The organism is Streptomyces sp. NPDC054842, assembly GCF_053611025.1.
Genome location: NZ_JBSGZN010000024.1, coordinates 1 through 55,299 on the forward strand (window position 1 = coordinate 1; position 55,299 = coordinate 55,299).

At 72.8% G+C, this 55,299-nt stretch carries 54 protein-coding genes and 1 tRNA gene (1 of these 55 only partly in view); 15 read left to right on the top strand and 40 right to left on the bottom strand.

The genetic code is table 11. The features are described from left to right. The 19 genes from ACWGIS_RS19815 to ACWGIS_RS19905 all read right to left on the bottom strand — a co-directional run. Positions 1-96: biotin carboxylase N-terminal domain-containing protein (locus ACWGIS_RS19815; RefSeq protein ID WP_279617129.1), on the bottom strand; the 96-nt coding region annotated here is incomplete at its 3' end. After that, complete coding sequence (locus tag ACWGIS_RS19820) at positions 96-302, bottom strand: acyl-CoA carboxylase subunit epsilon (RefSeq protein ID WP_453363735.1); 207 nt, start codon at positions 300-302, stop codon at positions 96-98. The genes ACWGIS_RS19815 and ACWGIS_RS19820, both read right to left, overlap by 1 nt. After that, a complete protein-coding gene (locus ACWGIS_RS19825) occupies positions 299-1,870 on the bottom strand; it encodes an acyl-CoA carboxylase subunit beta (RefSeq protein WP_453363736.1) in 1,572 nt (523 codons plus the stop codon). The genes ACWGIS_RS19820 and ACWGIS_RS19825 overlap by 4 nt, the downstream gene beginning before the upstream one ends. Further along, complete coding sequence (fabD, locus tag ACWGIS_RS19830) at positions 1,867-2,877, bottom strand: ACP S-malonyltransferase (protein ID WP_453363843.1); 1,011 nt, start codon at positions 2,875-2,877, stop codon at positions 1,867-1,869. Before fabD ends, ACWGIS_RS19825 begins: the two co-directional genes overlap by 4 nt. A gap of 71 nt (positions 2,878-2,948) precedes the next feature. Next, positions 2,949-4,517 carry an MFS transporter gene (locus ACWGIS_RS19835; protein WP_453363737.1) on the bottom strand — a complete coding sequence of 523 codons (1,569 nt, stop codon included), beginning with the start codon at positions 4,515-4,517 and terminating at the stop codon, positions 2,949-2,951. A gap of 82 nt (positions 4,518-4,599) precedes the next feature. After that, complete coding sequence (locus ACWGIS_RS19840; protein ID WP_453363738.1) at positions 4,600-5,424, bottom strand: alpha/beta fold hydrolase; 825 nt, start codon at positions 5,422-5,424, stop codon at positions 4,600-4,602. Further along, positions 5,421-6,470, bottom strand: a complete 1,050-nt coding sequence (locus tag ACWGIS_RS19845) for a beta-ketoacyl synthase N-terminal-like domain-containing protein (protein WP_453363739.1) — start codon at positions 6,468-6,470, stop codon at positions 5,421-5,423. Before ACWGIS_RS19845 ends, ACWGIS_RS19840 begins: the two co-directional genes overlap by 4 nt. Continuing rightward, positions 6,467-7,672, bottom strand: a complete 1,206-nt coding sequence (locus ACWGIS_RS19850; RefSeq protein WP_453363740.1) for a beta-ketoacyl synthase N-terminal-like domain-containing protein — start codon at positions 7,670-7,672, stop codon at positions 6,467-6,469. The genes ACWGIS_RS19845 and ACWGIS_RS19850 overlap by 4 nt, the downstream gene beginning before the upstream one ends. After that, positions 7,672-8,148: a 3-hydroxyacyl-ACP dehydratase FabZ family protein gene (locus ACWGIS_RS19855; RefSeq protein WP_453363741.1), complete on the bottom strand. Its 477-nt coding sequence runs from the start codon at positions 8,146-8,148 to the stop codon at positions 7,672-7,674. Before ACWGIS_RS19855 ends, ACWGIS_RS19850 begins: the two co-directional genes overlap by 1 nt. After that, the gene (locus tag ACWGIS_RS19860) at positions 8,141-8,617 is read right to left on the bottom strand and encodes a 3-hydroxyacyl-ACP dehydratase FabZ family protein (RefSeq protein WP_453363742.1); all 477 of its coding nucleotides are present in this window, start codon (positions 8,615-8,617) and stop codon (positions 8,141-8,143) included. The genes ACWGIS_RS19855 and ACWGIS_RS19860 overlap by 8 nt, the downstream gene beginning before the upstream one ends. Then, positions 8,614-9,354, bottom strand: a complete 741-nt coding sequence (gene fabG / locus ACWGIS_RS19865) for a 3-oxoacyl-[acyl-carrier-protein] reductase (protein ID WP_453363743.1) — start codon at positions 9,352-9,354, stop codon at positions 8,614-8,616. The genes ACWGIS_RS19860 and fabG overlap by 4 nt, the downstream gene beginning before the upstream one ends. 39 nt (positions 9,355-9,393) lie before the next feature. Beyond that, complete coding sequence (locus tag ACWGIS_RS19870) at positions 9,394-9,573, bottom strand: hypothetical protein (RefSeq protein ID WP_453363744.1); 180 nt, start codon at positions 9,571-9,573, stop codon at positions 9,394-9,396. 7 nt (positions 9,574-9,580) lie between these two features. Then, entirely contained in the window at positions 9,581-10,225 is a 645-nt protein-coding gene (locus tag ACWGIS_RS19875) for a DsbA family protein (protein WP_453363745.1), read from the bottom strand. Further along, complete coding sequence (locus ACWGIS_RS19880) at positions 10,222-11,991, bottom strand: alpha/beta fold hydrolase (protein WP_453363746.1); 1,770 nt, start codon at positions 11,989-11,991, stop codon at positions 10,222-10,224. The genes ACWGIS_RS19875 and ACWGIS_RS19880 overlap by 4 nt, the downstream gene beginning before the upstream one ends. Continuing rightward, a complete protein-coding gene (locus ACWGIS_RS19885; RefSeq protein WP_453363747.1) occupies positions 11,988-12,857 on the bottom strand; it encodes a beta-ketoacyl synthase N-terminal-like domain-containing protein in 870 nt (289 codons plus the stop codon). The genes ACWGIS_RS19880 and ACWGIS_RS19885 overlap by 4 nt, the downstream gene beginning before the upstream one ends. After that, positions 12,847-13,989: a beta-ketoacyl synthase N-terminal-like domain-containing protein gene (locus tag ACWGIS_RS19890; RefSeq protein ID WP_453363748.1), complete on the bottom strand. Its 1,143-nt coding sequence runs from the start codon at positions 13,987-13,989 to the stop codon at positions 12,847-12,849. The genes ACWGIS_RS19885 and ACWGIS_RS19890 overlap by 11 nt, the downstream gene beginning before the upstream one ends. Beyond that, positions 13,967-15,139: a beta-ketoacyl synthase N-terminal-like domain-containing protein gene (locus ACWGIS_RS19895; protein WP_453363749.1), complete on the bottom strand. Its 1,173-nt coding sequence runs from the start codon at positions 15,137-15,139 to the stop codon at positions 13,967-13,969. Before ACWGIS_RS19895 ends, ACWGIS_RS19890 begins: the two co-directional genes overlap by 23 nt. Further along, positions 15,136-16,341: a beta-ketoacyl-[acyl-carrier-protein] synthase family protein gene (locus ACWGIS_RS19900; protein ID WP_453363750.1), complete on the bottom strand. Its 1,206-nt coding sequence runs from the start codon at positions 16,339-16,341 to the stop codon at positions 15,136-15,138. The genes ACWGIS_RS19895 and ACWGIS_RS19900 overlap by 4 nt, the downstream gene beginning before the upstream one ends. 4 nt (positions 16,342-16,345) lie before the next feature. Continuing rightward, positions 16,346-16,606 carry an acyl carrier protein gene (locus ACWGIS_RS19905; protein WP_121402202.1) on the bottom strand — a complete coding sequence of 87 codons (261 nt, stop codon included), beginning with the start codon at positions 16,604-16,606 and terminating at the stop codon, positions 16,346-16,348. Positions 16,607-17,033: 427 nt separating this feature from the next. Between ACWGIS_RS19905 and ACWGIS_RS19910 the strand changes: the two genes are divergently transcribed. Continuing rightward, complete coding sequence (locus ACWGIS_RS19910; RefSeq protein WP_453363751.1) at positions 17,034-17,765, top strand: 4'-phosphopantetheinyl transferase family protein; 732 nt, start codon at positions 17,034-17,036, stop codon at positions 17,763-17,765. 677 nt (positions 17,766-18,442) lie between these two features. Here ACWGIS_RS19910 and ACWGIS_RS19915 read toward each other — a convergent pair. Continuing rightward, a tRNA-Thr gene (locus ACWGIS_RS19915) sits at positions 18,443-18,516 on the bottom strand. 250 nt (positions 18,517-18,766) lie between these two features. Here ACWGIS_RS19915 and ACWGIS_RS19920 point away from each other — a divergent pair. The 3 genes from ACWGIS_RS19920 (at position 18,767) to ACWGIS_RS19930 (ending at position 21,399) form a co-directional block, all read left to right on the top strand. Further along, positions 18,767-19,906, top strand: a complete 1,140-nt coding sequence (locus ACWGIS_RS19920; protein ID WP_453363752.1) for an ABC transporter ATP-binding protein — start codon at positions 18,767-18,769, stop codon at positions 19,904-19,906. Positions 19,907-20,124: 218 nt separating this feature from the next. Then, the gene (locus tag ACWGIS_RS19925; protein WP_453363753.1) at positions 20,125-20,580 is read left to right on the top strand and encodes a hypothetical protein; all 456 of its coding nucleotides are present in this window, start codon (positions 20,125-20,127) and stop codon (positions 20,578-20,580) included. An 87-nt stretch (positions 20,581-20,667) separates the two neighbouring features. Continuing rightward, entirely contained in the window at positions 20,668-21,399 is a 732-nt protein-coding gene (locus ACWGIS_RS19930) for a nucleotidyltransferase family protein (RefSeq protein ID WP_453363754.1), read from the top strand. Between the two features lie 128 nt (positions 21,400-21,527). Here ACWGIS_RS19930 and ACWGIS_RS19935 read toward each other — a convergent pair whose 3' ends face one another. The 6 genes from ACWGIS_RS19935 to ACWGIS_RS19960 form a co-directional block, all read right to left on the bottom strand. Further along, complete coding sequence (locus ACWGIS_RS19935) at positions 21,528-23,204, bottom strand: DoxX family protein (protein ID WP_453363755.1); 1,677 nt, start codon at positions 23,202-23,204, stop codon at positions 21,528-21,530. Between the two features lie 117 nt (positions 23,205-23,321). After that, positions 23,322-24,263 (bottom strand): 23S rRNA (guanosine(2251)-2'-O)-methyltransferase RlmB, encoded by a 942-nt coding sequence (rlmB, locus tag ACWGIS_RS19940; RefSeq protein ID WP_453363756.1) that lies wholly within the window; start codon positions 24,261-24,263, stop codon positions 23,322-23,324. A 96-nt stretch (positions 24,264-24,359) separates the two neighbouring features. After that, entirely contained in the window at positions 24,360-25,760 is a 1,401-nt protein-coding gene (cysS, locus tag ACWGIS_RS19945) for a cysteine--tRNA ligase (RefSeq protein ID WP_453363757.1), read from the bottom strand. Positions 25,761-25,878: 118 nt separating this feature from the next. Beyond that, positions 25,879-26,400, bottom strand: a complete 522-nt coding sequence (ispF, locus tag ACWGIS_RS19950; RefSeq protein ID WP_453363758.1) for a 2-C-methyl-D-erythritol 2,4-cyclodiphosphate synthase — start codon at positions 26,398-26,400, stop codon at positions 25,879-25,881. Beyond that, a complete protein-coding gene (gene ispD / locus ACWGIS_RS19955; RefSeq protein ID WP_453363759.1) occupies positions 26,390-27,139 on the bottom strand; it encodes a 2-C-methyl-D-erythritol 4-phosphate cytidylyltransferase in 750 nt (249 codons plus the stop codon). The genes ispF and ispD overlap by 11 nt, the downstream gene beginning before the upstream one ends. Before the next feature lie 426 nt (positions 27,140-27,565). Continuing rightward, positions 27,566-28,048 (bottom strand): CarD family transcriptional regulator, encoded by a 483-nt coding sequence (locus tag ACWGIS_RS19960; RefSeq protein WP_003953493.1) that lies wholly within the window; start codon positions 28,046-28,048, stop codon positions 27,566-27,568. Positions 28,049-28,687: 639 nt separating this feature from the next. On the opposite strand from ACWGIS_RS19960, the gene ACWGIS_RS19965 reads away from it, so the two are divergent. Next, positions 28,688-29,353: a DUF461 domain-containing protein gene (locus ACWGIS_RS19965; RefSeq protein WP_453363760.1), complete on the top strand. Its 666-nt coding sequence runs from the start codon at positions 28,688-28,690 to the stop codon at positions 29,351-29,353. 92 nt (positions 29,354-29,445) lie between these two features. On the opposite strand, the gene ACWGIS_RS19970 is transcribed toward ACWGIS_RS19965, so the two are convergent. Further along, the gene (locus ACWGIS_RS19970; RefSeq protein ID WP_355780277.1) at positions 29,446-30,126 is read right to left on the bottom strand and encodes a response regulator transcription factor; all 681 of its coding nucleotides are present in this window, start codon (positions 30,124-30,126) and stop codon (positions 29,446-29,448) included. Continuing rightward, positions 30,123-31,400 (bottom strand): sensor histidine kinase, encoded by a 1,278-nt coding sequence (locus tag ACWGIS_RS19975; RefSeq protein ID WP_453363761.1) that lies wholly within the window; start codon positions 31,398-31,400, stop codon positions 30,123-30,125. The genes ACWGIS_RS19970 and ACWGIS_RS19975 overlap by 4 nt, the downstream gene beginning before the upstream one ends. 225 nt (positions 31,401-31,625) lie before the next feature. Here ACWGIS_RS19975 and phoU point away from each other — a divergent pair, with 225 nt between their 5' ends. Then, positions 31,626-32,315 (top strand): phosphate signaling complex protein PhoU, encoded by a 690-nt coding sequence (phoU, locus tag ACWGIS_RS19980; RefSeq protein ID WP_453363762.1) that lies wholly within the window; start codon positions 31,626-31,628, stop codon positions 32,313-32,315. 142 nt (positions 32,316-32,457) lie between these two features. Further along, positions 32,458-32,610 (top strand): hypothetical protein, encoded by a 153-nt coding sequence (locus tag ACWGIS_RS19985; RefSeq protein ID WP_453363763.1) that lies wholly within the window; start codon positions 32,458-32,460, stop codon positions 32,608-32,610. A gap of 61 nt (positions 32,611-32,671) precedes the next feature. On the opposite strand, the gene ACWGIS_RS19990 is transcribed toward ACWGIS_RS19985, so the two are convergent. Beyond that, a complete protein-coding gene (locus tag ACWGIS_RS19990; RefSeq protein WP_453363764.1) occupies positions 32,672-33,013 on the bottom strand; it encodes a hypothetical protein in 342 nt (113 codons plus the stop codon). Between the two features lie 402 nt (positions 33,014-33,415). Between ACWGIS_RS19990 and ACWGIS_RS19995 the strand changes: the two genes are divergently transcribed. Then, complete coding sequence (locus tag ACWGIS_RS19995; protein WP_453363765.1) at positions 33,416-33,889, top strand: carboxymuconolactone decarboxylase family protein; 474 nt, start codon at positions 33,416-33,418, stop codon at positions 33,887-33,889. Positions 33,890-34,529: 640 nt separating this feature from the next. Here ACWGIS_RS19995 and ACWGIS_RS20000 read toward each other — a convergent pair. Both ACWGIS_RS20000 and ACWGIS_RS20005 read right to left on the bottom strand, forming a co-directional pair. Then, positions 34,530-35,015, bottom strand: coding sequence for a DUF4265 domain-containing protein (locus ACWGIS_RS20000; RefSeq protein ID WP_453363766.1), 486 nt, complete (start codon positions 35,013-35,015; stop codon positions 34,530-34,532). A gap of 574 nt (positions 35,016-35,589) precedes the next feature. Further along, positions 35,590-36,351 (bottom strand): phosphoglyceromutase, encoded by a 762-nt coding sequence (locus tag ACWGIS_RS20005; protein ID WP_453363767.1) that lies wholly within the window; start codon positions 36,349-36,351, stop codon positions 35,590-35,592. A gap of 148 nt (positions 36,352-36,499) precedes the next feature. Between ACWGIS_RS20005 and ACWGIS_RS20010 the strand changes: the two genes are divergently transcribed. Then, positions 36,500-37,876, top strand: coding sequence for an MDR family MFS transporter (locus tag ACWGIS_RS20010; RefSeq protein WP_453363768.1), 1,377 nt, complete (start codon positions 36,500-36,502; stop codon positions 37,874-37,876). A gap of 56 nt (positions 37,877-37,932) precedes the next feature. Here the strand turns inward: ACWGIS_RS20010 and ACWGIS_RS20015 are convergent, their stop codons facing one another. Further along, positions 37,933-38,472: a DUF2000 family protein gene (locus tag ACWGIS_RS20015; RefSeq protein ID WP_453363769.1), complete on the bottom strand. Its 540-nt coding sequence runs from the start codon at positions 38,470-38,472 to the stop codon at positions 37,933-37,935. Between ACWGIS_RS20015 and ACWGIS_RS20020 the strand changes: the two genes are divergently transcribed. Further along, positions 38,471-39,283, top strand: coding sequence for an AraC family transcriptional regulator (locus ACWGIS_RS20020; RefSeq protein ID WP_453363770.1), 813 nt, complete (start codon positions 38,471-38,473; stop codon positions 39,281-39,283). The two genes, ACWGIS_RS20015 and ACWGIS_RS20020, sit on opposite strands and share 2 nt — an antisense overlap. Here the strand turns inward: ACWGIS_RS20020 and ACWGIS_RS20025 are convergent. From ACWGIS_RS20025 to mshA, 3 genes are all read right to left on the bottom strand, one after another. Further along, positions 39,262-40,959 (bottom strand): glycosyl hydrolase family 28-related protein, encoded by a 1,698-nt coding sequence (locus ACWGIS_RS20025; RefSeq protein WP_453363771.1) that lies wholly within the window; start codon positions 40,957-40,959, stop codon positions 39,262-39,264. The genes ACWGIS_RS20020 and ACWGIS_RS20025 overlap by 22 nt on opposite strands. 195 nt (positions 40,960-41,154) lie before the next feature. Next, on the bottom strand, positions 41,155-41,646 hold the full coding sequence (locus tag ACWGIS_RS20030) for a type III secretion system chaperone family protein (RefSeq protein ID WP_355783579.1): 492 nt from the start codon (positions 41,644-41,646) through the stop codon (positions 41,155-41,157). Between the two features lie 67 nt (positions 41,647-41,713). Beyond that, a complete protein-coding gene (gene mshA, locus ACWGIS_RS20035) occupies positions 41,714-43,051 on the bottom strand; it encodes a D-inositol-3-phosphate glycosyltransferase (RefSeq protein ID WP_453363772.1) in 1,338 nt (445 codons plus the stop codon). A 419-nt stretch (positions 43,052-43,470) separates the two neighbouring features. Here mshA and ACWGIS_RS20040 point away from each other — a divergent pair, with 419 nt between their 5' ends. The 3 genes from ACWGIS_RS20040 to ACWGIS_RS20050 all read left to right on the top strand — a co-directional run bounded on the left by ACWGIS_RS20040 (position 43,471) and on the right by ACWGIS_RS20050 (position 47,241). Further along, positions 43,471-44,262 carry a class I SAM-dependent methyltransferase gene (locus ACWGIS_RS20040; protein ID WP_453363773.1) on the top strand — a complete coding sequence of 264 codons (792 nt, stop codon included), beginning with the start codon at positions 43,471-43,473 and terminating at the stop codon, positions 44,260-44,262. A 285-nt stretch (positions 44,263-44,547) separates the two neighbouring features. Next, positions 44,548-45,636, top strand: a complete 1,089-nt coding sequence (locus ACWGIS_RS20045) for an NlpC/P60 family protein (protein ID WP_453363774.1) — start codon at positions 44,548-44,550, stop codon at positions 45,634-45,636. A gap of 300 nt (positions 45,637-45,936) precedes the next feature. Beyond that, a complete protein-coding gene (locus tag ACWGIS_RS20050) occupies positions 45,937-47,241 on the top strand; it encodes a PP2C family protein-serine/threonine phosphatase (RefSeq protein ID WP_453363775.1) in 1,305 nt (434 codons plus the stop codon). A 653-nt stretch (positions 47,242-47,894) separates the two neighbouring features. On the opposite strand, the gene ACWGIS_RS20055 is transcribed toward ACWGIS_RS20050, so the two are convergent. The 3 genes from ACWGIS_RS20055 to ACWGIS_RS20065 all read right to left on the bottom strand — a co-directional run bounded on the left by ACWGIS_RS20055 (position 47,895) and on the right by ACWGIS_RS20065 (position 49,567). After that, positions 47,895-48,239: a DUF2516 family protein gene (locus ACWGIS_RS20055; protein WP_183116814.1), complete on the bottom strand. Its 345-nt coding sequence runs from the start codon at positions 48,237-48,239 to the stop codon at positions 47,895-47,897. Between the two features lie 153 nt (positions 48,240-48,392). Next, on the bottom strand, positions 48,393-48,986 hold the full coding sequence (locus tag ACWGIS_RS20060; RefSeq protein WP_453363776.1) for a hypothetical protein: 594 nt from the start codon (positions 48,984-48,986) through the stop codon (positions 48,393-48,395). A 74-nt stretch (positions 48,987-49,060) separates the two neighbouring features. Continuing rightward, positions 49,061-49,567, bottom strand: coding sequence for a helix-turn-helix domain-containing protein (locus ACWGIS_RS20065; protein ID WP_453363777.1), 507 nt, complete (start codon positions 49,565-49,567; stop codon positions 49,061-49,063). A gap of 333 nt (positions 49,568-49,900) precedes the next feature. Here ACWGIS_RS20065 and ACWGIS_RS20070 point away from each other — a divergent pair, with 333 nt between their 5' ends. Both ACWGIS_RS20070 and ACWGIS_RS20075 read left to right on the top strand, forming a co-directional pair. After that, positions 49,901-51,202, top strand: a complete 1,302-nt coding sequence (locus tag ACWGIS_RS20070) for an FAD-dependent monooxygenase (protein WP_453363778.1) — start codon at positions 49,901-49,903, stop codon at positions 51,200-51,202. 547 nt (positions 51,203-51,749) lie between these two features. Next, positions 51,750-52,604, top strand: a complete 855-nt coding sequence (locus ACWGIS_RS20075) for a nitroreductase/quinone reductase family protein (RefSeq protein ID WP_453363779.1) — start codon at positions 51,750-51,752, stop codon at positions 52,602-52,604. Positions 52,605-52,664: 60 nt separating this feature from the next. Here ACWGIS_RS20075 and ACWGIS_RS20080 read toward each other — a convergent pair whose 3' ends face one another. Continuing rightward, positions 52,665-54,713, bottom strand: a complete 2,049-nt coding sequence (locus ACWGIS_RS20080; protein WP_453363780.1) for a HelD family protein — start codon at positions 54,711-54,713, stop codon at positions 52,665-52,667. A 32-nt stretch (positions 54,714-54,745) separates the two neighbouring features. Beyond that, positions 54,746-55,299, bottom strand: the 3' portion of a protein-coding gene (locus ACWGIS_RS20085) for a TetR/AcrR family transcriptional regulator (RefSeq protein WP_453363781.1). Its footprint extends 70 nt past the window's final position; 554 of the gene's 624 nt are visible here — the last part of the coding sequence; the start codon falls outside the window, past its right edge; its stop codon occupies positions 54,746-54,748.

The following is a 55,299-nucleotide window of genomic DNA, read 5'->3' on the forward strand; positions in this document are numbered from 1 at the left end:
CGCGTAGACGGCCACACTCGCGATCCCGGCATCCCGGCACGCCCGGGCCACGCGGACAGCGATTTCGCCACGGTTGGCGATGAGCACCTTGCGCATTACGGAAGAGACCTCCAAGACCCGGCCTGCGCCGAGGAACGGTGAGGGGCGCGGTCCCATCCGGCCCTCACCGAACGACGCTCCGGCGCGGCCGAGGGTTCCCGGCAGACCGCCAGGAGTACGCCGACCAGGGCGGCCAGGTCCTCCGGGTCGGCGTTGCCCCGGACGAGGGTGAAGGACGGCCGGCCCGCGTTCACGGCGCTCACACCGGCGGGTTGCCGTGCTTGCGCGACGGCAGGTCGACGTGTTTCGTGCGGAGCATCTCCAGGGAGCGGATCAGCATCGAACGGGTCTCCGCGGGGTCGATGACGTCGTCGACCAGCCCCCGCTCGGCGGCGTAGTACGGGCTCATCAGCTCGCTCCGGTATTCCTTGATCTTCTGGACGCGGGTCGCCTCGGGGTCGTCGGCCGCCGCGATCTCCCTGCGGAAGATGACGTTGGCCGCGCCCTCCGCGCCCATCACCGCGATCTCGTTCGACGGCCAGGCCAGCGACAGGTCGGCCCCGATGGAACGGGAGTCCATGACGATGTAGGCGCCGCCGTACGCCTTGCGCAGGATCAGCGAGACGCGCGGGACGGTGGCGTTGCAGTACGCGTACAGCAGCTTGGCGCCGCGCCGGATGATCCCGTCGTGCTCCTGGCCGACCCCGGGCAGGAAGCCGGGCACGTCCACCAGGGTCACCAGCGGGATGTTGAACGCGTCGCAGAACTGCACGAACCGCGCCGCCTTCTCCGACGCCTCGATGTCGAGCACGCCCGCGAGGCTGCCGGGCTGGTTGGCGACGATGCCGACGACCCGGCCGTCCAGGCGGGCCAGCACGCACAGGACGTTCGTCGCCCAGCGCTCGCTGACCTCGAAGTACTCCCCGCCGTCGACGATCTCGGCGACGACCCCGCGCATGTCGTAGGAGCGGCCCGGGTCCGCCGGGACGAGGCCGGCGAGCGCCTCCGTACTGCGGTTCGCGGGGTCGTCGGACGGTTCCTCCGGCGGCAGTTCGCGGTTGTTGGACGGCAGCAGCGACAGCAGGTAGCGCACCTCCTCCAGGCACTGCTCCTCGTCGTCGTGGACGAACGCCGCCACACCGGAGGTCGCCGCGTGGACGTCGGCGCCGCCGAGCCCGTCCTGCGTCACCTGCTCGCCGGTGACCGCCTGCACCACGTCGGGCCCGGTGATGAACATCTGCGAGGTGCCGCGGACCATGAACACGAAGTCGGTCAGCGCGGGACTGTAGGCGGCGCCGCCGGCGCAGGGTCCGAGCATCACGCTGATCTGCGGGATCACGCCGGAGCAGCGGGTGTTGCGCCGGAAGATGCCGCCGTAGCCCGCGAGGGCCGTCACCCCCTCCTGGATCCGGGCGCCCGCCCCGTCGTTGAGGCTGACCAGGGGCGCGCCCGCCGACTCGGCGAGGTCCATCACCTTGTGGATCTTCTCGGCGTGCGCCTCGCCCAGGGCGCCGCCGAAGATGCGGAAGTCATGGGCGTAGACGAACACCGTGCGGCCGTGGACGGTGCCCCAGCCGGTGATCACCCCGTCGCTGTAGGGGCGCCGCTGCTCCAGGCCGAAGCCGGTCGCCCGGTGCCGGCGCAGCGCCTCGATCTCGTGGAACGAGCCCTCGTCGAGGAGCAGGTCGATGCGTTCGTGGGCGGTCAGCTTGCCCTTGGCGTGCTGGCGCTCGGTCGCCGCGGGGTCCGGGCCCTCCCGGAGCGCTCCCTTGATGCGGGCCAGTTCGGCGACGCGCTCGCCGGGGTTCCTGTTCTCCTGGACGGTGGTCATACGGCGGCTCCCGGGGTGGCGGGTTCGAGGGGGCGGCCGGTGGCCGCGGCGGCGCTCCCGGCGGTCGGCGGCACGGCGGACAGCGTCTTCGCCAGCGCGCGTTCGTCGTGCGTGGCGTGCACGGCGGCGGCCGGCACGATCCGGCGGCAGAGACCGCCGAGCACCTTGCCCGGGCCCACCTCGACGAAGGTGGTGACACCCTCCCCGGCGAGGGTGCGCACGGCCCCGGTCCACTGCACGCGGCCCGCGAGCTGGCGGCGCAGGCACCGGGCGACGTCCTCGGCGGTGGTGACGAGCCCGGCGGTGACGCCGGAGACGAACGGCACGCGCGGGGCGCGCAGTTCCACCTGGTCGAGCGCCGCCGCGAACTCCTCCTCGATGCCGCTCATCAGGCTGGAGTGGAACGGGGCGCCCACGGGCAGCGGCAGGGCCTTGACCGCTCCGGCGTCCTGCGCCTCGGCGCGGAGCCGGTCGACTGCCTCGCGCTCGCCGGACACGACGACCTGCCGGGGCTCGTTGTCGTTGGCGACCTCGACGACCTGGCCGAGTTCCAGGGTGACCCGGGCGCACAGGGCCTCCACCACGGCGAGGTCCAGGCCGAGCACGGCGGCCATCCGGCCGGGTATCCGCTCGTTGACCCCGGCCATGAGCACACCGCGACGGCGTACGAGGCGCAGCGCGTCGGTCCAGTCGAGCACGCCCGCGGCGACCAGGGCGGTGTACTCGCCGAGGCTGTGCCCGGCGACGAGGTCCGGCTCCAGCCCCTTGTCCCGCAGGACGTCGAGGGTGGCGAGGCCGGTCAGGAACACCGCGGGCTGGGTGACCGACGTGTCCCGCAGGGCCTCCTCCGGTCCCTCCCGGCACAGGGCGGACAGGGGGATGCCGAGGATGTCGTCGGCCGCCCGGTAGTAGGTGTCCAGCAAGTCGGGTCGCTCGGTGAGCAGGTGGAGTCCCATGCCCACCCGCTGCGACCCCTGGCCGGGGAAGACGAACGCGGTCCTGCCCATCACGGGTGACCCGCCTTTCTTGGTCGTCGCTGCTTCCTGGAGGGGAGTTGCACGGGATTCGGGCCGGTGTGTCACGGCCGTCCGGCGTCGGAGGCGACGGCACCGGCGACGGAGGCGCGGGCCCCGTCGGCGGGGGCCTTCGTCCCGGGGGCGGCGCGCGGCAGGTCGCGGACGAACAGCACGACGACGACGGCCGCGGCCAGCGTCACCGCGGCGGCGAACCAGGCGCCGTGGTCCAGTCCGTCGGTGATGGCCGACTGCCGCAGCGCGGCGGCCCCTTCGGGCGTCAGCGCGCCCTTGGCCGCGAGTTTCTCGGCCTCCTCCGCGGCGGAGTCGGTCTGCGTGCTCATCAGCGCGCCCATGATCGCGACGCCCACGGCGTTGCCGACCTGCCGGAACATCGTGCCGGCGCTCGCGGCCACGCCGACCTGGTCCTGCGGGGCGGCGGCGACGGTCAGTTCGGAGGAGACGGGCATGAGGATGCCCAGCGTCAGGCCGGTGACGAGCAGGCCGGGCAGCAGCCGCGTCCACGAACCGGGGTCGCCCGCGGGGTCCGTCAGCGTGAACAGGGCGATGCCCACGGCCATCAGGGCGAACGCGAACGCCATGGCACCGCGCATCCCCAGCTTCGCGGTGAGCCTGCCGCCCAGCGGGGCGCCGACGATCAGCATCAGGGTCAGCGGCAGCAGCCGTACGCCGGTCTCCAGCGCGGTCAGCCCGAGGCCGCTCTGCATGTAGATCGACAGGTAGAACATCACCGAGAACATCCCGGCGCCCAGCAGGAAGCCCGCGGTGACGCTGCCGCCGAAGGAGGGCCGCCGGAACCAGGCCAGGTTCATGATCGGGGCGGCCGAGCGGGACTCCACGCCGAGGAAGGCGAGCAGCAGCAGCGCGGAGCCGCCGAACAGCGCCAGCTCGCGGCCCGAGGTCCAGCCCCAGTCCGCCCCGTTGATCAGCGCGAGGTTGAGGCAGAGCAGCGAGCCGCTGACCGTGAGCAGCCCCGCCAGGTCCAGCGGGGGCCGCCCGGGGCCGCTCTCGCGCCGGTTGTCCTTGATGCCGAGGGCCGCGACGACCACCACCAGGCCGATCGGCAGGTTCACCAGGAAGATCCACTCCCAGCCGACGTGGTCCACCAGGGCGCCGCCGATCAGCGGGCCCAGCGCGGTGGCGAGTCCGCCCACGGCGCCCCACAGCATGATGCCGAGCGCGCGCGCCCTGCCCTCGAAGGACGAGTAGACGATGGCGAGCGTCAGCGGCATGATCACCGCTCCGCCGACGCCCTGCACGACACGGCCCGCGTGCAGCGTGGTGATGTGCGACCAGCCGAAGGGCGCCAGTTCCCCGGCGGCGCCGCAGACCAGCGAGCCGGCGAGGAAGACCGTCACGCCGATGACGTAGATCCTGCGCTGCCCGTAGAGGTCGCCGAGCCGTCCGGCCGTGACGATGAAGACCGCGAGGGCCAGCATGTACGCGTTGGCCACCCACTCCAGGTCGGAGAAGGAGGCGTCCAGTTCGGTGCCCATGGTGGGCAGCGCCACCGTGACCACGGTGACGTCGAGCAGCGCGATGAACAGGCCGAGCAGGGCGGCCACCATCGTCAGGGCCGGTTTCCCGGACCGGTGTGCGGGATGCGTCGGCACAGCGGGTCAGCTCCTTCGTTGCGGGTGCGTGGTGCGGCGGGTGCGGGCGGGGTGCGGCGGGTGCGGGCCGGGTGCGGCGGGTTCAGGCGGCGGTGCGCCGGGCCCCCGCCGTCCGGTCGAGGAAGGCGAGGACGAGCCGGGCCACCTCGTCCGGCTGGTCCGAGTGACAGAAGTGCGTCAGACGGGGGTCGAGGTGGAACTCGGCGGCGGGCATGTCGGCCTTCAGCGCGTCGGCCCGTTCGCCCGCGAGACCGGTGTCGTGCGGGCTGCCGATGACCAGGGTGGGGATGTCGACGTGCGCCAGGGCCAGTTCGGTGGCCGCGCTGTACTGGTCGAACAGGGCCAGGAACGCCTGCGGCCCCATGCCCTCCAGCATCTTGCGGGCCATGCCGTTGAAGATCTCCGGGTCCATCGTCTGCGCCCGCGCGCCCAGCCGGGTGCGCAGCCCCATCGTCATGACGGTGGCGAAGTCCTCGCGGAAGGAGTCGAACATCTGCCAGTCGGCGGGCTGCGACGGCGGCCAGTAGAACGGCGAGAGCAGGACCAGGGCGTCGAGTCCGGGCCGCACGCCCGTCGCCAGCCACTGAAGCACCGCGTTGGCGCCCAGCGAGTGCGCGACCAGGACGGAGACCGGCTCCGGCACCAGGTTCAGTCCCGCCTCCACCCACTGGGCGGTGGAACCCCGGCTGCGCCAGCGGTAGGTGCCGCCCGTGCGCCACGGCAGGTCCAGGGGGTAGCCGCGCAGCCGGCCGGCGAGCAGACCGGCCAGCGGGGTCCACGAGTTCCAGGCGTCCTCCAGGCCGTGCACGAACGCGGCGGCGGGCGGGGTCCCGAAGCGGTGCACGGCCAGGTCCTCGCCGAGCACGGTGGTCTCGCCGACCGGGTCCGGCCGGGGCCCGCGGCTCATCCCGTGCCGCCTTCCCGGGCGACCCGCAGGGCGACCAGGTGGCCCTGCGGTCCGAGCGTCAGGAACGCCACGTCCCCGGCGCCCTCGGCGGCGGCCGGGCGGGCCAGGTGCTGGGCCAGCGCCAGGAGGCCGGTGACTCCGGCCTGGGCGCCGCCCCGGACGACCGTCACCGCGTCGGACGCCCCGTGCCGGGCCGCCCAGCGCGCGCCGGCCTCCGCGGTCCGCTCCCCCGCGTCGGTCAGCGGGACGTGCAGGCGGATCGCCGCGGGCGGCGGGGCGCCGAGCCGGTCGAGGACCGTCCCCAGCACCCGCTCGGCGTCGCGCGGGGCGCCGGGCAGCACCCGGCGCGCCCCGCCGGTCAGCCGGCCGTGGACCACGGCGCCGCGGCGCAGGGCCGCCCCGGCCGGTTCCAGGTGGAGCAGGCAGGCGCCCGCCACGTCGGCGTCCGGTCCGCACAGGGCGCCCGCCCCGGCGGGCGGCAGTCCCTCGATGCCGCCGGTGAGCACCGCGTCCGCCCGTCCCGCGAGCATGGCCCGCGCGCCGAGGAGGACCGACTCGTAGCCGGCGGTCAGCAGGTTGACCAGCGTCACGTTGAACGCCTTGAGGCCGTAGGACAGGGAGACCTGGCTCACGGGCACGTTGATCGCGAAGTTCGGGCACTCGACGGGACTGATCCCGGAGACGCCCTCCTCCAGCAGCGCCCGGTCGATGCGGTCCACGATCTCGTCGACGGCGAAGTTGGTGCCGAGGGCGACCCCGGTGCGTTCCCGAGCCGGCGCGCCCATGGCGTCGGGGCCGGGGAGCGCGAGACGGGCCGCCGCCAGGGCGAGCTGGGTGGCCCGGGGCAGCAGCCGCCAGCCCCGCCTGCCGAGGAACTCGGCCGGGTGGAAGCCGTCCAGTTCACGCGTCCGCGGGTGCCCTGCGGTCGCCTCGCCGGAGGCGCCCGTCACGGTGGGTGCCGCGGCCAGCTCCTTGGCGCCGATGCCGAGCGTGCTGATCGGGCCGATGCCGGTGACGGCCACCTGGCCGGTGCTGTCGGGGCTCATGCGACCGCCTCCCGGCCCGCGCCGGCCACCGGACTGCCGATGGCCACGGAGATGTTGTTGCCGCCGAAGGCGTAGGCGTTGACCAGGACGGTGCCCGGTGCCGCCGCCTCGGGGGTGCCGCGCACGACGCGCAGCCCGCACGCGGGATCGAGGCGGCGCAGGGTGCCGACCGGGGGGACGAGCCCGTGCCGGACCACGAGCGCGGCGGCCAGGCAGCCGAACGCGCCGGCCGCTCCCCCGCTGTGCCCGAGGGACGCCTTGACGGCGGTCACCGGCACCTCGGGGGCCCGGGCGCCCAGGACACGGGCGGTGACGCCGCTCTCCACGGCGTCGTTCGCGGGCGTCCCGGTGCCGTGGCACAGGACCGCGCCGATGTCCCCGGAGTCCATCCCGCCGCGCACGAGGGCGTCATGGACCGCGCGCACGGCCTGGGTGCCCTGCGGGTCGGGCGCGGTGACGTGGAAGGCGTCGCAGCTCCAGCCGGAGCTGAGCACCCGGGCGTACGCGCTCCGGCCGCGGGCCGCCGCGCGGGCGGCGGACTCCAGCACCAGGAACGCGGCGCCCTCCCCGTACACGGTGCCCGCCCGGTCGGCGTCGAAGGGACGGCAGTGCAGCGGGTCGCCGGCGCCCAGCCGCAGGAAGGCGCCGACCGCCGGCCGGGAGATCGCCTCGGTGCCGCCGACCAGGACGGTGTCCGCCTCGCCGTCGGTGATCATGTCGGCGCCCATGGCGACGGCGTAGGCACCGGCCGCGCACGCGGTGGACACGGTCACCCCCGGCCCGTACAGGCCGAGCCGCTCGGACAGCAACCCGGCGGTGCCGTACGGGAACCAGCTGTCCCCGTCCGGCTCGCGCCGGCCGTCCCGGCACGCCTCCTGCACGTCGCTGTCCCCGTTGCCCGTGGCCACGCAGACCCCGACGCCGTCGAGCTCCTCGGGGCCGCCGGCGCCGAGACCGGCGTCGGCCAGCGCGTCCCGGGCCGCCGCGAGGGCGAAACCGCTCGCCCGGCCCGCCCACCCGGGGAGACCGGAGGCGGGCGGGTCCTCGGCCCGGTAGGCGAGGGAGCCGGGCATCGCCGCGCCGGGGAAGCCGAGCGGGCTCACCGGCACGTCGCCGCGCAGCAGGCCCGCCCAGAACCGTTCGACGCCCCGGCCCAGCGGCGAGACGACCCCGAGCCCGGTGATGACCACATCGGTGTCCATCAGGCCGCGCCCCAGGTCAGCTCGTCGGCCGGACGCAGCACCGCGATGGCGTAGCCGATCTCGGCGACCAGGTCGTCGCCGACGTAGGACTCGCCGCTCATGATGACGCTGCTGCCCGAGTACTGGTCGACCCGCACGACGTGCCGCAGCGTGTCCCCGGGGAACACCTCGCGGTGGAAGGTCATGTCGCGGGAGGCGGCCAGGATCGGTGACCCGGCGCGCTCGCCACGCTCGTCGACCCGCCGCATCCACAGGATGGCGCCGCCCTGCCCCCAGGACTCCATGAGCAGCGAGGGCGGGTAGGCGAAGGCCCGGCGGGGCGCTCCGGGGGCCAGACCCGCGTAGCAGGGCTCGCTCCCCGTGACCGCCTTCAGGGTGACGATCCGGTCGTAGGGCTCCCACTCCACGACCCGGTCGACCAGGAGCATCGGATACGCGTGCGGGATCACCCCGCGGATGTCGGCGTACTCAAGCATCCCGGCCTCCCGGCAGGTCGTCCGCGTCCGCGGTGGTCCGGAAGGTCATCCTGATCAGCGCCGCCTTGGCGCCGCCGTTGGTGCACCGGGCCTCGACCGCGAGCACGCCCGCGCCCTCGGGCCGGCACACGCAGTGCACCTCCAGGGTGTCCCCGGGGGCGAGCGCGCTGGTGAAGCGCACCGACCGGATGGCGGCGGGCCGCGCCCAGGCGTCCGCGCCCGAGGTGTGCCGCACCAGGTGCAGCACCGCCTCGCAGACCGACTCGACGATGAAGGCGCCCGGGTAGACGGTGAAGTCCGGGTAGTGGCCCTCCAGGTACGGTTCGTCGGCCGCGATCAGCTTCCGTACGGTGACCTCGGCGGGCGAGTGGACCGTCACCGTGTCGGCCGGGTCGACCGAGGTGGCCCGTCGCCTGGGCCCCGTCACGGTTGTCCGCTCGGCCGCGGCGACCGCGGCCGGGCTGCTCACAGCGCGACTCCGCCGTCGATCTGGATGACCTCGCCCGTGATGTACGCGGCCCGGTCGGACACCAGGAACGACACCAGGTCGGCCACCTCGTCCGCGCCGCCGTACCGCTTCAGCGGGATGGACTTGAGGGCCTGCTCGCGCACCTTCTCCGGCAGCGCCTCGGTCATGTCCGTCTCGATGAAGCCGGGCGCGACGACGTTGACGCGGATGCCGTACGCCGCGACCTCCTTGGCCAGGGACAGGCTCATCCCCTGGATGCCGGCCTTGGACGCCGAGTAGTTGCTCTGCGTGGCGTGGCCGTAGACCCCGGAGATGGACGACATGTTGACGATGACGCCCTTCTTGCGCTTCATGAAGCCGAAGCCCACCGAGCGGCAGAAGTTGAAGGTGCCCGTCAGGTTCGTGTCGATGACGGTGTGCCAGTCCTCGACCGGCATCAGCACCATCGGGTTGTCCCGCACGACACCCGCGGAGTTCACCAGGACGGAGACCGGGCCCAGGCGCTTGGCCGCTGCGCCCACGAACTCCTGCACGGCGTCGAAGTCCGCGACGTCGCACGGTGCGTGGTGGACCTGGGCCCCTTTGTCCCGCACCAGCTTCTCGGTCTCGGCGGCCGCCTCGGTGCCGCTGCGGTAGCAGAAGGCGATGTCGTACCCGTCCGCGGCGAGCTGGACGGCGACGGCACGGCCGATGCCGCGCGATCCTCCGGTGACGATGGCCACTTGACGTTCGGTCACTGCACTGCCCTTCTGAGTCGGTGGGGCGGGGGCACGGCGTCAGCCGCAGCCGCCCGCGGTGTCCTGGTCCATCGAGCCGAGCCGCTCCCGCAGTTCGCGCGGGACGCCGAGCAGCGGGTCCTCGCCCCACTCGGTGTCCACCAGCGGGTACGCGGTGGCCGGTGCCGGGTCGCTCGCGGCGGCCGTCGTACGGGTCGTGCGGGTCGTCGTCGTGGTCATCGGTGCCTCATCCCTTGGCGGTCGTGCCGGCCAGCGCCTCGTCCAGCGCGGCCAGGAAGTCGTCGAGCCGGTCGAGGCCCCAGAAGCGGTGCCGGCCGACCTTGAAGTACGGGACGCCGAAGACGTCGTCCTCGTAGATGCGCATGAGGGCGCGTACACCCTGCTCGCGGATGTGCGGCTCGTCGGGGGCGCCGACCAGCGCCGGGCCGTCGAGCCCCGCTTCCTCGCAGACCCGCAGCAGCGTCGCGGGGTCGCAGATGTTCTCGCCGCGCTCCCAGCGGGCCGCCATCACCGCGTCGTAGTAGGCGCGTTCCACGCCCAGCTCGCCCGCCTTGAACCAGGCCAGGTGCGGCAGGTCCCACCACTCGTCGCCCTTGTCGATGGGCCACTTCATGGCGTAGCCGTACTTCGCGGCCAGGCGCTTGGTGTCGTTGAGGATGTACAGGTGCTTGGCCTTGCTCATGGCCACGTAGTGGAATTCGCCGCCCGCGGCCTCCAGGGCGGCCGCGCTGCGCGTGTCCGGCTCGGAGAAGGGCACGAACTCGACGAGCTCCCGGGCGTTCGGCAGCGTCTCCTCAAGCCGCCGCAACGCCATCCAGCTGAAGGGGCTGCGCAGGGAGAAGTACAGCCGCGGGGGCCGGCGCGGACTCATGCGGCACCTCCGCGCAGCGCCGTCTGCACCTGCTCGTCCAGGACGGCGACGGTGCCGGCCAGCTCGCCGCGGCTGATCGCGTAGCCGTGCATGATCGTGGCGGTCGCGGCGCGCTCCAGGCGGTCGCCGCGGCGGACGTAGCAGTCCATGCGCGCGGTGTACATGGTGTCGCGCAGGATCTCGTCCACCCGGAAGACGGTGTGGACGGTCTCCTCCATCCAGATGTCGCCGAGCAGCTGCACCCGCGCCCGGGACACCACGGGGATCCAGCCGCGCTCCTCCAGGAGCCGCCCGATCGCCAGGTCCCGCGCGTGCAGGTAGCGGTCCACGACCTCCTCCAGCGTGCGGATGTACGCGGAGTGCTGGAGGCGGTCGGAGAAGTGGCAGTAGTAGTAGGGGGCCCGCCAGTCCCACAGGTAGGCGCCGGAGCCCTCGGGCGCCAGCACGTCGGCGACCTCCTGGCCGTCGGCGATCGGCAGGCTCCCGGCTGCGCTGTTGTGCAGCGCGGCCACCTCGGGGACGACGTACGGCTCCAGGAAGGCCGGGACCGGCTCCGAGCCCGAGCCGTCCTTGACGGTGACGAGGGCGGCGCGGACCTTGCCCTTGAGCACGGTGACCGTGCGGCCCTCGCGCTCCACGGTCAGCGACACGGTGAACGGCGCGCCCTGGCCGGGCTTCGGCTTGGCGGAGACCACGGTGGCGTACACCTGTTCGCCGACCTCCAGGGCCACCGGCAGCTGCACCGAGGAGTCGACGATCTCCAGGCCGAGACCGTAGGTGTGGTAGAGCGTCCTGGCGTCCACGCCGCGGTCCGCGAAGTACTGCAGGACGGCTTCCTCGGCCAGGTACATGAAGTGCTTGAAGCCGATCCACGTACGGATGTTGGCGCCTTCGTAGCGCGGCTGGCCCACGTAGCTGGTGGGCTCGCCGTCGAGCAGTTCGGGCACGACAGGGTCTCCTTCGGTGGTGTGCGGGGTCGGTGCGAGGGCGGTGGCGAGGAACGCGGCGGTCTCCCGGCTCATCCGCTCGGTCTGCGCGACGTGGCAGAAGTGCCCGTAGGCGGGGTGCAGGCGGACGGTCGCCGCGGGCATGTCCCGGTCGAGGGCGGCGGCCCGCATGGGCGTCAGCGACTCGTCGCGGGTGCCGGCCAGCACGAGCGTCGGCACGGTGACGCGGGTCAGGTCGAGCAGCCCGGACTGCGCGAACTCCTCGTAGAACACCGGGAATCCGCCCGGCACGGCCCGGTCGAGAAGCTTGCGCACCATCAGGCGGCGCACCTCGGGGTCCAGGGCCTCGCCGCGCGCGCCGAGTCCCAGCCGCAGCCCCTCCACGATCACCTTGCGCAGGGCGGCGAGCGAGCGGGTGCGCAGCTCGGGCGTGAGCGGGAAGTCGGCGGGCCGGTAGAAGGGGGCGGCCAGGACCGCCGCCTCGATGCCGGGCCGCACGTCCCCGCCGGACAGGTACTCCAGGATGGCGTTGGCCCCGAAGGAGTGGCCGAGGAGCGCGACGGGCGGTTCCGGCACCAGTTCCAGCGCGCGGGCCAGCCACTGCCCCGGCGAGCCCTCGGGCCGCCAGGCGTAGGAGTTGCCGCCGTGCCAGGGGAGCTGGAGCGCGTAGGGCCGGTGGCCGGGGAGCCGGCCGGCGAGGGCGCGCCAGCACCCCCAGGAGTCCTCGATGCCGTGGGCGGCCACCAGCGCGGGACCCTCGCCGGGCCCGCGCCAGACCTCCAGGCCGTCCCGCTCGGCCACCTTCGTCCAGGTGCTCACGCCGGGGCCTCCGCCCGTTGTACGAGGGTGAGGTGCGTGCCCGCCCAGCCGTCCTCCGCGTCCCCGCAGCCCACGGCGACCGGGGTGCCGGCCGGGCCGGCGGCGGTGAGACGGGCGGCGGCCACGGCGAGCCGGACGACACCGGCGGCCCCGTAGAAGTCCCCGGGTTCCGCGTGGAAGGGGGTGGCCGGCGAGGCGTCCCGTACGACGGGGCCGATCCGCAGCCCGGTCGCCGCCGGCCACGCGCCCGGCAGCCCCAGCAGCAGGCAGCCGGCGGCGGCGGTCAGCGGGGCGGGCGTGCCCGCGCGCAGCGCCGCGAGCCGTACCGCCACCGGGTCGGCGGGCTCCACGCCCACCACGACCGCGCGCCGCGCCCGCCCGGCTCGCACCAGCCGTGAGGCGAGGGCGACCGCGTCGAGTCCGGCGGTGGCGCCGCTGCACACGGCCAGGTTGGGCCCGGTGAAGCCGTACCGGATGGCCACCGTGCTCGCGATCACGTTGCTCGACGCGTTGGGCGCGTCCAGCACGCTGACCACGGAGCCCGAGCGCTCGCGCATGTCGCCGAGGACCGTGCACACGGTCTCCACGTTGCCGAGGTTCGAGGCGACCACCACGGCGGTGCCCGCGGCGTCCGGGACCGGCCCGGCGAGGGGTCCCGGCGGCAGTCCGAGGGCCCGGTGGACCGCGCACAGCGCCAGCCGCGTCGACGGCTCCTTGCCGAGGAGTCCCTTGCGGCCGAGCACCTCCTTGGCGTCCTCGGGCCGGCAGGCCGGTGTCTCCGGCGAGCCGGGCAGGTCCGCCGCGGACAGTCCGGGCACGTGCACGGACCAGCCGTCGAGGGCGAGTTCGCGGGTGTCAGTGGTCATCGGGGGCCTCCACGACCGTCACGGCGTTCACTCCGCCGAAGCCGAACGCGTTCACCTGCGCCAGCCGGGCCCGCGAGGCCCGCGGCTGCCCGTACACGAGGTCGAGCTTCTCGGCCTCGGCGTCGGGCCTGCGCAGACCGGCCGTGGGCGGTACGACACCGGTGCGCAGCGCGTCCACGGCGACGAGCAGGCTCATCAGGGCGGCGCCGCCCGAGGTGTGCCCGACGGCACCCTTGATGCCGGTGACGGGCGGGCCGTCGGTACCGAAGACCTCCAGCAGGGCCCCGGCCTCGGTCGGGTCGTTCAGGGCGGTCGAGGTCCCGTGGGCGAGGACCAGGCCGATGTCGTCCGGGGTGACACCGGCGCGCTCGTGCGCGTCCCGCATCGTCGCGACGATCCCGGCCCGGTCGGGGGCGGTCTCGTGGTGGGCGTCGCAGCCGAGGCCGACGCCGTGCACGAGCGCCGACGGCCGCCTGCCCCCGGTGAGTGCGTCCGCCCGTTCGAGGACGACGGCGACCGCGCCCTCGCCGAGCAGCACTCCGTCGCGGTCGGCGTCGAAGGGCCGGACCATGTCGGCCCTGACCGAGCCCACCCGGCCGATCATGGTGAGCATGCTCTCGGTCATGGTGTCGCAGCCGGCCGCGACCACCGCGTCGGCCTCGCCGAGTTCGAGCATGTCCGCGGCCAGGGCCAGCGCGTAGCCCGAGGCGGCGCAGGCGTTGGCGATCGTGTGCACCTCGGTGACGTCCGGGGCGACGGAGCGCACCGCCTCCGCGAAGTGCAGCTCGGCCAGGCGCAGCGGGGCACCGTCGGCGTACCACTGCTCCACCGCCCGCAGCTCCCGCAGGCCGGTGCCGACGAGGACCGCGACCCGGCGTCGCGCCGGGTCCACGCCCGCCTCCTCCAGCGCCCGCGCCACACAGCGGGCGAGCCACCGGCCGGCCAGCCGGGGCAGGCCGGGCGGAGTCTCCTCCTCGTCGTCGATCGAGTAGGCGTTGGCGACGTTGAGCTTCTCCGGGTCGCCGCAGCGCAGCGGGGAGACGCCGGTACGGCCCTCCCGCAGTGCCCGGAGCGTCTCGTCGCGATCGCCCAGGCACGTGATCATCGCGCTACCCGTGATGGCGGTCGGCACGGCTCCACCCCCTGACCACGGCGGCTCCGGCCGCGCCGTCACCGCCGAGGGTGGTGATCACGGAGATGTCGCCGTCGCGCGCGGGCTCGGCCCGGTGCCGGGCGATCAGCGCCGCCAGCTGGAACGCCCCGGAGGCGCTGAACGCCTCCCCGGTCACGTCCTTGACGCGCAGCCGCTCGGGTCCGGCGCCGAGGACCGCCGCGACGGCCGCGTCCTCCGCGTCGTCGAAGCGGGGCATGCCGCTGGTCGCCGTGGCCACCGCCGACACCTGGGACGCCTCGACCCCGGCCCGCTCCAGGGCGCGGGCCAGACAGGCGGTCAGACCGGCGACGAAGGTGCCGTCGGTGCCCGGCGGGTCGTACACGCCGGTCTCCACGGCGAGCACCTCCGCGTCGGGCCGGCGTCCCGCGGCACGTACCGCCTCGGCGCTCTCCACGACGAACACCGCCGCGCCCTCGCCCGGCGGCAGTTCACCGCCGTCGGTGGACTGCGCGTAGTGCACCGCCCAGGCCGACTGGGGGCTGAACTCCTCGACGCAGCCCGCCAGAAGGGCGTCCGCGTAGCCGCAGCTGATGAGGTTGCGGCTGTAGCGCAGCACGTTGAGCATGGCCAGCGGGCCGCCCGCGATGGTGGCGTTGACCCCCTGGAGCCCGTACCGGATCGCCGCCTGGCCCGCCGCGCAGTTCATCACCGCGTTGGGGAACAGCAGCGGGTTGACCAGGTAGGGCCGGTCCTGCACGAACGTGTCACGGCTGTAGTCGCTGGTGGACTTGGCGCTGCCCGCGGTGGTGCCCAGGGTGATGCCGATGCGCGCCCGGTTGCCGTCGCCGACCTCCAGGCCGGTGTCGGCGAGGGCGGCCTGGCAGGCGACCATGCCGAGCGAGGTGCTGCGGTCGAAGAAGGAGGTCCCCTTGCGGCCGAGGAAGTCGCGGACCTTGAAGTCCACCAGCGCGTGGGCGTCCCCGCGCGGCAGCGGGTCCTCGAACATCCCGGACACGTCCGCCGTGGCGGACCGTCCCGCCGTGAGGGCGCCCACCAGGGCCTCGGTCCCGATGCCGGCGCCGGACAGCACGCCGAGACCGGTGATGGCCAGGACGGCCGGGGTGGTGGGCGGGGTGGTGGCGGACAGCTCGGCTGCCGTCGCCGTCATGAGTACCTCCCGAGCATGACGATGGCGTTGTTGCCACCGAACGCGAAGCCGTTCACCTGGGCGATGCGCACGTCCGCGGGCCGTGCGGTGTTGGGAACGGGGTCGATCAGGGGCATGGCGGGGTCGGGGGTGCTGTAGTTGATGGTCGGCGGCAGGAACGAGCCCGTGATGCCGAGCACCGACGCGATCGCGCCGAGGCCGCTCGCGGCGCCCATGGTGTGGCCGAGCATCGACTTGGTGGAGCTGATCGGCGGCGGGCTGTCCCCGAAGACGTCGACCACCGCCCCGGCCTCCACCTGGTCGTTCGCCGGGGTGCCGGTGCCGTGGGCGCAGATGTAGTCCACGTCCGCCGCGTCGACCCCTGCGTTGCGGTGGGCCAGGCGCATGCACTCGGCGATGCTGTCCCGGTTCGGCGCCACCATGTGGTTGGCGTCGCAGTTGACGCCGTAGCCGAGCACCTCGGCGTGGATGCGGGCGCCGCGGGCCTGCGCGGACTCCAGGCTCTCCAGGAACATGGCCGCGCCGCCCTCGCCGGTGATGATCCCGGACCGGTTCTTGTCGAAGGGCGAGCACGCCTTCTCGGTGAGGGCGCCGAGCCGGTAGAACCCTGCGTGCGACCAGCGGCCGACCGAGTCCGCGCCGCCGGCGATCATGTAGTCGGCCTCGCCCGTCCTGATCAGGTCGTAGGCGTAGCCGAGGGCGTAGTTGCTGGCCGAGCAGGCGGTGGAGAGCGTGACGGCGTCGCCGGTCAGCCGCAGCTCCCGGTTCACCGCCTGGGAGAGGCGGGCGCTGGACACCTGGCGGACCAGGTTGGCGTCCAGTCCCTCGACGCCGGCCCGCAGGGCGTCGCCGGTGAGCCGTTCGAGCACCTGCGACTCGCCGCCGGTGGTGCCCATGCTCGACCCGGCCCGGGAGCCGGCCAGTTCCTCCTCGTCGATCCCGGCGTCCGCGACCGCGAGACGGGCCGCGGACGCCGCGAACAGACTGGTGCGGCCCCACTCGTCGACAGACAGTCGCCGGACCATCTCCTCCGGCCGGAAGTCGTGCACCTCGCCGGCCATGAAGTAGGGGAATCCGCTGGAGTCGAAGCAGGCGATCGGGGAGACCCCGTTGACGCCCGCCCGCAGCGACTCGCCGTAGGCGGACGCTCCAATACCGATGCTCGACACGGGCCCGAGGCCGGTGATGACTACCCGTCGCATGGGGTCAGTCCTGCCAGCCCGCGTGCTGCCCCAGGATCCGGTGCACCTCGGTGAGGTTGACCATCTTGGGCAGTTCCGACTGCGGTATCTCGACCTTGTACTTCTTCTCCAGGCGCGCCAGGATCTCGATCGCGCGCAGCGAGTCCGCCTCGTGGTCCTCGACGAAGAGGCTGGTCTCCGTGATTTCCTCCGGCTCCAGCTCGAGCACCTCGGCGACGATCTCGCGGATTTCGTCGAGCTGCTCCTGCTTGGTTCCGTTCGACATACTGGAATTCCTCCCGTGGGAAATGCACTGGTTACTTGTCAACCGCCGGACGCCGGAACGGATTTCCGATTCCCTTGCCATGACACTAAGAGCCGGGCCGCCCGCCGGACCAGCAACCATGGGCGTTCACAATTAACGGCACCGCGTCCGGACAACGGAAAGGCGGAGGCCGGCGACCCCAGGGTCACCGGCCTCCGCCTGCTCCGTCCGCGGGCGGCAGCGGGGGAACGGACAGCCGGCCGACGGAAGCGGAATTCCCCTCCGCACTCCAACGGAGGGATATTCCGGGGACTTTCTAACTGGTTACACGAACAACCCGCAACAGCACGGCAGGAAGATGCCGACATTCCCCCACCGGACCGGAAGCGCGTGCACCATACGACGGCGGCGACAGCTTTTTCGGCGGGCGACGGAGACGGGTGGCACGGTGACGGCGGACGTGTGGTGGTGGCGCATACCGGTGCCGTTCGCACCGGCCGACCTCGCCCTGCTGAGCCCCGCGGAGCGTGCCCGCGCCGACCGTGCGCGCACCCCGCGCGCCAAGGCGTCCGTCGTGGGCTCCCGCGCGGGTGTGCGCCGGGCCCTGGGCGCGCTGCTCGGGGTCCGGCCCGAGGACGTCGAGATGGGGCGTGCGGCCTGCCCCTGCTGCGGGGCGCCCGAGAAGGGGCCGCCGGTCGTGCTGCGTCCGGCCGCCGCGCCGCACATCAGCGTCTCCCACGCCGACGGCTGCGCGGCCCTCGCGGTGAGCGAGCGCCTCGTCGGCGTCGACGTCGAGCGCCGGCGCGCCCTCGCCACCGCGGAGCTGGCGTCCGTCGCCCTCTCCCCCGCGGAGCGGGCCCACCTGGCGGCCCTGGCCCCCGGATCGGCGCGCGAGAGGGCCTTCCTGCGCTGCTGGACCCGCAAGGAGGCCGTCCTCAAGGCCGTCGGCATCGGCGTCACCACCGACCTCACCCGGCTGGAGAGCGACCCGGCCGCACCGGGCCCGGTACGCGTCACTGCGGGCGCACGCCCCGGCGACACCCGGCCGTGGTCCGTCACCGACCTGCCGCTACCGGCCCCCTGGACCGCGTCCGTCGCCGTGGCCACGACCCCCGAGGACACGGAACCCGCCGAGGTACGCCTGCACGGAACGCCGGAGGCCCCGGTCGACGGGGGCTGACCGGGGCCTCTCCAGGGGAGCCCCCGGAACGGGGAGCGGAGCCATCGGAACGGGGAGCGGAGCCATCGGGCCCAGGATCAAGGGCGCCCGAAGAACACCGCCTGATCGCGAGGTGTGCCGACGGACACCATGCGCACCATGAGCGATCACTACGAAGTCGGGTCACGGCGGCTACATACGCGACGAGTACGACACCGAGACGAAGACCTTCACGTTCCGCGACGGGACGTACGGACCCGTCGCGCTCTGAGAAGGAGCGTTCTCACCTGGACGGCAACAAACACCCCCCTTGCCGGACGGCCATCCCTGGGGCGTGTCCGCCGCCGTCCGTCCGCATGGTCACGGGAGTTGGACACTCAACGCCGCGGCCCATGTCGAGTGCCGGGGCCCGGGCCGGTGTCGTGCAGCGCTGCGAGTTCCTTCAGGTCGTTCGCGACCATGACCTGAGCGAGGCGCCCGGCGACGGCAACGACTTCGGGCCCCAGCCGGATCAGCATGGCGATGGACGTCCACACGCACGTGGCGTCCGACACACAGCCCGAGGCCATCAGCCGCGTGGACCGCCTGCTCAGGCACCGCACCGCCCGGGCAGTGGACGCCCCCCGTCGATGTCACCCCTGGATGCCGAACGCCCCGGACCGAACTTCGGCCGGGGCGTTCGTGCTGTTCAGCGGAAGAGCCCCCTGTCGGATTCGAACCGACGACCTTCGCTTTACAAGAGCGGCGCTCTGACCAGCTGAGCTAAGGAGGCCCGCACGCGTGCGTGCGGTGTTGCGTGCGTGCACGCCCGTGCAGTGTACCCACGTCACCGCGGGGGTCCGTCGAAAATTTCCGCGAACTTCATCGGCCTCGGACTACTGACAGATCCGGTGAACGCGGGGTAGCGTCCTGACCCAGTTCACTCGTGTGGACTACACCACTACGGAACGTTCCGCAGTGGTTTCACCACCTTTACAACGGATCGTCCGGCACGTTCCTGCCGGTGAAGGGGGCCCCTCACCATGGCCACTGTCTCGTTCGACAAGGCGACCCGGATCTACCCGGGTTCCGAGAAGCCCGCCGTCGATGCTCTGGAGATCGACATCGAGGACGGCGAGTTCCTCGTCCTCGTCGGTCCCTCCGGCTGCGGCAAGTCCACCTCGCTCCGCATGCTCGCGGGGCTCGAGGACGTGAACGGCGGCGCCATCCGCATCGGCGACCGCGACGTCACGCACCTGCCGCCCAAGGACCGGGACATCGCCATGGTGTTCCAGAACTACGCGCTGTACCCGCACATGACGGTCGCCGACAACATGGGCTTCGCGCTCAAGATCGCCGGCGTCAACAAGGCCGAGATCCGCCAGAAGGTCGAGGACGCGGCGAAGATCCTCGACCTCACCGAGTACCTCGGCCGCAAGCCGAAGGCGCTCTCCGGCGGTCAGCGCCAGCGCGTCGCCATGGGCCGCGCCATCGTGCGCGAGCCCCAGGTGTTCCTCATGGACGAGCCGCTGTCGAACCTCGACGCCAAGCTCCGCGTCTCGACGCGTACGCAGATCGCGAGCCTGCAGCGCCGCCTCGGCATCACGACCGTCTACGTCACCCACGACCAGGTCGAGGCCATGACCATGGGCGACCGCGTGGCGGTGCTCAAGGACGGTCTGCTCCAGCAGGTCGACTCCCCGCGCAACATGTACGACCGTCCGGCGAACCTGTTCGTCGCCGGGTTCATCGGCTCCCCCGCCATGAACCTGGTCGAGGTCCCGATCACCGACGGCGGCGTGAAGTTCGGCAACAGCGTCGTGCCGGTCAACCGGGACGCGCTCAAGGCCGCCGCCGACAAGGGCGACCGCACGGTCACCGTCGGCGTCCGCCCCGAGCACTTCGACATCGTCGAGCAGGGCGGCGGCGCCGCGGCGTCCTCCCTCAGCAAGGCGACCGAGGACGCCCCGGCCGGCCTGGCCGTGTCCGTCAACGTCGTCGAGGAGCTCGGCGCCGACGGCTACGTCTACGGCAGCGCCAAGGTCGACGGCGAGCTCAAGGACCTCGTCGTCCGCGTCAGCGGCCGCGCGGTCCCGGACAAGGGCGCCACGCTGCACGTCGTCCCGCGCCCGGGCGAGACCCACGTGTTCTCGACCTCCACGGGCGAGCGCCTCTCCGACTGAGGCCGCTCCAACCCCCCGTGGAGGGTGAATTCACGTAAGTTGACGAGAAGAGCCCCGCAGCCTGCTGCGGGGCTCTTTCCGTTGTCGACAAATACCCCGGCAGAGCGGTCATTTCGATACGTGTACGTCAACACGTCACCCGAAATCCTCCCCTTTCCCGTCCCCCGAACCGGTGACTAAATGTCGCCAAATCATCACCCCGCGCTACCCTCACTCGCGTGAAGCACTCCACCACTAACCAACGGACCCGGCGTGGCCGTGGCCCCGCCCGCCGGATCGGCCGCACCCTCGCCCTCGTTCTGCCTGTCGTCCTGGTGCTCTCCGGGACCCTCGCGGTCACCCGAGTCAACTGGTCGGGGACCTCCTCGGACTCGGTGCTCACCGCCTCCTCGACGGACGTCTCCAAGCGTCAGTCCTCCCGCGCCCCGCAGGACGTCCTGCGGGACAGACTCCTGATGGAGCTCCAGGAGAAGGACCCGGGCGTCGCGCTGACCCACCTCCAGCAGGCGGTGAACGGCCGCCCGTCGCTGGCGAGGCACTGCTTGTCGATCGCCCGTGCCCTCGGCCGGGCAGCCGTGCGCGTGTACGGCCCGACGCGTGCCCAGTCGTTCTCGCGGCCCGTCTGCGACACCGCCTTCGCATCGGGGGTGGCCCACGGCCTCGCGGCCCGGTAGGACCGTCCCCGGCACCGTTCGCGTCCTCCCGGTAACGGAACGATTGCCGCTCGAAGCCTCCGACGGGGCGCCACGTACAGTTCGGGCATGACCGATCCGAACGCCGCGTCGCGCCCCGTTCAAGCCGTTGTCCTGGCCGGCGGCCAAGGGTCCCGCCTGCGCCCCTACACCGACGACCGGCCCAAGCCGATGGTCGAGATCCCCGGCACCGGGACCCCGATCATCGGCCACCAGCTCGTCTGGCTCGCCGAGGAGGGCGTGACGGACGTGGTGGTCAGCTGCGGGCACCTCGCCGAGGTGCTCCAGAGGTGGCTCGACTCCGCCGATCTCCCGGTCAACGTGAAGACGGTCGTCGAGACGGAGCCCCTCGGCCGCGGTGGCGGCCTCAAGTACGCCGCCGCCCACCTCCCGCACCCGGACAAGCCCTGGTACGCGACGAACGGCGACATCTGGACCCGTTTCTCGCTGCGCGACATGGCGGACTTCCACACCGAGCGCGACGCGGTCGCGACCCTCGCGCTGGCCCGCCCCCGCATCCCCTGGGGCGCCGTGAAGACCGACGGCTTCGGCCGCATCACGGACTTCATCGAGTCCCCGCCGACGCAGCACGAGATCAACGCGGGCGTCTACGTCTTCTCCCCCGAGTTCGCCTCCCTGCTCCCGGAGCGCGGCGACCACGAGCGCACCACGTTCCCGCGCCTGGCCCGCGAACGCCGCCTGGCCGGCTTCCCGATCCCGCAGGGGGCCTACTGGCGCGCCATCGACACCGCCAAGGACCTCAGCGAGGCGGCCAAGGAACTGGCGGCGCTGGGCCGCTGAGGCGCCCTTGAGCGGTGCGGCGGGCGGCTGACGGCCCCCGGCCGCCCCGTCCCCGCCACAGTCCGGACACACGTCGACGGCCCCGCACACCGGGTGTGCGGGGCCGTCGACGTGTCCAGCCGCGGGCGTCAGCCGAGGAGGCCGCCCACGAGACGGTCGGAGCCGCCGGAACCGCCGCCGCTCGAACCGCCGCCGGACGTACCGCCCGAGCCGGTGCCGCCGGAGGTGCTGCCACCCGAGGTCGGACCGGAGGTGGTGCTCGGTGCCTGCTGCGCGGGGGACGACTGCCGGGGCGGGGCCTGGCCGGTGCCCTGGGTCTGGGTGGGGGCACTGCCCGTCGTGCCGGGCGTCGTCGCCGCACCGGGCGTCGTGGCCGCGCCCGACGGGGACGAGGAGGCGCCGCGGGTCGGCGTCTCGGAGGCGGACGGGCTGGCCTTGTGGCTGCGCTTGCCGGGCTCTCCGGGAAGCGGTGAACCGGGCAGCTCGTTGCGCGGGGCCTCGCCGGGACCCGGTACGACGACCCGGTCGGCGTCGCGCACCGCACCGCCGAGGAGCGAGCCGACGAGCAGCGTGAGTCCGACGACGACAGTAGTGACGAGCGCGCCGCGGCGCAGCACACGCTGCCGCAGCTCCCAGATGTCCGCGCGCGGGCCGAGCCTGCGCCAGGCCTCGCCGGCGAGGCGTCCGTCGACGGAGTAGACCGGGGCGCCCGCGGTGATCAGCGGGGACCAGGCGGCGAGGTAGATGATGTCGGGCGCGTCGTACACCGGCACCGTCTTCCAGCTGACGGTGAGCAGCAGGGCGGCCGACAGTCCGGCGCCGACGACGGCCGCGACGCGCTGCCAGAGTCCCAGGATCGTGAGGACGCCCACGACGACCTGGAGGAAGGCGATGACGAGACCGGCGCCGACGGGGTGCTGGAGCGCGAACTGGCGCAGCGGCTCGGCCATTTCCCACGGGTGCAGGGAGTTGAGCCACTTGACCATCGAGCCGCGCTTGCCGCCGTCGAAGTAGACGGGGTCGCAGAGCTTGCCCATGCCGGCGTAGATGGAGATGAACCCGAGGAAGACGCGCAGCGGGAGCAGCACGACGCCGAGGTTCATCCGGCGGCCGGGGTAGTACGCGTGCCGGACCGGGTCGGCGGCGTGGCGCTTCGCCGGGGACGCGTCCTCGTCCTGGTCGAGGTCCTCGTCGAGGTCCTCGTCGAGGACCTGTTCGGCGAACTCGGTGTCCGCGTAGGCCGGTTCGTCGTAGGCGCTGCCGACCTGGCGCATGTGCGGCAGGAGCCGCGTCTCCCCGGCGACGGGGGACCGCTGGCTGCCGACGAGCGGCGTCTCGACCGTCTCCACGGTCATGTCGGCCTGGTAGCCGTCCTGTTCGCCGAGGCCGACGACCGGGATGACCTGGGTCGCGCCCGTGTCGCCCGGCGCGTCCTCGCCGTGGCGCACGCTCGTACTGCGCGCGGCCTGGAGCAGCCGGGTGGCGCCCGTGTCGTCGGGCGCGGACTTCCCGCTCCAGACGACGGGGGCGCGACGGCGCGTTCCGGCGGCCGAACCGCCCGCAGCCGTACCGCCCTTACCGACGACGGGGGTGCGAGCGGTGGCCTCGGCGGAGCTGAGGGGCTGCGCGATGCGCGGCGATCGGGTCCGTGTCGACCCGCCCAGCCGCACGCGGAAACTCGCGTGATTGACGATGATCTGCGCCGGGTCGCTCGGCACCTTCACCATGCTCAGCGCGGGAGCGTCGTCGTATCCCGACGAGCGGTCCCCCGTGGGTGTGCGGGGTGTTCTGGTGTCCACACTCATCTAACCGAGTGACGTCTGTTTAGGACACTGCTTTGACCCGGCCGATGTGTCCGGACCGCGTCAAGGTCATCCGGAACATCCCGGTTGCCCCACGGGGGGGATCACGCGCACATCTGTTCAGACGCGGCGTCGGGACGCCTCGTAGAGGACGACGCCCGCGGCCACACCGGCGTTCAGCGACTCGGCGCCGCCGGGCATCGGGATCCGCACCCGGAAGTCGCAGGTCTCGCCCACGAGCCGGGACAGGCCCTTGCCCTCGCTGCCGACCACGATGACCACCGGGCCGCCCAGGGCCTCCAGTTCACCGATCTCGACCTCGCCGTCCGCGGCCAGCCCGACCACGACGAGTCCGGCCTTCTTGTACGACTCCAGGGCGCGGGTCAGGTTCGACGCGCGGGCGACGGGCGTACGGGCCGCGGTGCCGGCGGACGTCTTCCAGGCGCCGGCGGTCATGCCCGCCGCGCGCCGCTCGGGCACGACGACGCCGTGACCGCCGAAGGCGGAGACGGACCGGACGACGGCACCGAGGTTGCGCGGGTCCGTCACGCCGTCGAGGGCGACGATCAGCGGGTCCTTGCCCTCGTCGTACGCGGCGGCGGCCAGGTCCTCGGGGTGCGCGTACTCGTACGGCGGGACCTGGAGGACCAGGCCCTGGTGGTTGAGTCCGTTGGTCATGCGGTCCAGCTCGGGGCGGGGCGCCTCCATGAGGTGGATGCCGCCGCGGTCCGCGGCGAGCTGGAGCGCCTCGCGCACCCGCTCGTCGTTGTCGATGAACTGCTGGACGTAGAGCGTGACCGCGGGCACGCCCTCGCGCAGCGCCTCGACGACCGGGTTGCGTCCGACGACCATCTCGGACGTGCCCTTGCCGCCCCGGCCGCGCGGCGCGGGCCGGCGGGCGGCCTGCTTCGCCTTGGCGTTGGCGATGCGGTTCGCCTTGTGCTTCTTGCGCATCTCGGCGGGCGGGGTCGGACCCCGGCCCTCCAGGCCCTTGCGTCGCTGGCCGCCACTGCCGACCTGCGCGCCCTTCTTGCCGGACATGCGGCGGTTGTTAGCGGCCATGACCTACCTGTCTGTGTGAGGCGTGCGTACGTACGTATATGAAGTGTGCCGCCCGGAGGCCCGGGCGGCACAATCGATCAAGGTCGACGGAGCCGCTCAGCGCGGTCCGAGGGTCCAGCGGGGCCCCTGCGGGCCGTCCTCGATGACGAGTCCCGACTGGTTCAGCTGGTCCCGGATGGCGTCCGCCGTCGCCCAGTCCTTGCGCCCCCGCGCCGACTCGCGCTGCTGGAGCACGAGACGTACGAGGGTGTCGACGACGCCGTGCAGGTCCTCGCCGCGGTCGCCCTCGCCCGCCCACTGCGGGTCGAGCGGGTCGAGGCCGAGGACGCCGAGCATCGCGCGGACCTCGGCGAGGCGGGCGACGGCGGCCTCCTTGTCGTCGGCGGCCAGCGCGCTGTTGCCCTGGCGGACCGTGGTGTGCACGACGGCGAGGGCCTGCGGAACGCCCAGGTCGTCGTCCATCGCCTCGGCGAAGGCCGGCGGCACCTCGGCGGCGGGCTCGACCACTCCCCCCGCCTTCTCGACGACGCGCTGCACGAAGCCCTCGATGCGCGCGAACGCCGACTCGGCCTCGCGCAGGGCCTCTTCGCTGTACTCGATCATCGAGCGGTAGTGCGGGGTGCCCAGGTAGTAGCGCAGCACGATCGGGCGCCACTGCTTGACCATCTCGCTCACCAGGACCGAGTTGCCGAGCGACTTCGACATCTTCTCGCCGCTCATGGTGACCCAGGCGTTGTGCACCCAGTACGCGGCGAAGTCGTCACCGAAGGCCTTGGCCTGGGCGATCTCGTTCTCGTGGTGCGGGAAGATCAGGTCGATCCCGCCGCCGTGGATGTCGAAGGCGCTGCCCAGGTACTTGTGGGCCATCGCCGAGCACTCCAGGTGCCAGCCGGGACGGCCGCGGCCCCACGGGGTCTCCCAGTCGGGCTCGCCGGGCTTGGATGCCTTCCACATGGCGAAGTCGCGCGGGTCGCGCTTGCCGGTGATGCCCTCCTCGGCGGGCTGCCGCAGCTCGTCGAGGTCCTGGTTGGACAGCGCCAGGTACCCGGGGAACGAGCGCACGTCGAAGTAGACGCTGCCGTCGGCCTCGTACGCGTGACCGCGCTCGATGAGGGCGCGCATCATCTCGACCATCTCGGTGATGTGCCCGGTGGCGCGCGGCTCGTAGGTGGGCGGCAGGCAGCCGAGCACGTCGTAGCCGTCGTTGAAGGCACGCTCGTTCGCGTACCCGATGGACCACCAGGGACGGTTCTGCTCCGCCGACTTGACGATGATCTTGTCGTCGATGTCCGTCACGTTCCGGATGAAGGTGACGTCGTATCCGCGGTGCTCGAACCAGCGGCGCATGATGTCGAAGTTGAGCCCGGACCGGATGTGCCCGATGTGCGGTGCGGCCTGCACGGTGGCACCACACAGGTAGATCGAGACGCAACCCGGCACGAGCGGGGTGAAGTCACGGATCTGCCGGGCGCTGGTGTCGTACAGGCGAATAGTCACCACTCCAGGGTAGTGGGCCCTGGCTAGTGCCCCGAGCCCCTTACCCCTCAAGGCACACGGATTCGTGACATCCGCCCGGACATCCGGCGCCCCGGTTCCTTCCCCGGCGGCCCCCGGGTCAGTCCGTCCGCACGACCAGCGCCGTGGCCACCGCCAGCAGACCCTCGTCCCGGCCGGGGAAGCCGAGCCCGTCGGTCGTGGCGCCGGACACGGAGACCGGTGCCCCCACCGCCTCGGACAGCAGCTTCTGCGCCTCGTCCCGGCGCCTGCCGATCTTCGGCCGCGGTCCGACGACCTGCACCGCCACGTTCCCCACGGCGAACCCGGCCGCGCGGACGATGCGCGCGGCCTCGGTGAGCAGCGTGACCCCCGAGGCGCCGGCCCACTCGGGCCGCCCGGTCCCGAAGTGGGCCCCGAGGTCACCGAGTCCCGCCGCGGAGAACAGCGCGTTGCACGCGGCGTGCGCGACGACGTCCGCGTCGGAGTGCCCGGCGAGCCCGGGCCCCTCGCCCTCCCAGAGCAGCCCCGCGCACCACAGCTCGCGGCCCTCCTCGAAGGCGTGGATGTCGGTACCGATCCCGACCTGCGGAAGCACCGGCAGGTTCGCGGGCGGCCGGCCGGCGGACGTCTCAGAACCCATCGTTGAGCCTCCTGCGCGCGAGGACCGCCTCGGCGAGTACGAGGTCCAGGGGGCGCGTCACCTTGAACGCCTCCTCGTGCCCCGGCACCACGACGACGGGGGTGCCGAGCCGCTCGACCATGCTCGCGTCGTCGGTCACGTCGTCGCTGACGGCCGCGTGGGCGCGTACGAGCGTGTCGCGGTCGAAGCCCTGCGGGGTCTGCACCGCACGCAGCAGGGCCCGCTCGGGCGTGGCGACGACCGGCTCGGGCGAGCCGTCGGCGCGCGGGTCGACCTGCTTGACGGTGTCGCTGAGCGGCAGCGCAGGTACGACGGCGGGGGCGCCGTCCCGTACCGCCTCGATGACCGCGTCCACGGTGTCCACGGGCACCAGCGGCCGGGCCGCGTCGTGCACGAGGACGATGTCGACGCCGTCCGGCAGCGCGTCGAGGCCGCACCTCACGGACTCCTGGCGGCTCTCCCCGCCGGGGACCACGAGGAAGTCGGTCCGCTCCGGCAGCGGGTGGGCGTCGAGGAGCGTCCTGACCTCGGCCGCGCCGTCGGGCGGGGCCACGACGACGACGAGGGAGACCGCGCGGGAGGCGGCCATGGCGCGTACGGCGTGGACGAGCATGGGCGTGCCGTTCAGCGCGCGGAGTGCTTTGGGGGCGCCCGGACCGAGGCGCACACCCCGGCCGGCGGCCGGAATCACGACCGCGGTGCGGGGTTCCGGCGGTGAAGGGCGCGATTCGTCAGACATCGGTTCCTGTCAGGTTTGTGTGCTCGGCCGAGGTGGGTATGGCCTGGGCGTACCCCCGGCCGACGGTTGGGGCAGTGCCGGGCGCGACGCTTGACCGGACCCCTTCCGTGACATCCGGTCGAGTCGGCTGCCCGGGCCCGGCACATCAGTATCGGGGCCGCACGTGATCATCCGGTGTTCGCGCGACCGGTCGGGGACCGGGACCGCGGAAGGCCGGGTGACCGGGACGGCCCCGAGGCACGACATCGGGGTTCCGTGCCCGGACGGCGTCCGGGCACGAACATGCCGCAGCGCCCGGCGACAGCTTTCGCGTCATCGGGCACCGCGGCATTACGTTGCGCTGAACAGGCCGGCGCCTGCGTCAATCCGGCCGCCGTCTCGACGGGCACCGCCGCCGGGACGGCCGTCGCTCGACGACCGTCGTCGTCAGGACGCGAGGACCTCGTCGAGCAGGGCCTCGGCCTTGTCCTCGTTCGTGTTCTCCGCGAGAGCCAGCTCGCTCACCAGGATCTGCCGAGCCTTGGCGAGCATGCGCTTCTCACCTGCGGAGAGTCCGCGCTCGCGCTCACGACGCCACAGGTCACGCACGACTTCCGCGACCTTGATGACATCGCCCGAGGCGAGCTTCTCCAGATTTGCCTTGTAGCGACGCGACCAGTTCGTGGGCTCCTCGGCGTACGGCGCGCGCAGCACCTCGAAGACCCGGTCCAGCCCGTCCTGACCGACCACATCACGCACGCCGACGAACTCCGCATTGTCCGCTGGCACACGTACCGTCAGGTCGCCCTGGGCGACCTTCAGCACCAAGTAGGTCTTGTCCACGCCTTTGATCTGGCGAGTTTCGATGGCCTCGATCAGCGCGGCCCCGTGATGGGGATAGACCACGGTGTCGCCAACCTTGAACGTCATGTGACAGGTACCCCTTCCGTGGCTATCCAGAGTAACACGGAAACGGCGTCTTCTGAATGGCGTTTTCGCAGGTCAGGGCATATCTCGGGGCTTGACAAGCACAACCGGAACGTGCTGCGAGGGGCGAGCGGAAGAGGGTATTCGCAGGTGGGAGCGGCTGTCCAGGCCGAGCGAAACACGTACGTCACACACCCCGGAAGTGGCCCCAGGTGGTCCGAACGTCCTATTTTGTCCGACTCCAAGAGGGCGACTTCCGCTACTCCGTTCGGTGAGGGGAGTCGGGTACGAGACGTTTCGGGAATTGATCACTACGGCCGATGATCAATTCTCCGGCGCGCTGCGCATTCCGCACCGGCCGTTACCGATCCCCACCGGGAAATCCGCAAGTCAAGGCCCCCGGCGCTTATGTGAATGGCGGACCGGTGCAGCGTCCAACTACCCCGCGCGCCTCCCCCCGGGCCCGGTCCGGCCGCCCCCGCCGGCGGTCCGGCGCAGCCCGGCGGCCCGTAGGGGCGGGTCGGGTGCGGCGGCGCGGGAACGGCTCGGTAACCTAAGGCCGCTGACAGACCCTTAGGGCGGCTTTACAGCCGTACGGCCGCCCGCCCCTCGTTCGCCCACGTTCTAGGAGTTGCCGCCGCCGTGAGCAGCAGCCTTCGACGCGGCTCCCTCGCCGCCGCCGCCATCGCGTTCTCGATCGCCTCGCTCGCCGCCTGCAGCGCCGGCCATAACGCCGAGACCCTGCAGGTCAAGCCTGACAACGCGGCCACCAGCGTGGGCGAGATCAAGGTCCAGAACGCCCTCGTCATCACGCAGCCCGACAAGGAGTCGTCCGGCCCCGCCGCGATCTCCGCGGCCGTCTTCAACGGCGAGAGCACCCCCCAGACCCTGGACTCGATCACCGTGGCCGGCCAGACCGCCACGATCAAGCCCGCCAAGGGATCCGGGAAGCTGACGATCCCGGCCAACGGCTCCGTCCTCATCGGCGGCAAGGGCAACGCCTCCGCGGTGCTGGAGAGCACCCCCGAGGCCGTCCAGGACGGCAACGCGCAGAAGGTCACCTTCAACTTCAGCGAGACCGGTGACGTGAGCCTGCGGGCCTTCGTCGTCCCGGCCGAGAGCTACTTCACCGGCTGGGGCCCGACGGAGGTCCCGGCGGCGCCCGGCGCCTCCGCGTCCGCCTCCCCGAGCGGCAAGCCGTCGAAGTCGGCCGGCGCGTCCGCCTCGCCGTCCGACGAGGCCACCGGCACCCCGACCGACGCCGCGTCGGCCAGTGCCTCCGCCTCCCAGTCGGCCGAGGGTCACTGACCCGGCGGCACCCGGCTCACGCACGGCCGAGGGCGGCACCCCCTTCGCGGGGGGTGCCGCCCTTCGTGCGTCCGCTCGCCGTCCGGGCCGGTCTACGGCTCGAACTTGTAGCCGAGACCGCGCACCGTCACCAGGTAGCGCGGCGCGCCCGGGTCCGGCTCGATCTTGGCGCGCAGGCGCTTCACGTGGACGTCGAGGGTCTTGGTGTCGCCCACGTAGTCGGCGCCCCACACCCGGTCGATGAGCTGCATGCGGGTCAGCACACGGCCCGCGTTGCGCAGCAGCATCTCCAGGAGGTCGAACTCCTTCAGCGGGAGGTCGATCTTTGAGCCGGCGACGGTGACCACGTGACGGTCCACGTCCATCCGGACCGGTCCGGCCTCCAGGGCCGCCGGAGTGACCTCCTCGGGCTCACCCCGCCGGCGCAGGACGGCCCTGATCCGGGCGACCAGCTCGCGGGAGGAGAAGGGCTTGGTGACGTAGTCGTCCGCCCCTATCTCCAGCCCGACGACCTTGTCGATCTCGCTGTCCTTCGCGGTGACCATGATCACCGGAACGTTGGAGCGTCCGCGCAGCTGACGGCAGACCTCGGTGCCCGGCAGGCCGGGCAGCATCAGGTCGAGCAGGACGAGGTCGGCGCCGTTGCGCTCGAACTCGTCGAGGCCGTCGGGCCCGGTGGTCGCGACGGCGACCTCGAAGCCCTCCTTGCGGAGCATGTACGACAGGGCGTCGGAGAAGGACTCCTCGTCCTCGACGACGAGCACTCGGGTCACGGAAGGACCTCCGGGGCAGGATGCGGTTCGTACGGGGATGAGACGGCGGTCGTTCCGTCGGGCTGCTCGTTCTCGTCGTCTTCGTCGAGTCCAGGCATGTGGTGACCGGTCAGGCGGGCGCGGGCCGCGCCCGCCTCCGGCAGTCGCAGGGTGAAGGTGGAGCCCTGTCCCTCCGAGCTCCACACCGTGACCTCCCCGCCGTGCGAGGCGGCCACGTGCTTGACGATCGCGAGTCCCAGGCCGGTGCCTCCGGTGGCACGTGAGCGGGCCGGGTCCACGCGGTAGAAGCGCTCGAAGATGCGCTCCTTGTCCTTGTCCGAGATGCCGATGCCCTGGTCGGTCACGGCCACCTCGATGAGGTCTCCGCCGGGTGCGGTCACCCGGCGCGCGGCTATGCCGACCCGGGTGCGGGCCGGCGAGTAGTTGACGGCGTTCTCCACCAGGTTGCCCAGCGCGGCGGCCAGCTGACCCCGGTTCCCCCAGACGTGGAGTTCGGCGGTGCCGCCCGCCGCCATGGTGATCTGCTTCGTACCGGCCTGGTGGCGGCAGCGGTCGATCGCCTCCGCCACCAGCTCGTCCACCCGGACGGGCTCGGCGTCTTCCAGGGGGTCGTCGTTCTGCACCCGCGACAGGTCGATGAGCTCCTGCACGAGGTTGGTGAGCCGGGTGGCCTCGATCTGCATGCGGCCGGCGAAGCGCTGCACGGCCTCGGGTTCGTCGGAGGCGTCCATGACAGCCTCGGAGAGCAGTGAAAGCGCTCCCACGGGCGTCTTGAGCTCGTGGCTCACGTTCGCGACGAAGTCGCGTCGTACCGCTTCGATCCTGCGCGCCTCGGTGAGGTCCTCGACCAGCAGGAGCACGAGCCGGGACCCGAGCGGCGCCACCCGGGCGGACACGGCGAGGGCCTCGCCCCGCCCGGTGCCCCGCCGGGGCAGATCCAGCTCGACCTGGCGTATCTCCCCGTCTCGGCGGGTGTCGCGGGCCATCTGCATCATCGGCTCGACGGCCAGCTTCCCGCCCCGCACGAGCCCGAGGGCGTACGCGGCGGAGCTGGCCTTCACCACGGCGTCCGCCTCGTCGAGTACGACGGCGGAGGACCGGAGCACGGACAGCACCGTGTCCACCCCCGGGGGAAGCACGGCGTCCGTGTGCAGGGAGGTCCTGGTGGGCCTTTTCTGGTCGCGCTCGCTCCAGCGGAACGCCAGCATGGCGATGACACCGGTGAGCACTCCGGCGATCGCTGCCGCTGCGGCGACCGCCGCGTTCACGTCCATGCCCCCAGGTTAGGCATGTCGCCGGTCGAGGCCACAGCCATCCGAGTGCGAGCTCGAACACTCGTCGCCCAGAGTTCACCTTGGAGCCAGTGATGGTTCATTTGGGGTGACGGAAACGGACGCGTAGGGGCCCGAACGTGGGAGCGTGGGGTTCACAGGGCCTGTCCGGCGGTCAGGGCCCAGCCCCCGGAACCCCCAGAGAAGACGTAAGAGAGGGACATCCTGATGCGGGACGCGTACCACGAGGAACTGGACTCGATCGGCGAGGGCCTGGTCGAGATGGCCCGGCTTGTCGGGTCGGCGATCGGGCGCGCCACGACGGCCATCCTCGACTCCGACCTGAAACTGGCCGAGAGCGTGATCGCCGCCGACCAGAAGGTCGACGATCTGCAGCACGAGCTGGAGGCCCGGGCGATAGCACTGCTGGCCCGCCAGCAGCCGGTGGCGACGGATCTGCGGATCGTCGTGACGTCGCTGCGGATGTCCGCCGACCTGGAGCGCTCCGGCGACCTGGCGCAGCACGTCGCCAAGCTCGCCCGGCTGCGCTTCCCCGAGCGGGCCATCCCGCACGACCTGCACGCCACGATCCTGGAGATGGGCCAGCTCGCCCAGCGCCTCATGGCCAAGGCGGCCGAGGTCATCATCACCAAGGACGTCGACCTCGCCCTCCAGCTGGAGCAGGACGACGACGAGATGGACCTGCTGCACCGCACGCTCTTCCAGCACCTGCTGGACGACAAGTGGAAGCACGGCATCGAGACGGCGGTCGACGTGACGCTGCTCGGCCGCTACTACGAGCGCTTCGCCGACCACGCGGTGTCCGTCGCCAAGCGCGTGGTCTACCTCGTCACGGGTGAGCACGCGGACGTCCTCCAGACGGACATCCCGCCCGTGACGGGGGCCGAGGGGGCCTGAACCCGGTCCGCGGGGGCGCCCGAAAGCCTCCGTGCGCCGTTGATGCGCCCGCCCGGGTGGGCATGCAATGGGTGAACGGAAGCTGTGCGGTGCGGTGCCTTTCGCACCGCACCGCACACCTTCGTGTCCGAAGGAGGGACCCATGGCCGAATCCCCCGGTACGCCCGACCCCACGCAGGACCGCGAGACGCAAGCGCCCGCCGAGATCAAGAGCCTGCCGCTGTTCGGTGCCTGCGGGTGCGGTTCCGGCTGCGGCTGCGGCTGCCAGTCGGGCAACCCCTGTCAGTGCGGCTGACCGGGTAGGACGACGAAGGGGCCCCGCCGTGTCGGGCGGGGCCCCTTCTGCTCAGCGGGCGTCAGCCCTGGACGCCACCGAGGTGCAGCGGGTCCGACATGCCCGCGTGGTTCTCGTCGCGGCCGTCGTGGCCCTCGCCGCGGCCCTCGTCGTCGTGGCCCCAGTCACGGCCGTCGTCGTGGCCCCAGTCACGGCCCTCGTCGTCGTTGTCGACGTTCAGACAGCCCTCGGCGTAGTAGGTGTTGGCCTCACCGCTGCCGGCGGTCGTGCCGGCGAGGATCCCGCAGCCGGAGACGTGGCCGTCGTTGTCGCCGCCCCAGTCGTTGGCCATGGCCTGGGCCGAACCGCCCAGGACGCATCCGGCGGACAGGACCACCGCGGTGACGATCGTGCGCATGCGCATGAAGAAACTCCCTTTTGTCGGGGGTTGAAGGGTCGTCAACAGCCATGGACCGGGGGCGTTCCGGGCAAACCTCGCCGCGCCCATCCAGCGCAACGGCCCTCCGCCCCCGCTCCCGCCCGCCCGCGGCCCCGCTCACACCACCCGCCGAGCCCCGCGACCCGCCGCACCGAGCCCCGCTCCCTCGTACGCCCCACCGGCCCCCGCGGCCCCCTCGCCGCCGTTCACTCCTTGGTGGCGCCGGGGGCGGGATTCGCGGCGGGGGCGGGATCCGCGCGGCGGGGGCGGGTCTGGCGGCGGACGCCTCCCGGACGCGCGCGACGCAGGTCACACCGAGCCGTGTCACATCCCGGGCGGCCGTCCCGTCCTAGTGGTGTCCGCACCGACACGACACAGGAGTGCAGCATGGAAGCTCGGATGAACCTCATGGCCAGCCCGGTCGCGGCCGCCTTCGGCAAGCACCTCGTCGCCGCGAACCGCGTTCTCGCCGAGTCGGCGCTCCCGGCCGCGACCCGCGAACTGGTGCTGCTGCGCGCCAGCCAGATCAACGGGTGCGGGTTCTGCGTCGACATGCACACCAAGGACGCCGCGCACGCCGGTGAGACCTCGGTCCGCCTCCACCTGGTGGCGGCCTGGCGGGAGGCCACGGTGTTCACGGAGGCCGAGCGGGCCGCCCTGGAGCTGACCGAGGAGGGCACCCGCATCGCCGACGCGGCGGGCGGCGTCACCGACGAGGTCTGGGCGAACGCCGCCAAGCACTACGACGAGGAGCAGCTCACGGCCCTGGTGTGCACCATCGCCCTCATCAACGCCTTCAACCGCGGCAACGTCATGGCCCGCCAGCCGGCGGGCGCCTACCAGCCGGGGCGGCTGCACTGAGGGGGCGGTTGTATTGACGGGGGCCGCGCTGGCGGAGGTGGGGCGATTGATCGCCGGGGGCGGGGGATCGGGAGGATGCCCGGATGCCGGGGCGCTGGTCGGGGGGCACCGGCGGCCTGGGGTGCCGCCGACCTGGACCGGGTCACGGGCGGCGTGCGGGCAACGCTTGTGACGCTCGGGTAATGGCGGGCACATCTCCCGCGAGGTCAGGCGGCAAAGCCGCCCGACCAGGCCCCCGCCCGAGTGCCTATTCGCTCAGGGCACCAGCATGCCGACGCTTCCGGCGGTTCCGGCGCGTCTGAAAGTACGGCTCGGTCACCGCGAACCCGGCGGCCAGCAGCAACACGTACAGCCGGGGCGCACCAGCCGGAAGGTGCAGGACCACGGCACCCGCCGCGTAGAACGGCACGCTCCTGAAGCACACCCAAAGGTGCTGCCCCAGCGAACGCCCAGCCCATCCGCCGGCAGACACCCCCGTCCGCCTGTCCATGCGCCGTCCCCCTCACGACCACACCCGACGGCACCAGCGCAAGAGCGCCCCAGTCGTCTGGCCGCAGTTGCGGGGCCCGCCCTTGTCACCCCAGAGGCTCCCACCGAACAGGAGAGCCGGAAACCTCCAGCATGACCCGCCTGACCGACATCAACCGGTGGAAGCAGCCCGCCACTGCGGGGTGATGCACCCCTCTTCCATGTCCCACCACTCCTCTGCAACACCGTGCTTCAGCAGCCTCTGCACCTTGGCGAGATCGGCAGTGGGTGGAACGTCCAGAGCGACCATGCCGAACCGCTCAATCCCCTCGCCGTCGACGCCGACTTCGCGGAACGCATCGATCACGCTCTGCCGTGCGGCCTCCGAGCCACTGTCACGGAACACGATGAGGCGGATGGTGCAGTTATCCGAACGCCGGACCACGTCGCCGCCCCAGTGCACGCCCTTTTCGTCGGGCTCGGTCGCCACGACGTCCCCGCATGCCACGCCTCGGACGAACCAAGGGATGTTGTCGAGCCGCACGGTGCCGTCGCCCTGGTCGACAGCCCACAGGCTCTCCACCGACGCCGGAGGCCAGTCGCCTTCGACCTCAAGCCGGAAGTGCACCTTCACGTACGGGCCCTCGGGGTTCGTCATGGTGCTCAGGATGCACAGTCCTGTCACGCCGACCGGCAGGTGGGCGACCTGGGGCCGGTGTGCTCCTCGCCTTCGGAGGGTCCGCAGGCGTCCTCATGGTTGCTGTGCAGCCCGTTTCGCTGCCACGTTCCGGGCGTGGGCTTCGCGCCGTAGTCGGTTTTCGTAGTCAGCGACCTGCCGGGACACGGGAGCGCTGGTGGCCGTTCGGATCAACCGCTCGCTCTCGCGGTCCACCAGGAAGGGGCCGTTGCCTCCCAGCCGAGGGCGCCGACCGCTCTGGCCATCCCCCACTGGTCCCCAGTAGAAGATCCACCCGAATGACAAGGCTTCTACGCGCAAGATCTGGAGGTCGTACTCCAGGTTGCCTCGTGCGTCGTCGATCTCGGCTGCCACCAGTCGGCGTGCTTCCTCCTCAGTGAGCATCGCCCGATGATGGCATGGCGCCTTCGCCCCCGGACAGAGACGGCTGCCCCCTGCTGTGCGTCCCCCTGGGGCACCTCGGCGGCCGGCCGGGCGCACCGAAAAGCCCCCTGCTTCGCGGAGGACCGTGGGCAGGGGGCTTATCAGTGTCGCGTTACTTCTTCTTGCCCTGGTTCTTGACCGCCTCGATCGCTGCCGCTGCCGCGTCCGGGTCGAGGTAGGTGCCGCCCGGGTTCAGCGGCTTGAAGTCGGCGTCCAGTTCGTAGGAGAGCGGGATGCCCGTCGGGATGTTGAGGCCCGCGATGTCGGTGTCCGAGATGCCGTCCAGGTGCTTGACCAGGGCGCGCAGCGAGTTGCCGTGGGCGGCGACCAGGACCGTGCGGCCGGTCAGGAGGTCCGGGACGATGCCGTCGAACCAGTACGGCAGCATGCGGACGACGACGTCCTTGAGGCACTCCGTCTGCGGGCGCAGCTCCGGCGGGAGGGTCGCGTAGCGCGGGTCCTCGAACTGGGAGTACTCGGCGTCGCGGTCCAGCGGCGGCGGCGGGGTGTCGTACGAGCGGCGCCAGAGCATGAACTGCTCCTCGCCGAACTCGGCGAGCGTCTGCGCCTTGTCCTTGCCCTGGAGGGCGCCGTAGTGCCGCTCGTTCAGGCGCCAGGAGCGGTGGACCGGGATCCAGAGGCGGTCGGCGGCCTCCAGCGCGAGCTGGGCGGTGCGGATCGCGCGCTTCTGGAGCGACGTGTGGACCACGTCGGGCAGCAGGCCGGCGTCCTTGAGCAGCTCACCGCCGCGGACTGCCTCCTTCTCGCCCTTCTCGTTGAGGTTGACGTCCACCCAGCCGGTGAACAGGTTCTTCGCGTTCCATTCGCTCTCGCCGTGGCGGAGGAGGATCAGCTTGTACGGTGCGTCGGCCATGGATCCGAGCGTAATGGAAGCCTTCACACCCTCGCTCGTCTGCCCGGAAGCCGGACAGTTGACGGCATCTGCTAATTGAGTGGCTCCCCCGGTCCCACCGCTCGTAAGTTGTGATCACCGCCTGAGCCGCTTACCTGTGGGGGACCCGATGCCGCTCGCCGTCATGAGACGCGCCGTCCGAGAGACCGTCTCGGGACTCCCCCGCGAGTTCTGGTGGCTGTGGACGAGCACCCTGGTCAACCGCCTCGGCGCCTTCGTCGCCACGTTCATGGCGCTGTACCTGACGCTGGACCGCGGCTACTCCGCCTCGTACGCCGGTCTCGTCGCCTCCCTGCACGGCCTCGGCGGGGTCATCTCCTCGCTCGGCGCGGGCGTGATGACCGACCGGCTCGGGCGCCGGCCCACCCTGCTGGTGGCACAGACGTCCACGGCGGCGTCCGTCGCGCTGCTCGGCTTCGTGCACGATCCGGTGGCGATCGCCGGTGTCGCCTTCGTGGTCGGCATGGCGAGCAACGCCTCCCGGCCCGCCGTGCAGGCGATGATGGCCGACATCGTGCGCCCCGAGGACCGCGTACGGGCGTTCTCACTGAACTACTGGGCCATCAACCTGGGATTCGCCGTCTCCTCGATGGGCGCCGGGTTCATCGCCGAGTTCAGTTACCTCGCCGGTTTCCTCATCGAGGCGGGCATGACCCTGGTCTGCGCGCTCGTCGTCTTCGCCAAGCTGCCGGAGTCCAGGCCGGCGCCCACGGCCAAGTCCTCCGCGGAACCGGTGACGAACCTCGGCACCGTCCTGCGCGACGGCCGCTTCATGAGCGTCGTCGGGCTGTCCTTCCTGGTCGCCGTCGTCTTCCAGCAGGGTTCGGTGGGGCTGCCGGTGGCGATGGGCACGGCTGGCTTCACGGCCGCGGACTACGGCATGGCGATCGCCGTGAACGGTGTCCTCATCGTCGCCCTCCAAATCCCGGTCACGCGGTTCATCGAGCACCGGGACCCGAAGCGCCTGCTCGTGATCTCCTCGCTGCTCGCGGGCTACGGCTTCGGGCTCACCGCGTTCGCGGGCTCGGTCGGTCTCTTCGCCCTCACGGTGTGCGTGTGGACGCTGGCCGAGATCGTCAACGCGCCCACCCAGACGGGGCTGGTGGTCCGCCTCTCCCCGGTGCACGGGCGCGGTCGCTACCAGGGGATGTACACGATGTCCTGGTCGCTCGCCGCCCTGGTCGCGCCGGTGATGTCCGGCGTCGTCATCGACCGGTTCGGCGCGGCGTGGCTGTGGGGGCTGTGCGCGGTGGTGGGCACGGCCGCCGCGGTCGGCTACAGCGCCCTGATGCGCAGCCTGCCCCCGGAGACGCCGACCGGCCCGCCGTCGCAGCCGGCCGAATCCCTCGCGGCCCTGTCGGTGGGCGGCCCCGCCGACCCGTCCGCGGGACTGCCGACCGAGCTGCCCCCGACCCCGTCGGCGGCGCTGCCCGCCGACCTGACGCCGGGGCCGAAGCACGCCAACGCACCGGCCTCCAGGGACTAGGCCCGCCCGGAGGTCGCCGCCGGGTGAGCCGGTGACAACACTCGGGCCGGCCGCCGTCAGGGGTGCATCCGCGCCCCCTTGAGGACCTTGTCCACGCCGTTGCGCGGGCCGTACACGGCGAGGCCCACCAGGTCCAGGTCGGCCGCCGGCACGGCCCGTACGGCGGCCCGGTTGTCCCGGTCGTTGCCGGTGGCGAAGAGGTCGGCCGTGAACAGGGCCCGGGGCAGCGCACGGGTGAGGGCGCGGGTGTGCGCGGCGGTCAGCGTCTCCTTCGAGCCCTCGAAGACCAGCACCGGCTGCCGGAACATCGGCAGGTACGGCGTGCCGTCCGCGTCCTCGTACGGCTCGCCGACCACCTCGGGGACGGCCGAGCCGAGGCCGCTGACCAGGAACGCCGTGACGTTCAGCCGCTGCCAGGTCTCCAGGTCGTCGCGCAGCAGCACGGCGATCCTGGTGTCGAAGCGGACGGGTGCGGCGTCCGGGGTGGCGGGGGTCGCTGAAGAGGGGCTCGCGGAGACGGTGCCCGGAGTGTTCTCGCTGCTCATGCCTCGAGACTGCCGACCGGGCCGGTCCGCGGTCTTGTACGTTTCTTGCATGGTGGCCCAGCGCGAGATCTCCGCGTGGCGCCCGCGTGTCCCGGGCGTCGTGGAGGTCTTCCACGCCCACTACACCGAGTACGCCTACCCGATGCACGTGCACGACGCGTGGACGCTGCTCATCGTGGACGCCGGGGCGGTGCGGTACGACCTGGACCGGCACGAGCACGGCACCCCGCACGACACGGTCTCGCTGCTGCCCCCGCACGTCCCGCACAACGGGTCCCCGGCGACCGCGGACGGCTTCCGCAAGCGGGTCCTGTACCTGGACCTGAGCCGGCTCGACGAGAGCCTGATCGGGCCGGCGGTGGACGGACCCGACCTCGCCGACCCGGTGCTGCGCCACCGCGTCGGGCAGCTGCACGCGGCCCTCGCGCGGCCCGGCGACGAGCTGGAGGCGGAGAGCCGGCTGACGCTGATCGGCGAGCGGCTGCGCACGCATCTGCGCCCCGGGCCGGGGGCCGGCACCCCGCCGGCCGACCGGGCGGCCGGCGACCGCCCGCTCGCCCACCGGCTGCGGGAACTCCTCGACGAGCGGCTGGTGCCGGGCATCGGCCTCGACGAGGCAGCGCTGCTCCTGCACGCCCATCCCGCCCATCTCGTCCGGGCGTTCGGCTCGGCCTTCGGGATCGCCCCGCACCAGTACCTGATGTCCCGCCGGGTGGACCGCGCCCGCCGGCTGCTGCTGGAGGGCGCACGGCCCGCCGAGGTGGCGACGGCGACCGGTTTCTACGACCAGTCCCATCTCACCCGGCACTTCAAGCGGCTGGTCGGCGTGGCCCCCGGGCGCTACCGCACCGCGTCCCGCTGAGCGTCGTACAGGTTCCGCGGCCGTACGGCGTCCGTGGTGCCGTACAGCTCCAGGCGGGAGTGCAGGTCGCCGGTGAAGTCGGGTAGGTCGGTCTGGTCGAACTCGGTGACCTCGTTCAGCCCGACGGTGGCGCTGTACGGGGCGAGTCCGTCGATCTTCATCAGGCCGGCGCGGCCGTTGGTGACGCGGATGTTCCAGTGGGTGAAGCGGGCGCCGAACAGGGGACCGGCGCTCGCGTCGCCGCCGTGTCGGCCGTTGTTCTCGACCGTGATGTCGGTGCGGACGTTCGCGAAGGGCAGGCCCCGGTGGGAGTCGAAGGTGCCCATCTCCATCCGGCCGCGCGACCAGACGTTGTACGAGGAGAGGCCCTCCACGTTGATGCCGTGGAGCTGGGTTCCGGCGGGCGCGGGGACCGTGCGCTGTTCGATCGTGAAGTCCTCGATCAGGTTGTCGTGCGAGCCCTCGCGGCAGAAGTAGGGGTGGTGGGAGCCCCGCCCCGCGACCCTCGTACGGCGCAGGGTGCAGGCGGAGGCGGCGACGAGCCCGAAGCCGTTGTCGACGTGGCGCACGACGACGTCGTCCGCCCAGCAGTCGTACGCGCACTGGAAGGTGACGCCGTTGTAGCCCTTGTCGAGCAGGTGCGGGGACTGCGCGGTCTCGACGGCCTCCAGGGTGAGCCCCTCGACGCCGGAGCCGGTGAGGGCCGGCACGTGGGTGGTCAGGCGCGGGTCCCATTCGGGGCGGACGTCCAGGGGCAGCGGGCGTTCGAGGGTCACCTTTCTGCCGCGCACGCGCGCGATGCGCACGGGCCACTCGTACGGGACGTAGCTGGTCAGCTTGGTCTTGTCGTCCCAGGAGTACGACGCGGCGCCGGGGCCGTCGCCCGCCATGTGCCGGAGGAGGGTGTGCCCGGCGTCGTCGGCGAGGCGGAGCAGGACCAGGCGCCCCGGCGTCAGGCCGCTCGCGTCGGCGACCGTCACCGTGCGGGAGCCGCGGGTGGCCGGTGCCACGGTCGTCAGCGTCTCCCACTCGTCCCGGGCGTTGCCGGTCCAGCCCTCGAAGGGCCAGGCCCTCGTTCGGACGGCGGCGACGAGGGACTCCCAACGGGCCTGCGGCGCCAGCCAGATGAGGCCGCCCGCCCAGGACCAGGACGACTTGTCGCCGCCGTAGCGGGAGCCGTAGGGGCCGATCAGTTCGGTGAGGTTCCTGGTGGCGTACAGGGTGGTGCGGCCGCTTCCGGCGCCGCGCAGGACGACGTCGTCGTGTCCGATGCGGATCAGGCCGTCGATGCGGTAGGTGCCCGGCGGGACGTGGACCGTGCCACCGCCGGCCCTTCCGGCGGCGGCGATGGCACGGTTGATCGCGGGGGCGCAGTCGGTCGTGCCGTCGGCGACGGCGCCGTGGTCGCGTACGTCGGTGACGACGGGGCGGCGGGGGAAGCGCGCCGCCCCGGCGCGCTGTCCGGCCCGGCCGACGTACGGGATCTGCGGGTGGGTGAAGGGTGCGCGGGAGAACTCCCGCCACAGCTCCGGGACGTGACCGGGGGCCGGGGCGGCTCCGCCGGGCGCCGGGCCCGCGGCGGCCGTCGCCGTCCCGCCGGCCACGGCGGTCGCGGCCACGGCCGTGGCACCGCCGAGCAGACTCCGCCTGGTGATCCCCGCGTACCGGTCGCCCATGTCCGCCACCTTTCACACATGTGAACGACGTTCAGATCTGCGTCGGCGGCGAGCATGCCATGGCGACCCGGGGCGGGGAAGGGGGCCTGCAAGGGGAATCGAGGAGCCCGCCGCGTTCAGGTGACGGGGGTGAGGTCCTACGGCCGCGCGGCGCGCCTGCCCGTCCGGCGGCGCGCCAGTCCGTTCGGTACCGGGTCAGTCGGTCGGCCGCTGGGTCAGGTGCGTGAACGCGTCCAGGTTCCGGGTGGATTCGCCCCGGGACACCCGCCAGTCGTACTCCTTGCGGATCGCGGAGGCGAAACCGAGCTCCAGGAGCGTGTTGAACGAACCGTCCGCGGCTTCGAGCACCGAACCGAGCAGCCGGTCGATCTCCTCCGGCGTCACCGCGGCGAGCGGCAGCTTGCCGACCAGGTAGACGTCACCGAGGCGGTCGACGGCGTAGGAGACCCCGTAGAGCTTGAGGTTGCGCTCCAGGAGCCAGCGGTGGACCGCTTCCGCGTTCTCGTCGGGGTGGCGGATCACGAAGGCGTTCAGCGAGAGCGAGTGCTTGCCGACGATCAGTGAGACGGTCGTGGACAGCTTGCGCGTGCCCGGCAGCTTCACGACGTACGAGCCCGTCTCCGGACTCTCCCACTCCAGCTCGGCCTCGGTGAGTACCCGCTCGATGATCGACGCTGCGTCAGCCATGCAGCGAGCGTACGTCAGCCCCCGGACGGCCCGCGCGGGAACCCCGGGCTCCCGCCGCCGGCGCGCGTCAGCCGTGGTGGGCGCGCACCCGGCGGCGGTGGGCCTGCGTCGCCTCGGTGTACACGTCCGCCGTCGCGGCGGCCGCCGTGTCCCAGCCGAAGCCCTGCGCGTGCCGCGCCGCCGCGGCGCCCAGCCGGGCGGACAGCTCCGCGTCGTCGGCGAAGTCGCGCAGCACGCGCGCGTAGGCGGCGGGATCGTGCCCCCGCACCAGGAACCCGGTCCGCCCGTCGCGCACGGCCACCGGAAGTCCGCCGACCGCCGCCGCGAGCACCGGCGTACCGGCCGCCTGCGCCTCGATGGCGACCAGCCCGAACGACTCGCTGTACGACGGCATGACCAGCACCGAGGCCGCCCTGAACCAGTCCGCCAGCTCGTCCTGGCCGACGGGCGGCCGGAACCGCACGACGTCGGCGATGCCGAGCCGGGCCGCCAGCTTCTGCAGCCCCTCCGGCTTGGCGAGCCCGCTGCCGCTGGGCCCGCCCACCACGGGGACGAGGAGGTTCGAGCGGAGCTCGGGGCGTTCGTCCAGCAGCACGGCCACCGCGCGCAGCAGCACGTCGGGGGCCTTGAGGGGCTGTATGCGGCCCGCGAAGAGGGGGATCAGCGCGTCCTGCGGCAGGCCGAGGCGGGCGCGGGCGGCGGCCCGGCCGTCGGCGGGGCGGAAGCGGTCCAGGTTGACGCCCGGGTGGACGACGGCGACCTTGCCGGGCTCGGCGTCGTAGTGGCGGACGAGTTCGCCGGCCTCTTCGGCGGTGTTGGCGATGAGCCGGGAGGCGGCGCGCACGATCTGGGTCTCGCCGATGACCCGGGCGGCGGGCTCGGGGGTGTCGCCCTCGGCGAGCGCGGCGTTCTTGACCTTGGCCATGGTGTGCATCGCGTGCACCAGGGGGGCGCCCCAGCGCTCGGCGGCCAGCCAGCCCACGTGGCCGGAGAGCCAGTAGTGGGAGTGCACGAGGTCGTAGTAACCGGGGCGGTGGCCCGCCCACGCCTGCATGACGCCGTGCGTGAAGGCGCACAGCTGCGCGGGCAGGTCCTCCTTGGCGAGTCCCTCGTAGGGGCCGGCGTCGACGTGCCGGACGAGGACGCCGGGGGCCAGCTCGACGGTGGGCGGCAGGGCGCCGGTCGTCGCGCGGGTGAAGATCTCCACCTCGATGTTGATCGCGGCCAGCCGCTGGGCCAGCTCCACGATGTAGACGTTCATCCCGCCGGCGTCGCCCGTGCCCGGCTGGTGCAGCGGCGACGTGTGCACGGAGAGCATGGCGACGCGACGGGGCCTGCGGTACAGCCGGAGCCTCGAGGGTGCCGTCGCCGAGCGACGCCCGAGCCTGCTGACGTACTGGCTCACGTGGCGGTCCTCCTCGCTGCGGGCGTGCCGTCAGGAGGGCGCACGACTCCCTCCAAGGAGGGGAACGCCGGAGCGCTCCGCTCCATTTCCTCTTTGCCGAATCATTACCGCTCATCGCTCAACCGTTCGACGCCGCGTCGCGTACGTCGTGTACACGGCCGAGGAGGGGAGCCGCACCTGCGCGGCTCCGGGCCGGCCCGGCGAAGTCCTCCGGGCGACGGCCGGCCCCCGTCCTCTCGGGTCCGGCCGAGTTGTCCACAGGCGGCTGCCGGAGTTGTCCACAGGTCGGCGTGGGGTCATCGCGGGTTGTCCACAGGCTCGCGACGGGCCCGCCCCCTCCGCATACCCTCGTACGCATGACAGCCCGCGCCGCGCCCCTTCCCCGCTCTCGGCCCCGCCCGAGCGGCGGAGGTGCCGTCGTGGGAGCGGTGACCCGCGGGACGACGAACCCCAACCGCCTGCGCCGCATGGACCGCTGGATCGCCGCGGCGCACGGCCCCGAGCTGCGCCGCGCCGCCGACCCGGTGGCGGTCGACCTCGGGTACGGGGCCGCGCCCTGGACCGCGGTCGAGCTGCTGGCGCGGCTGCGCACGGCCGCTCCGCGGACCCGCGTGGTGGGCGTGGAGATCGAGCCGGAGCGGGTCGCGGTCGCCAAGGCGTACGAGCGCGAGGGACTGGTCTTCCGGCGCGGCGGCTTCGAGGTCCCGGTGCCGGGCCGGCTGTCGCTGATCCGCGCCGCGAACGTGCTGCGCCAGTACGACGAGGACGAGGTGGCCGCCGCCTGGGACCTGATGCGGGGACGACTCGCCCCCGCCGACCCGGCCACCGGCTCACGTGGCGGGCTGCTCGTCGAGGGCACCTGCGACGAGATCGGCCGCCGTCACGTCTGGGTCGCCCTCGGCCCCGAGGGGCCGCGCACGGTCACCTTCGCCACCCGCCTGGGCTCCCTGGAGCGCCCGTCCGACCTCGCCGAGCGGCTCCCGAAGGCCCTGATCCACCGCAATGTCCCGGGTGAACCGGTGCACGCGTTCCTGCGGGACTTCGACCGCGCCTGGGCCGCCGCCGCGCCCTACGCCTCGTACGGCGCACGGCAGCGCTGGATACGCGCGGTCCGCGACCTGACCGCCGACTGGCCCGTCACGGACGGCGCGTCCCGCTGGCGGCAGGGCGAAGTGACGGTGCGCTGGGAGGCGTTGGCGCCACGGAGGTGAGCGGTTCCGGGCGGCTCGTGCGGACGGGGAGGGCGTCACCGCGCCCCTGGATCCGCCGCCCGACGCCCTTCCCGTTGCCGGGATCCCGGCCGACACGGCGTCCGACCTGCGGGGAACGATCTCCGTGAGTCGTTCGTCACACAGACGGGGAGATCGCCTGGGGGGAGCAGAAGGGGGAAAGGGGAAGGGAGTTGCCGCCCGCCCCTGTTACACCGCGCGCCGACATGGCACGATCCCCGAGGCGTCCGTAAGTTACTGACGGTAAATCAGCTTTGGGGGCGAAGTATGGGATGCGGCAAGCGGAGCCTGACCACGGCGGCCGTGGCTCTCGTCTGCGCGGTCACCGTGTTGAGCGCACCGGGCATGGCGTACGCGAGCCCGGCCGTACCGGTCCCCACCCCGACACCGGCGCCCCCGTCCGGCACAACGCCCAAGAGTGCCGAGGAGCTTGAGAAGGTCCGCGAGAGGCTCGCGAAGCTCTATCACGAGGCGGCGGTCGCCACGGACGCGTACAACGCCGCCGAGGAGAAGACCGAGAAGCAGTCCACACAGCTGGTCGGGCTGGCCCGGGAGATCGTCAAGGGCCAGGCGAAGCTGGACAGACTCCAGGACCGGGCGGGCGCGGCGGCCCGCGCCCAGTACCGCGGCGGCGGCCTGCCGCCCGACGCCCGGCTGTGGCTCAGCGACAACCCGCAGCAGTACCTGGACGGCGCCGGCCGGGTCCGCCAGGGCGAGCACGCGACCAAGGGCATGCTCGCCGAGATGGCGCGCACCCAGAAGGACTTGGCGCAGTACACCAAGGACGCCTCCGCGCAGTGGCGGCGCCTGGAGGCCAACCGCCAGGCGAAGGCCGCCGCCAAGAAGAAGATCAAGCAGCGGATCGCCAGCGCCGAGAAGCTGGAGTCGCAGCTCGCCGCCGAGGAGAAGGAGCGGCTCGCCAAGCTGGAGGAGGACGCCGCGCACGCGGCGCAGACGGCCTGGCTGAGTTCCGGCGTCCTGGCGGAGATCAACGGCAACGCGTCCGCCCAGGGCCGCGAGGCCGTGCGGTACGCGACCGCCCAGATCGGCAAGCCGTACGAGTGGGGCGCCGAGGGACCGAAGACGTACGACTGCTCGGGCCTCACCTCGCAGGCGTGGGCCGCCGCCGGACTGGGCATCCCGCGCACCTCGCAGGAGCAGTGGCGGCAGCTCACCCACGTCGACGTGCGGTCCATGCGCCCCGGTGACCTCGTCATCTACTTCGACGACGCCAGCCATGTCGGGATGTACATCGGCGACGGCGCGATCGTCCACGCCCCGCGTCCGGGCCGTTCGGTGACGATCGCGGGGGCCGGTTCGATGCCGATACTCGGCGTCGTACGGCCCGACAAGTAGGGCCTGCCGGGCCGTCCCAGGGGTCCGCGAGCGGGCGGGGGCGGGCGCCGGACCCGCTCGACGTGACCCACCGCACGTGGGATGAGTCACGTCCGTACGGCCGGGCAACCCGCGCGACGTGACGTTCGTCATTCCCCTTGGAGCCGTACCGTGCCCAAATGCGTTACGGGATGCGGCATATGACGGTGGCCGTTTGCCGTACACCATTCCGCTGCGGCGCCGGGTACCGCTATGGTCCCCGTCGGTGGGTCGGCCCTTCGCCCCACCACACCCTCGGGGGGAGGGAAGGAACCCACAACGATGCCCGCACCCGTACCGCGGCAGAGAGCGATCCCGGCCGCGGAAAGTGGTCAGGCTCAGGCCGCGTCCTCACCCGTTGCCCCGTTCGCGGGCGCACCGGCGGGCGGCCCCACGGCTCCCGCCGACAACACCACCAACCTCACCCTGCTCGTGATCGAGGACGACCCGGCAGGGTCACTGAGCGTGCCCCGGATGCTGGACGCGGCGGGCAAGCCGATCCGCATCCGCACCGCGCGCAACCTCACCGAGGCCGAGCGGCTGCTCACGGACGACGTCCACTGCATCCTGCTCGACCTGACGCTGCCCACCCCGGGCCGCGCCGCCGGGAGCGACGACGAGCTGGCCACGCTCAAGCACGTCCTCGAACTGGCTCCCCGGCACGCCGTGCTGGCGCTGACCGGGTCCGGCGACGCCGAGCGCGGGGCCGAGGCGGTGCGCGTGGGCGCCCAGGACTACCTCCTGCGCGAGGAACTGGACGGACGGCTGCTGAGCCGCGCGATCCGGTACGCGGTGGAGCGGAAACGTTCCGACACGGCCGAGCGGCGGCTCACCGAGTCCCGGCTGCGGGCGCAGGAGAACGCCCGGCTGGAGCGCGGCCTGCTGCCCACTCCCCTGCTGGAGGGCTCCCCGCTGCGGTTCGCGGCCCGCTACCGCCCGGGACGCTCCCGCGCGCTCCTCGGCGGCGACTTCTACGACACCGTCCGCACCCCCGACGGCACGGTGCACGCCATGATCGGCGACGTCTGCGGGCACGGCCCCGACGAGGCGGCGCTCGGCGTCGAGCTGCGGATCGCCTGGCGGGCGCTCACGCTGGCGGGCCTGTGCGGGGACCAGCTGCTCTCGACGCTCCAGCAGGTGCTGGAGCACGAGCGCGACAACGACGAGATCTTCGCGACGCTGTGCACGGTGGACATCGCCCCGGACGGCCGCCGGGCCGGGCTGTGCCTGGCCGGCCACCCGTCGCCGCTGATCGCCCGCCCCGGCCGCCCCGCGCAGCTGCTGCCGTACGAGTACGGCGGCCCGGCGCTCGGTCTGCTGCCGCAGGCCCGCTGGCCGCGCATGCAGGTGGAGCTGGGCGCCGCCTGGAGCCTGATGCTCTACACCGACGGCCTGATCGAGGGCCACGTCGGCGAGGGCAAGGAGCGGCTCGGCCAGGACGGCATGGTGGAACTCGTACGCCGCCGGCTCGCCGAGGGCCTGGAGGGCGAGGAGCTGCTGCGCGCCACGGTCAACGAGGTCAGGGACCTCAACGGCGGTGAGCTGACGGACGACGTGGCCGTCCTGCTCCTGGACCGCGCCCCCTGACGACGCCGGCCCAGACTTACCCCGGCCCCTGACGTGCTCCGGCCCTGCTCGGACACCGGCGGCCCCTGATCGTCCGGGCGGTCGGCGCCCTGACCGAGGGCGCTCGGCCGACGTCGGACTCGCCCCCGGAACACGGCGGCCACCGACCGGCGTGGCGTCGACGCCCGGACCGACGGGTCCGTTGACCGAGGCCGGTCCCGCCTCGAACACCGACGGCCGGCCACCGTCCCGGTGGTCGGCGCCCTGCCGAGGGGCCTGCCGACGGGAGGGGCACGTCAGGCGTACCGGGAGGATGCGCGCCGGGATGGCGCCGTGCGGCGGGGCGGGGGGCGTTCGAGGCGCGGGGCGCTCTCCGGGGCGGGTGTCGCTCTCCGAGGCGGGGCGCCGCTCTTCAAGGCGGATGTCGCCCAGCGAGGCGCGCGTCGCTGCTCGATGCGGGCGTCGCTCCTCGATGCGTGTCGCTCGTCGAGGTCGGCGTCGCTGAGAGAGGCGGATGTCGTCTTTTCGGGGCGCGCGTCGCTCATCGAGGCGCACGTCGCCACATGCAGGCGGAGGCAGCCCTTCAAGGCGGGCGCCGCTCAAGATCCGCCCGCGCGACAGGGCTCAGCGGACGCCGCTGCGAGGTGGCCCGGACCCGGAGCCGTGGGGAGGGGTCAGCGGCCGCCGTTGTACGGGCCGTAGGGGCCGTCGCTGCTGGAGCCGCGGCGGCCGCGTCCGCCGCCCCCGCCGGAGGCCGTGCGCACGGCGGGCCGGACGTCGACGATGTAGACGATGCTGGCGATGACGCCGATGATCGGCAGGAACGACAGGATCGAGAAGAGGTAGCTCACCACCAGCGCGAGCGCCAGGATGATCAGCCAGAACGGCTTCGTCTGCTTGTCCGCCGCACGGAAGGCGTCCTCGCGCCGGAAGGCCGCGTCGAACAGCCCGAAGGCGGCGAGGGCCATCAGGACGATCTTCAGCAGTCCCAACAACCCCGCGAAGCCCAACATCAGCATGCTGCCCACCGCCCGTTCCGACCCGACACCTACGCCCGCCACCGTACCCGTAGAACGGGCCGGACACCCCAAGGGTGCCCGGCCGCGCTCAACTGCTCCGTCGCTCCGCCCGGCGGTCCGAGAAGGCTCTGCGGGACCGCCCTGCGGTACCGCCTACTTGGCGGGCGGGGTCTTCTTGGCGGGGGCCTTCTTGGCCGGCGCCTTCTTCGCCGCCGACGCGGGCGTCACGGGGGCCGCGGTCACGGTGGCGGTCCCGGCGGGCTTGTCCTCGACCTTGATCTCGCCCGGCTCGGCCTTCGGCTCGACGGCCACGGCGAGTTCCTCGATCTCCTCGGCCGCCTCGCCGCGCCAGGTCTTCACGGCCTGCTCGCCGTGCTCGGCGACCTTCTCGTACGTCTCCCGGGCCTTGACCGCGTACTCGGCGGCGACGCCGACACCGCGCAGCGCGAGGTCCTGGGCGGACTCACCGATCTTCTTCAGGTCGGTGTCGAGGGTGCTGATGAAGCCGGTGACCTTGGTCTGGAGGGTCTCCTGCGCCACCTTGGCGCGGGCGCCGGCCTTCTCCTGGACGGCGCTCGGGTCGATGTTGCGGACGGTGTCGATGCGCGCCGGCGCCTCGGCGCGGATCTGCTCCACGAGCGCGGGCACCTTCCTGGCCTGCTGGACGGCGAGGTCGGCGGTGCCGGCGAGGAAGTAGAGCGGCGTCGGGTTGGTGGCGGCCTTGCGGATGTCGTCGGTGATGGCCATGAGGGTGGTCCTCCCGGATCGGCTGTCGACTGAGGGTGTGTGCGGTCCGCTGCGCGGCATGCCTGTCGTCCTGCTCAACTGGCCGACTGCTGCGGGCCGGCATCGCTGCCGTCGGCCGTGCGGGGGCCGTGGCGGTCGGTGTCCTGTGTATCCGGTATGTCCTGCGTCCGCCGCACGCCGGGAGCCGTCTGCGTGTCGGTGTCCCGGACGTCCTCGGCGACCACGGCGATCTCGAAGCCGTTCTCCTTGCGGAACGACTCGTAGATCTGGAGCAGCACCTGCTTCTGCCGCTCGCTGAGCGTGGGATCGGCGAGGATGACGGCGCGCGTCTCCACCTCGTCCCGGTCGCGCTCGGCGTCGAGGATGCCGGCCCGCACGTACAGCGTCTCGGCGGAGATCCGCAGGGCCTTGGCGACCTGCTGGAGCACCTCCGCGCTCGGCTTGCGCAGCCCGCGCTCGATCTGGCTCAGATACGGATTGGACACCCCGGCGGCGTCGGCGAGCTGCCGCAGCGACAGTTGCGCGTTGCGCCGCTGTTCGCGCAGGTACTCACCGAGATTGCCGACGTTGAGCGATGCCATGCCCCTACCCTGCCCCACCCCCGCTAACTTTTGCAAGCGCCTGCTTGCAAAAGTGCGCCACGCCACGCCCGGGTCCCGGCACCCTGGGTCCGGTGCCCGTTCTCCGTGGATGTGCACGCGGATCGGGCGGATTCTCAGGCGGCGGCCCGGCGACAGGCTGGTGCTCCGCCCGGTTCACCCCGCGTCCGGGTTGCCGTGCGTCTCGTCGGAGTCGGCGTTTCCCGTCGATGTCCGCCGTGACCGATGAGTTCTGTGCGGAACCGTGGTCGATACGGCTGGACACACCGACAGCGGTGGCCTGTGCCGGGGACGTGCCCGCGCGGGAGGAAGCACATGGAGGCTGTGATGGGCGTCGACGACTCCGACCAGGGGCACACCGACCGGACGGGCGGGCAGGGGACGCGGGTGAGCGGTCCCAGGGTGCTGGTGGCGGGGGCGAGCGTCGCGGGACCCGCGCTGGCCCACTGGCTGCGCCGGCGAGGGGCCGAGGTGACCGTGGTGGAGCGGGCTCCCGAGCTGCGTCCCGGCGGGCAGGCGGTGGACGCGCGCGGGGTCGCCAGGGAGGTCATCGCGCGCATGGGGCTGGACGCGGCGGTGCGCGCGGCGTGCACCGACACCGCCGGCGCGCACACCGTGGACGCGGACGGGAAGGTGCTGGAGACCTTCCGGGCCGACGACGACGGCGGCGACGGGTTCATCGCGGACATCGAGATCCTGCGCGGGGACCTGTCCCAGGTGCTTTACGACGACACCCGCGACGGCGTCGAGTACGTCTTCGGCGACCGGATCGCCGAGCTCGCCCAGGACGCGGACGGGGTCGACGTGGTCCTCGCGGGCGGGAGCCGGCGGCGCTTCGACCTGGTGGTCGGGGCGGACGGGCTGCACTCGGAGCTGCGGGCGATGGTCTTCGGGCCGGACGAGCGGTTCCTCCACCGCCTCGGGCACGTGCTGGCCTTCTACAGCGTGCCCAACGAGTTCGGGCTGGACCGCTGGCTGCTGGAGTACCAGGACCAGGAGTCCGGACGCTCCGCCCTCCTGCGGCCCGTCCAGGACGCCACCCGGGCGATGGCCGTGTTCTACTCCGCCTCGGCCGACCTCGACGTCGACCCCCGGGACGTCGCGGCCCAGAAGACCCTGCTGCGGGAGCGGATGGCGGGCCTGGGCTGGCTGGCACCGGACATCCTCGCGCACCTGGACGACGCTCCGGACTTCTACCTCGACCAGGTCGCCCAGGTGGTGATGGACCGCTGGTCGAGCGGGCGGGTGGCGTTGCTCGGGGACGCGGCGTTCAGCTCGTCGCCGCTGTCCGGGCAGGGCACCGGCCTCGCCCTGGTCGGCGCCTACCTGATGGCCGGAGAGCTGGCCGCCGCCGGATGGGATCCCGACGCCGGGTTCGCCCGTTACGAGGCGCGGATGCGGTCGTACGTCGAGGCCAACCAGGAGATCGGCCGGTTGAACGCCCGCAGCCGCACCGCCCCCGGGCCGGACGCCGAGCCGCTCCCCGATTTCACCGGCGCATGGTTCACCGAGCTGGTCGGACGCGCGATCAACGGCGTCGAGCTGCCCGACTACGCGGGCGTACCGGACTCCGCGGCCCCGGCCGGACCACCGATCCCCTCACCGGCCACGCCGTAGGTGTCGCATGACGTGACGAGAGGGGGACGGACCACAGGCCCCGCACGATGGACTCTCCTCGCGATCTGTCGGCATTCCGAGCCGACACCGCCTCATCGGCCCGTGGCACCGGCGGCCGAACGGGCGCCCCAGCGCGCCCGATTCCGAAACTCGGCGGCTTCTCACGGACCGCTTCCCCTTTTCCCGGCTCGCCTCCGTCTCCGCCTGGGAAGTTTCCGCCCGCCCCGCCCGGAACCCCCACCCCCTAACGGCCAGAATCCCTAATCCGCTTTCCACCACCCGCGCTGCGCATTACCGTAACGCCCATGACTGCCGGGTCGGCCTTGTGCCGTGAGCGAGTTGGGTGCCCGGCCTCCGAGTGAGGCCCGGGCGGGCCAGGAGTCCGCCCCTCTTTCTTCTTCCACTCCACGCCCCACCACGGGCATGCGCGCGTGCGCCCCGTGGCGATCTCCCCTGCGCGTAAACAGGGGAAAGGCGGGAGTCAGGGCATCGGGAATCACAGGGAAAAGGAAAAGACGGCACACACGCCCACGGAAGAAAGCAGCGAATGCCCAACGCCTTCAACCAGCAGATCATCGACGAGTTCCGGGCCAACGGCGGACGGGTCGGCGGCCCCTTCGAGGGAGCGCGCCTGCTCCTGCTGACGACCACCGGCGCCCGCACCGGCGCCCCGCACACCACACCCGTCGGCTACCACCCCGACGGCGGCGGCCGGGTCCTGGTCATCGCCTCGGCCGGCGGCTCGCCCCGGCACCCCGACTGGTTCCGGAACCTGGTCGCCGACCCCCGCGTGCGCGTCGAGACCGGCGTCTTCACCTACGAGGCCGAGGCCGGGGTCCTGACCGGCGCGGAGCGCGACGAGGTCTTCGCGCGCGCCGTCGACGCCGACCCCGGCTGGGCCGACTACCAGGCCAGGACGGAGCGAGTCATCCCCGTCGTGGCCCTGCGCGAGATCCCCAAGGCCGGTCCGCCGGATATCGCGGCGCGCTCCACCGGCGAGGCCCCGAGGGTGGTGCACGACGCCTTCCGGCGTGAACTCGCCCTCATCCGCCAGGAGTTCGGGAGGTCCGGGCCGGGGCTCGGAACCCAGCTCCGGATCAACTGCCTCACCCTGTGCCAGGGCCTGCGCAACCACCACACCGGCGAGGACACGATGCTGTTCCCCTTCGCCGCCGACCGGAACCCCGGGCTCGCCCCGGTCCTGGAGCGGCTGCGCAGCGAGCACGAGCGGATCGCGGTCCTGCTGGAGGAACTGCGCCGCGCCGTCACCGCCGAGGACGCCGACCCCGCCGCCGCGCTCCGCGAGGTGGAGCGCCTCACCGCCGAGCTCGAAGCGCACCTCGCTCACGAGGAGGAGGTGCTGATCCCCGTACTGGAGGCGGCGTCCGCACCGGCTCCCTGATCCCGTCCCGACGGGCGCGGCCCCGGACGCGCCCGTCACCGGCGGCGGGCGGAGCCGGTCTCACCAGGGCAGCGGGCGGGTGTGCACGACGTCCAGCCGCGAGACCGCGCGGGTCAGGACGACGTACAGCCGGTGCAGGCCGCGCGCCTCCGCCTCCGCGATCGCCGCCGGTTCCACGGCCACCACGTGGTCGTACTCCAGGCCCTTGGCGAGGGAGGCGGCCAGCACCGTGGTCCGCGCGCCCGGTTCACCGGGGCCGGCGTACGGGACGCCCGCCGCGTCCATCGCCTCGCGCACCCGTGCGACCTGCGCGTCGGCCGCGACGACGCCGACGGACCCCTCGTGGCTGAGGGCGTCCCGTACGGCGTCGAGGGTCAGGGAGAGCACGTCGGCGCCCTCCCTGACCCTCAACTCCCCGTCCGTGCGCAGCGACCGGGCGCGCGGGACGTCCACGTCCAGTCGGTCCAGGAGCCGGTTGGCGAGCCCGACGACCGCCTCGGGCACCCGGAATCCCGTGGTCAGCGGCACCACGGCGGCGTCCGGCTTGCCGAGCTGCGCGAGCAGCGCGGGCCAGTCGCGGGCGGCCCACGGCGTCGTCCCCTGCGCCAGGTCGCCGAGCACCGTGAGCGACCCGAAGGACGACCGGCGTGCTATGGCCCGGCACTCCATGGGGGACAGGTCCTGGGCCTCGTCGATCACCACGTGCCCGTAGCCCTCCGGGTGGTCGACGAGCCCCGCCACCTCGTCCAGGAGCACGAGGTCGGCGGCCGACCAGCGCGCCGACCGGTACGACCGCGGGGGCCGGGTCCACAGGATCGCCTTCTGCTCGTCCGCGTCGAGGATCCCGTCGGCCGCGGCGGCGAGAGCGTCCGGGTCGGCGAGCAGGCCGGCCACCACCTCCTCCGCCCGCACCGCGGGCCAGACGGCGTCGACGTACGCGCTCATCTCCCGGGCCCGGGAGATCTTCCGCACCCAGGCGTTCGTGCGCGGTCCGGCCCGCCGCTCGGCCTGCGCCTGGAGGTGGCGCACGGCCCGGGTGCGCACCCGCTCCCGTCCGGTCGCGTACGGCGGTTCCTCGGCGAGTACGCCCTCCACGATCCGCTCCAGCGCGCCGCCGGGGATCCGCCACGTGTACGAACCGTCCCGCACCGCCAGGGAATCCGCGGCGGCGCCGGTCACCCGCCCGTACAGGGCGCGGTGCAGCACCCGGGCCATCCGGGCATCGTGCTTGACGGCCGCCGCCCGCTCGTCGTCCTCGGCGGTCACGGGACGCCGCGCGATCTCGTCGCCGAGGGTCGACTGCCGGACGCCCGTCTCGCCGAGGGCGGGCAGCACCTCGGAGATGTACGACAGGAAGGTGCGGTTGGGTCCGAGGATCAGCAGGCCGCCGCGGCGCACGCGCTGCGGGTGGGTGTAGAGGAGGTAGGCGGCCCGGTGCAGGCCGACCGCCGTCTTGCCGGTGCCGGGCGCGCCCTGCACGCAGACCGAGAGGGTGGGTTCGCCCCGTACGAGGTCGTCCTGTTCGGGCTGGATGGTGGCGGCGATGTCCCTCATGGGGCCGACGCGGGGGCGTTCGATCTCCTGGGCGAGGATGCGGCTGCCCGTCGCCGGGTGGCCGGGGGTCCGGCGGGCGCCGTCCGCCGTCAGGTGCTCGTCCTCCAGGCCGGTCAAGTCGGCGGAGGCGCCGCTGCTGCCCGGCGCCCAGCCGAACCGCCGGCGTACGGCGACGCCCTGCGGGTCGCGGGTGCTCGCCTGGTAGAAGGCGCGGGAGACGGGGGCGCGCCAGTCGACGACGAGCGGCGGGGCGGCGGGCTGCTCGGTGATGCGCAGACGGCCGATGTGGTAGCTCTGCCCGGCGTGCTCGCCCCCGCCGCCGTCGAAGTCGAGGCGCCCGAAGAAGAGGGGGCCCTCGGGGAGTTCGCGCATCTCCTTGGCGTGGCTGCGGAAGCGGTGGCCGAGGACTTCGGCGTCGGCGCCGGAGGCGGACACGTCCTCGCCGGTGACGACCTGCTCCTCGGCGCCCTCGACCATGGCGGCGAGGGCGGCGCGGCAGGTCTCGTGGTAGGCGCGTTCGCGGGTGAGGGCACGGGCGGGGTCGGGTGACGTCATTCCATGGAGCGTAACCGAATAACGTTACCGAGTTAAATTTTTGCCTCGGTTGCCTTGAGGGTCCGCTCCAGTCGGGCGAAAGCGCGCTCGGCGGTGGCGACGGCCTCCGCCCGCACCCCCGCCGCCGTCTCGCCGCCCGCCATCCGGCGCCAGTTCTCCAGGGCGAGGACCCGCTGCACCGCGATGATCTGCCCGGCGGCGAGCCGGGCGTCCAGGTCGCCGCCGAGCGCGTCGGCGAGCGCGGACTCCGAGCGCTCCAGGTACGCGTACAGGCGGGCGGCCAGCGACGGAGTCCCGTACAGGAGGCGGTGGAAGGCGAGGACGCGCGGGTCGTCGTTGAGCCCGGTGACCGGGTCGAACCGCTCCAGGCCCGCGACGAAGCGCCGGCACAGGACGCCCGCCGGTGACTCGCCGGCCGGGCGCCCGGCGACCAGGCGCGCGGGTTCGCTCTCGTGATCGGCGAAGCGGTGGAGGACGAGGTCCTCCTTGGTCGGGAAGTAGCGGAAGAGGGTCGGCTTGGAGATCTCCGCGGCGGCCGCCACCTCGGCGACGGAGACCTCGTCGAAGCCCTTCTCCAGGAACAGCG

Coding starts and splice junctions, on each gene's coding strand:
- ACWGIS_RS19825 (WP_453363736.1), bottom strand. CDS start 1,870: ATGACCACCGTCCAGGAGAACAGGAACCCCGGCGAGCGCGTCGCCGAA.
- fabD (WP_453363843.1), bottom strand. CDS start 2,877: ATGGGCAGGACCGCGTTCGTCTTCCCCGGCCAGGGGTCGCAGCGGGTG.
- ACWGIS_RS19840 (WP_453363738.1), bottom strand. CDS start 5,424: ATGAGCCGCGGGCCCCGGCCGGACCCGGTCGGCGAGACCACCGTGCTC.
- ACWGIS_RS19845 (WP_453363739.1), bottom strand. CDS start 6,470: ATGAGCCCCGACAGCACCGGCCAGGTGGCCGTCACCGGCATCGGCCCG.
- ACWGIS_RS19850 (WP_453363740.1), bottom strand. CDS start 7,672: ATGGACACCGATGTGGTCATCACCGGGCTCGGGGTCGTCTCGCCGCTG.
- ACWGIS_RS19855 (WP_453363741.1), bottom strand. CDS start 8,148: ATGCTTGAGTACGCCGACATCCGCGGGGTGATCCCGCACGCGTATCCG.
- ACWGIS_RS19870 (WP_453363744.1), bottom strand. CDS start 9,573: ATGACCACGACGACGACCCGCACGACCCGTACGACGGCCGCCGCGAGC.
- ACWGIS_RS19875 (WP_453363745.1), bottom strand. CDS start 10,225: ATGAGTCCGCGCCGGCCCCCGCGGCTGTACTTCTCCCTGCGCAGCCCC.
- ACWGIS_RS19885 (WP_453363747.1), bottom strand. CDS start 12,857: ATGACCACTGACACCCGCGAACTCGCCCTCGACGGCTGGTCCGTGCAC.
- ACWGIS_RS19895 (WP_453363749.1), bottom strand. CDS start 15,139: ATGACGGCGACGGCAGCCGAGCTGTCCGCCACCACCCCGCCCACCACC.
- ACWGIS_RS19900 (WP_453363750.1), bottom strand. CDS start 16,341: ATGCGACGGGTAGTCATCACCGGCCTCGGGCCCGTGTCGAGCATCGGT.
- ACWGIS_RS19905 (WP_121402202.1), bottom strand. CDS start 16,606: ATGTCGAACGGAACCAAGCAGGAGCAGCTCGACGAAATCCGCGAGATC.
- ACWGIS_RS19920 (WP_453363752.1), top strand. CDS start 18,767: ATGGCCACTGTCTCGTTCGACAAGGCGACCCGGATCTACCCGGGTTCC.
- ACWGIS_RS19930 (WP_453363754.1), top strand. CDS start 20,668: ATGACCGATCCGAACGCCGCGTCGCGCCCCGTTCAAGCCGTTGTCCTG.
- ACWGIS_RS19935 (WP_453363755.1), bottom strand. CDS start 23,204: ATGAGTGTGGACACCAGAACACCCCGCACACCCACGGGGGACCGCTCG.
- rlmB (WP_453363756.1), bottom strand. CDS start 24,263: ATGGCCGCTAACAACCGCCGCATGTCCGGCAAGAAGGGCGCGCAGGTC.
- ispF (WP_453363758.1), bottom strand. CDS start 26,400: ATGGGTTCTGAGACGTCCGCCGGCCGGCCGCCCGCGAACCTGCCGGTG.
- ispD (WP_453363759.1), bottom strand. CDS start 27,139: ATGTCTGACGAATCGCGCCCTTCACCGCCGGAACCCCGCACCGCGGTC.
- ACWGIS_RS19960 (WP_003953493.1), bottom strand. CDS start 28,048: ATGACGTTCAAGGTTGGCGACACCGTGGTCTATCCCCATCACGGGGCC.
- ACWGIS_RS19975 (WP_453363761.1), bottom strand. CDS start 31,400: ATGGACGTGAACGCGGCGGTCGCCGCAGCGGCAGCGATCGCCGGAGTG.
- phoU (WP_453363762.1), top strand. CDS start 31,626: ATGCGGGACGCGTACCACGAGGAACTGGACTCGATCGGCGAGGGCCTG.
- ACWGIS_RS19985 (WP_453363763.1), top strand. CDS start 32,458: ATGGCCGAATCCCCCGGTACGCCCGACCCCACGCAGGACCGCGAGACG.
- ACWGIS_RS19990 (WP_453363764.1), bottom strand. CDS start 33,013: ATGCGCATGCGCACGATCGTCACCGCGGTGGTCCTGTCCGCCGGATGC.
- ACWGIS_RS19995 (WP_453363765.1), top strand. CDS start 33,416: ATGGAAGCTCGGATGAACCTCATGGCCAGCCCGGTCGCGGCCGCCTTC.
- ACWGIS_RS20000 (WP_453363766.1), bottom strand. CDS start 35,015: ATGACGAACCCCGAGGGCCCGTACGTGAAGGTGCACTTCCGGCTTGAG.
- ACWGIS_RS20005 (WP_453363767.1), bottom strand. CDS start 36,351: ATGGCCGACGCACCGTACAAGCTGATCCTCCTCCGCCACGGCGAGAGC.
- ACWGIS_RS20010 (WP_453363768.1), top strand. CDS start 36,500: ATGCCGCTCGCCGTCATGAGACGCGCCGTCCGAGAGACCGTCTCGGGA.
- ACWGIS_RS20020 (WP_453363770.1), top strand. CDS start 38,471: ATGGTGGCCCAGCGCGAGATCTCCGCGTGGCGCCCGCGTGTCCCGGGC.
- ACWGIS_RS20015 (WP_453363769.1), bottom strand. CDS start 38,472: ATGCAAGAAACGTACAAGACCGCGGACCGGCCCGGTCGGCAGTCTCGA.
- ACWGIS_RS20025 (WP_453363771.1), bottom strand. CDS start 40,959: ATGGGCGACCGGTACGCGGGGATCACCAGGCGGAGTCTGCTCGGCGGT.
- ACWGIS_RS20030 (WP_355783579.1), bottom strand. CDS start 41,646: ATGGCTGACGCAGCGTCGATCATCGAGCGGGTACTCACCGAGGCCGAG.
- ACWGIS_RS20045 (WP_453363774.1), top strand. CDS start 44,548: ATGGGATGCGGCAAGCGGAGCCTGACCACGGCGGCCGTGGCTCTCGTC.
- ACWGIS_RS20050 (WP_453363775.1), top strand. CDS start 45,937: ATGCCCGCACCCGTACCGCGGCAGAGAGCGATCCCGGCCGCGGAAAGT.
- ACWGIS_RS20055 (WP_183116814.1), bottom strand. CDS start 48,239: ATGCTGATGTTGGGCTTCGCGGGGTTGTTGGGACTGCTGAAGATCGTC.
- ACWGIS_RS20060 (WP_453363776.1), bottom strand. CDS start 48,986: ATGGCCATCACCGACGACATCCGCAAGGCCGCCACCAACCCGACGCCG.
- ACWGIS_RS20065 (WP_453363777.1), bottom strand. CDS start 49,567: ATGGCATCGCTCAACGTCGGCAATCTCGGTGAGTACCTGCGCGAACAG.
- ACWGIS_RS20070 (WP_453363778.1), top strand. CDS start 49,901: ATGGAGGCTGTGATGGGCGTCGACGACTCCGACCAGGGGCACACCGAC.
- ACWGIS_RS20075 (WP_453363779.1), top strand. CDS start 51,750: ATGCCCAACGCCTTCAACCAGCAGATCATCGACGAGTTCCGGGCCAAC.
- ACWGIS_RS20080 (WP_453363780.1), bottom strand. CDS start 54,713: ATGACGTCACCCGACCCCGCCCGTGCCCTCACCCGCGAACGCGCCTAC.